The following is a 43,465-nucleotide window of genomic DNA, read 5'->3' as shown; positions in this document are numbered from 1 at the left end:
TTCGCGCAAAAATTGCCACATTTCCCCCGCCCGGGCTCCACACTTCCCACACTTCCCTTCTTTATTTACAAAGATTAGATGCACCTGATCAGCAAAGGACAAGGGGTGATCGAAAAACTTGATCTCGAAAACCCTGGGTTAGGTGGTAACTTCTATTAGTTTTTATGGTTCCTTGAGGAGGAATAGTGGTTTGGCTTAACAAGTATAGCATTTTCACGTGAAATGAAAACGCTATATACCTTGAGAGCTCCTAATTTATATATAGCGCTATATTTAGTGATTAATGCGATGCTCTTAAGGCCAAAGGCCACGCTACGGGAACAGAGCCGCTACGCGATTGGCCGTAGGACACACTAAAAGCGATTGACCATAGGTCACGCTACGCTCCGGAAGCGTTTCGGCAAAGCCTCCGCTTCCGCGCTTATGCGATTAGCCCAAAGGGCTACGCTACGCGATGAAGCGAAGCTTCCGCTAAAAGCGATCGCACTCAACGGTTTGAAGAAGCCCAGTCTCTAGTTCCTTAGCATTACCAATGGATTGTACTACATGGGTTTCTGCCCCTGATCGTGGGTCAAAAAGCAATTAAGACCGTCCTCAAGGAGGGTGTTAAAAAATTATACCAATTCACTAAAACTTTGCTATTTATTATTGCATAAAAGTAAAGATTAAGGTAAAAAAATAAAGCTAAACTATTTGACTTTTTTACCTTAATTTTGAGTATAGTAAGTTGTAGTATTCATAAGTATTAATCAAGTGAAATGGTACCCACAATTCTGGCTCTCGACTTTGACGGTGTTCTGTGTAACGGACTATTAGAGTATTTTCAGACCGCGTGGCGTACATACTGTCAAATTTGGAAACCCGCCAGTGAAACACCACCCGAGAATTTAGCACCTAGCTTCTACCGCTTACGACCTGTGATCGAAACTGGCTGGGAAATGCCAATATTGATTCACGCGCTGATTGTGGGTATTCCAGAAGACGAGATTTTGCAGAATTGGTCTACGGTTGCCCAGTCTATCGTTAATTCCGAGACCTTAGACAAAACCGATACAGCCAAGCAGTTAGACACTATTCGGGATAAATGGATTACTACCGATTTAGATGGTTGGTTGAGTCTACACCAATTTTATCCCGGTGTGATTGAGCGATTGGAGCAAATACTTTCCACAAATACCACACAGGTATATATTGTTTCTACTAAAGAAGGACGCTTCATCAAACAACTATTGCTGCAACAAGGTATTAAATTACCACAAGACAGAATTATTGGCAAGGAGTCCAAACGACCCAAACATCAAACCCTACGACAATTAATTGAAACTTTTCCTGGGGAAGCCGTAACACTATGGTTTGTGGAAGATCGGATCAAGACCCTTCAATCTGTGCAACAGCAGCCAGACCTCAAACCGGTGAAACTCTATCTAGCTGATTGGGGCTACAACACAAAAACTGAGCAAGAATCTGCTTGTAATGACCCGATAATTCAGTTGTTGTCTCTTGATCAATTTTCCCAGGATTTTTCAAATTGGCTCGATTAACTATTAGGTATTAGGTAAGCATATGCCCGTAGCGCACGCTGCGCGAACAGCGGTCAGCGGTCAGCCCTCAGCGGTCAGCCCTCAGCCAAAGGCCTTTGGCTGAAGCTACTGATCGGTGCTTTGTTGCACAGGCTTTGGCCCTGTGAAATAACTCAGATAAAAAAATAGTTAGCTGTTTTATTCAAAAGCTGATAGCTGATAACTGAATGCTAACAATATTAGTCCTAATGGCAAGCCAAATTTAGGTTTTGCCAGCATTTCAGGGAACTCTATAACTATCACCTCTGAGATTGTGTTCTCAACCAGGGGTGAAAGGAATTTTGAATAACACGCTTTTCGGTTGGGGTTTCTATGGGATGCGACACCTAATTTTTAAATTATGGCACTGGTTACTAAACCTAATTTTTCAGAGAATAATCCTGGTTCTAACGATCATGTTTTGCCTGGGAGTGGGAATTGCCCTCTCAAGCATGTCTCGTCTCTCTATGGATCTAATTGAATCCCATGCACTAGAGTATTCAGCCTTATCCGCTCAAGTTATTAATGAGGCACGTAACCTCTACAGTACTGACGTAGTTAGTCGTGCTACAACTGTTCATGGGATTACCGTTACCCATAACTACACCACCAAAAAAGGGGCAATTCCTAATCCAGCCACCTATGTGATAGAACTGGGTTCGCGCATCAGTGCCAATGATACGGGAGCTTTAATCAGGCTTTACAGTGATTATCCATTTCCCAATCGACAAGCTGAAGGGGGTCCGAAAGATGATTTTGAATGGGATGCACTCAAATTCTTGAGAAAATATCCCACTCAGTCATTTTTTCGCCAAGAGCAGATCCAAGGTCGTTCTTCATTTCGATATGCAGAAGCCATCATTATGGAGCCTAGCTGCATTGCTTGTCATAACAGCCATCCGGATAGTCCCAGGATGGATTGGAAAGTAGGAGAGGTCAGAGGTGTTTTGGAAATCATTCAGCCTCTAGATAAATTTGTGGTACACACACAAATGAGTTTGAGGAGTACATTGATCACCTTAGGAGGACTATCTGTGTTGGCACTCTCAGGGCTAATTTTGGTTATCGGTAGATTGCGTCAAACAGCAAAGGAATTAAAAAGGCGGGTTAGGGAACGCACGGCTGCTTTGGCTGAAGCTAACCAAGATTTAGAAAAAAGGAATCAAATAATTAGTCAGATTTTTGGGCGTTACCTGAGTAAAGAAGTAGTAGATAACTTACTGGAAAAACCCGAAGAATTGAAACTGGGAGGCCAGCGCAAAACTCTTACCATACTAACCTCTGATTTAAGAGGATTTACAGCACTATCAGAACGATTGCTTCCCGAAGAAGTCGTTCAAATTCTCAACCTCTATCTGAAACATATGTCAGAGGTAATTACTAAATACCAAGGAACCATTGATAAGTTCATGGGTGATGGAATTTTGGTTTTATTTGGTGCTCCCACGGCCAGAGAAGACGATACAAAACGGGCAGTTGCTTGTGCTGTGGCGATGCAATTGGCAATGGTTCCTGTCAACGAAACCATGAATGCCTGGGGCTATCCACCTCTAGAAATGGGTATTGGTATCAACACAGGTGATGTTGTGGTGGGCAATATTGGCTCAGAAAAACGCACCGATTACAGTGTAGTAGGTAGCCAAGTAAACTTAACCTATCGCATTGAATCCTATACCATAGGTGGTCAAATTATGATTTCACAATCTACCTTTGAACAGGTTAAGTCTATCGTGATTACTCACGGGCACAAACAGGTACAACCAAAAGGGGTTAAACAGCCAATTACTATCTATCAAGTTGTGGGTATTGGTGATCAGTACAATCTATTTCTACCTAAAGAAGATGAAGAGTTTTTTCCCCTTCCTAAAGCTATCCCACTTACCTACAAAATTTTGGAAGGAAAGCATATCGGTAAAAATCTTTTTCTCGGAAGTTTAATTCAGCTTTCAGCTAAGGGAGCAAAAGTGCGTTCCTACGAGAGACGAAGAGAGGATTTACCAGTAGAGCTCAGTAATATAAGCCTAAATATATTAAATCAATCCCAAGCAGAATATAGTGATGACATCTATGCTAAAGTGACGTCACTTGAGACAGAACATCTAGGGTTTTATATCCGTTTTACATCCCAACCTCCAGAGGTAAAAAAAAGACTTGATGATCTCTACAAGTCGATCAATGATAGAAGTGAATATAAAGCGTCAGGTATTAATAGTTAGCCGTCAGCTAGGGAAAGGCAAGAGGCAACAGGCAACAGGCAACAGGCAAGAGGAACCCAAGCCCACTCCAGATAGCGCTACGGGCAAGTCAGAAGTAAGCTAGGACTAGGTTTCCGAGTTTAGAAAAAAAATCTTAATGGGTAGTGCTATATTTGATATTCGTTACAAAAATTTACATAAAATTGTATAAAAATTGATTTTTTGGAGACATTAATTAGAGTGAGGGCAACCAATAAAGGTTAATACTCTTGGTAGTCCTAAACCCGTAAGGATGAGTTATCGTCATGAATCAAATACCAGATAGCGGGACTTTGATACAATCTTGCAATCCCATCACCGATCAACCTAGATGGGGCGGGCGATTCACCTTCAAGGCGTATATGATTAAGTATTCACTTTCACGCAATTGACCTTTTTCCCTTACCCAGAGAGGTTTTCATCCCAATTCTGGCCGATTACGCCTACACATCAATAAGTGGCTCGGACTGAAATTTAAATGCATATTCTGGATATTGCCTTAACACAGAAAGCGCAGTGAAACAGTACCCTTTTGGGTACTGTCAGCATTACCTATTATGAGTGAATAATAGGCAAAGAAGCCGTTACTACCAACTCAACATTGCTTATACATGTAGCAGCGTGCAGCCATCGTAATGGTTCACGAACCAAAAAACTCAGCTCATGTAGCAAATGGTGAACTATAACACTCACCTTTAAAGTCTTACCCAGGGAAATGCATTAACTCAGGCTTCCACTCCACTGAAAAAACTAGCTATAGCAATGGGTCTAATGGTGTTTCCAAATTCAAGGGAATAATAATTGCTCAAACCAATCTCAAAGCGCGTTGTTGCTAATGGGGAGGGGCTGCATGGGTCACCTGCGTCTGCAGCTTGAAAGCCCCGTGGAGACCCCCAAGAACGCGCTGCATTACTCTTTCCTGCTGTTTCCTAATCCAAAGTTCCCTGATCCCAAGTTCCCTGATCCGAAGCGCGCAGCGCTATAGCTTTTCAGGGTTTAAACTACATCTACTTTATGGCAACCCATAGTTTTTCCGACAGAAAAAACTCCCATAAAAAACTCCCGTTGTTAATCTCGACGGAGTATAGATGTACTGTGTTTTACCTTACTTCAATTTGATATGGACAAAAATCAAGGTAAAGACGCCAAAATTCCTCAAAGTCATTATTTAACAGCATTCCAACGCAAACTGCTCCAAAAAAGCCTAGAAGAGGATTTACATGAGTCCTACCGTCAGCGGATTCAAATTATGTTATTGGCAGATGAGGGCAAATCTCAAACGGAAATTTGTCAAACCTTGGGGTGTTGTGCCGCAACAGTAAGACATTGGATGCATATCGCTCGTAGTGGGATGGCTCACCAATGGCAGGATTGTCCCATTGGTCGCCCGAAGGCAGTCAATGAGCAGTATTTAGAGCGTTTGAAGGAACTGATTAACCAGAGTCCCCGGGATTATGGGTATTCCTTTCGCCGTTGGACAGTGAATTGGTTAAACAAACATCTGGCCAAAGAATTCGGAATTGAACTCAGCAATCGCCACCTGCAACGATTGCTCAAAGACATGGGATTATCGACGATACCAACACGGAGAAAGGTTAACTCCCCTAGCAGACAGGAAAAGGATGGTCACAGCATCTTTATTTCTGACCTGAAATCCGCTAATGGCTCCGATTCCAATAGTTTTTGGCTATTCAATCCCAGCAACATGGTATGAGATTATGGTTCGACATATATCTAAATCTAATCCTAGATCTAATCCACTGATTTCTCCTCAGCAACTAGCTAATACTCTAGGCCATTCTCTTTCAGAATTAGAGGTATCACGCTCTCTCAAACAAATAAAATATCGCGAGCCAACGGTCGGTCAATTTTGGCAGTCAACAGATGCTGAGGCTGGCATTTATATTGTGATTTCCGGAAAGGTCAGACTGATTAATAGCGCGGGGGAGTTAATTACCAACTTAGAAGCTGGAGCGTCCTTTGGGGAGTGTACTTTCTTTCCAGAAGAGTCTTTTGAGTGCTACTCAGCTAGAGCTTCCCTCAAAACTAAGCTCTGTTATCTAACTCCAGAACTGTTATTTCCCCTGATTAGCAAACATCCCCAAATCCGCGAGCATTTTTATCGTCAGGCCCAAGGGCACAATTCCCTGGTGATGCCCTCGGAGAGCCCTTTGGCAGAAGCAGAGAAAGTAGGGGAAGTAGGGGAGAAAAAACAGATTCCCACCTCAGGAGACCAAAAGCCCAAGCAAACCATCAGCAAAGCTTACTTTCCTAGCCCTACTCAAAAAGTTGGTCATTTGTGGCAGCGAGTGATCCGGCGCTATCCGTTTTTTGCCCAACAGAGTGGTTCTGACTGTGGTGCTGCTTGTCTGGTGATGATCGGTCGTTATTGGGGGAAACGATTCAGTGTTAACCGTTTGCGAGATATCTCCAATGCCGACCGTAATGGTGCTTCATTGCGGGGACTATCAGCAGCGGCGGAAAGTATTGGCTTTTCCACTCGACCGGTGAAAGCTAGTCTGGATCAACTGGCAAAACAACAGCTACCTGCTATTGTTCACTGGGAAGGAAAACACTTTATTGTTGTTTATGAAATTACCCCTAAGCATGTGGTAATTGGTGACCCTGCTCTTGGTCAAAAAACTCTGAGTCACCAGGAATTCAAAGCCGATTGGACTGGTTATGCACTGCTACTGGAACCTACAGCAATCCTGAAGGATACCAAAGAAAGTAAGACCTCCTTCTGGCAATTTTTTGAGTTGGTAAAGCCTCACAGTGTCGTGTTGCTGGAGGTATTTTTTGCTTCCCTGATGATCCAGATATTTGGTCTGGTTACCCCCATATTTACCCAGATAATTTTAGACCGAGTGGTGGTGCAACGGAGCACCCTCACCCTAACTGCTGTGGGGTTAGGATTGCTGATGTTTACTATGTTTCGGGTTGCGATTACCGGGTTGCGGCAATATTTGCTTGACCACACCGCAAATAAAGTAGACCTAGCACTGATTGTGGGGTTTATCAGCCATACCTTGCGATTACCTTTAGGTTTCTTTGAGTCTCGTTTTGTGGGTGATATTACCTCCCGGATTCAGGAAAATCGTAAAATTGAGCGGTTTCTAACCGGTGAAGCGTTATCTATCCTGCTAGATTTACTAACAGTTTTTATCTATGTGGGATTGATGTTTTGGTACAGTTGGAAGATGGCGCTGCTAATTTTGGTAATTGTACCACCTTTTTTCCTGCTAGCGTTGATTTCTACACCGTTTTTAAAACGAATTTCTCGGGAAGTATTTAATGCGATCGCAAAAGAAAGCAGTTATCTGATTGAAGTGCTTTCTGGTGTCCGCACTGTCAAGTCTACAGCAGTTGAGCAAACCGTACGCTGGCATTGGGAAGAGTTATTAAATAAAGAAGTTAAAACTAACTTTTCTGGGCAAGTGATTAGCAATCGACTCCAGATTTTCAGCAATACCATCGAGGGGTTAGCCACTACCGCACTGCTTTGGTTTGGGGCATGGTTGGTAATTCAAAATCAGCTTACCATTGGGCAATTGGTCGCTTTTAATATGTTGCTGGGTCAAGTGATCACCCCTTTCAAGCGGATCACGGTACTTTGGAATGAATTTCAGGAAGTCGTGATTGCCATGGAGCGCATCAATGATGTGCTGGATTACCAACCAGAAGAAGATTTGCACCATCAAGCACGGCAATCATTACCTGAATTGCGCGGTCACATTCGTTTTGATCAGGTCACCTTCCGCTATCACCCAGAAAGTGATTCCAATGTCCTGGAAAATCTTAGTTTTGAGGTAAAACCAGGGCAAATGGTCGCCCTAGTGGGGCGCAGTGGTTCCGGGAAAAGCACTATTTCCAAGTTAATGTTGGGGCTGTATCTTCCCTCAGATGGGAAAGTGTTGATTGATGGGCAAGATATCACCAGTCTTTCCTTAGGCTCCTTGCGCCAGCAAATTGGTGTGGTTGATCAAGATACCTTTCTGTTTGGAGGGACAATTCGAGAAAACATCGGTCTGGCTTATCCCTCAGCTAGCTTAGACGAAATTATCACAGCAGCAAAACTCGCCGGTGCCGATGAATTTATCCAAAAACTGCCCATGGGCTATGAAACCGAGATTGGGGAGGGAGGTGGGATGTTGTCTGGGGGACAGCGACAGCGTTTAGCCATTGCTCGCGCCCTGTTGGGAAATCCCCGCCTATTAATTTTCGATGAAGCCACCTCCCACCTGGATGCGGAATCCGAGCGGATTATTCAGACCAATCTCAATACTATTCTCAAAAACCGCACCACCCTAGTGATTGCTCACCGTCTTTCTACCGTACGGAAAGCTGACCTGATTTTAGTCCTGGATAGAGGGGTCTTGATAGAAAGCGGTACTCACGAAGACTTAATGGCAAAGCGAGGACATTATTTCTATCTCAATCAGCAGCAGTTATAGCGCAGGGAAAAGGGAAAAGGGAACAGGGAACAGGGAACAGGGAACAGGGAGTAGGGTGTGGGGTGTGGGGTGTGGGGAATAGGGTGTGGGAAAAAATTCGTTGATTACTCTTGCCTCTTGCCTCTTGCCTTTTGCCTATTGCCTTTTGCCTATTGCCTTTTGCCTTTTGCCTATTGCCTCTTGCCTATTGCCTCTTGCCTTTTGCCCATTCCCTGCTCCCTGCTCCCTGTTCCCTATTCCCTGCTCCCTGTTCCCTGCTCCCTGCTCCCTGCTCCCTGCTCCCTTTTCCCATCAATCCTATGTTCACAACTCAAATGGAAATACTGCTATGCCTGAAAATCATACATTGAATGGACATACTCCTACTCAAACTATTCCAGACCAGCGTGGCTATGAGGAGTTACTCACGCAAGAAACGACTCCTCAACCTAGGAATGATCAACCATTTCAGGGTCACGAATGGTCTTATGCTACTAAGGAACTGCTGGATACATTACCCCAGGTTTGGACAAGGGGATTACTGTATTTTTTGATGGTATTTATCGGTATTGCGTTACCTTGGGCGATCTTCGCTCAGGTGGATGAAACCGGGAAAGCCAGAGGAAGATTGGAACCTACGGGGGAAACTATCAAACTTGATGCTCCAGTAGCAGGAACCGTAGCAGCAATTAAGGTCAAAGAAGGGGAATTGGTAACGGCTGGTCAAACCTTACTAGAACTGGAATCGGAGTTAGTTAGCACTGAACTTCAGCAGGAACAAAAAAAATTAGAAGGGCAACAGAATCGCCTGAATCAATTAGAGGTGCTGAAAAACCAATTGATACTAGCTCTGCGTACCCAGGAGCAACAAAACCAAGCTCAAGAGTTAGAAAAACAGGCGCAAGTCGAGCAAGCACGGCAGAATCTGGAAGCGTTTAAATTCGCCTACAGTTTACAAAAAGAAGAACTATTGGCACAAATAGAGCAGGCACGAGGGGCGATAGAGTCTAGCAAGGTTGCCTATGAATTAGAAACCATTCGTTTAGAAAGTGCTGAGGAAAAAATTCCCCGTTACCAAAATGCTTATAAAGAGGGGGTTTTGTCAAAAGAACGCTTTTTAGATGTTGAACAGTCAGCCAAAGAAGCCCAGAAAAATATCATTAGAACTGAATTAGAAATAAAACAAGCTCAGTCTCGCCTGAAAGAGCAACAAGGTAGTTATGAAAAGACCATTCATCAAGCCTCCGCTGATATTAAACAAGCACGCCTGCGCTTGCAAGAGCAAGAACGGAGTTATAAAACCTTGGTTCATTCTGGTAAGCTGGCGTTACTAAAAAGTGAGGAACAACTGAATAATATAGAAACCCAAATTACTACCCTCCAAGCCGAACTATCCCAGAGTAAAAGTCAGATTAAATCCTTGGAATTTCAGTTAAATCAAAGGATGTTAGCCGCCCCGATCGAGGGAATCGTGTTTCAGTCACCAATCAAAAGTGCCGGGGCTGTAGTGCAACCTGGAGACACTATAGTCGAAATTGCCCCAAAGGAGTCCTTCCTTTCCCTGCGAGCCCAGATCGCTATTTCAGAAAGTGGCTCCTTACGGGAAGGAATGGCAGTAAAAATGAAGTTTGATGCTTATCCTTTTCAAGACTATGGAGTAGTAGAAGGAACAGTAATCAAGATTTCTCCAACCTCCAAGGTGACAGAAACGGAGCAGGGTAAAGTGCCTACCTATGACCTAGAAATTAAACTCAATAAAACCTGTATGCCCACACCAAAGGAATGTATTGCTCTCCGTCCAGGGGACACCGCAACAGCAGAAGTAATTGTCAGGCAGCGTCGGATTATGGATTTAGTTCTGGATCCCTTTAAGAAGTTGCAGCAGGGGGGTTTGGAATTGTAGGAATTATCAATTGGGTGAGATACAACGTCTTAGGTTTTATTAGGGAGTAGGGAGCAGGGAGTAGGGAGTAGTGAAAGAGAGGGAGGTGTGGGAAGTAGCCCCCTAAATCCCCCAAGTTTGGGGGACTTGAATGGGATGGGGTGGGAGTGTGGGGAGTTAGACAAAATCAGCAACTGTCGTGGAAACCCCCAAGACCTCCCTGCTCCCTGCTCCCTGCTCCCTACTCCCTGTTCCCTGTTCCCTATTCCCTACCAACTACCAATAAATAATCATGTTACCAGCTATTACGATTACCACTGAAGATATTTTTCACCAAGTTAAGCTAAACTGCCAAATCCCTGACATGATTGAAGGGATTGTGAAGCGCAAGATTATTGCGGCTACTGCCGAAAGTGCTGGCATCCATGTAGAAATTGAAGACCTTCAACAGGCAGCAGACCAATTCCGGTTAATGAACAAACTTGAGAATTCAGAAGACACTTGGGCATGGCTGCAAAAATATAGTCTGTCTTTAGATGATTTTGAAGAAATAGTGTACACTAATTTGATTGCTAATAAGTTAGTTCAACATCTGTTTGGGGATAAGGTTGAACCCTATTTCTTTGAACATCAGCTCGATTATGCTGCTGCCGTTATTTACGAAGTGGTTTTAGATGATAAAGACCTAGCCATGGAACTGTTTTATGCCCTGGATGAAGGGGAGACGAGTTTCTATGAGATTGCTCACGAATACATCCAGGATACTGAGTTACGGCGCTCTGGAGGATATCGGGGAATTGTTAAGCGTCAGGAGTTTAAGCCGGAAATTTCTGCTGCTGTTTTTGCTGCTGAGCCGCCACAGTTGCTTAAGCCGATTGTGAGTTCTCAGGGAGTGCATCTGATTTTGGTTGAGGAGATTGTTAAATCGGAATTGGATGATAAGTTGCGGTCTGAGATTATGTCTGATTTGTTTACTGGGTGGTTGAAGCAACAGATTGGAGAAGTTGAAGTTGTTAAGGAACTTGAAGCCAGTAGCTTAAGTTCTAAGTCTTAACTACAACTTCTAAAGTAATACGCCCTCGAGGGCGTATTACTTTAAACTCGTTGTATCCTAATAAAATCAAGCGAGTCAAACAATTTTGCCCGCAACTTCCTTAAAGGCCGTATCCCTACGCAATATAAGAAGCTTACTGCTAATTATACAGCTATGATTCAATTCGGCTTTGCCGCACCGCTGGTAAATGTTGCATGGAAGGTTAACAGCTGATTTGGTTACGGTTACAGTTTAAAAACACGCCCTAATCGGAATATGGTATTCAAAGCAATTGATATTTTTATTTTTGTGTCAAACTAATGCTTTATCCGCCGCTCTCTTTAATTCAGACAACGATTCACTTTGGTATCTAGATCTAGCTTTAGGTTTTAATTTTCGCTGCATTTCTTGGAGTTCAGCTAAACGTAAATTACTCCAATTTTTCAGGGCTATATTTCCTAAACGAGGAGCTAAATCAGAGAGTTGTTCGACAACCGAAATCGCCTCTGGCTCTATTTGGATAGAAGCAAGATAACAGTCACTCGCTACTTCTAGTTCACCCATTTTCTCATGACACTGACCTGCCATAAACCATGCTACTGGAGTCCCTGGAGGACCTAACCTTGTTGCTGACCGATATACTTTGGCTGCTTCTTCAATTTTACCTTGCTTAGTCAGAACTTCAGCCAACTCAAGATGGTATCTAGGTTCTAAAGGCTCCATCTGCACTATCAAGCGTACTCGTTCTTCAGCGAGATCTAGATTTTTTAGCCATATAGCTTCTTTAGAACGGCTTTCTATGCAAAGGCTGAGATTTTCACGCGCTACAACTTCTTGTAATTCATTATCGCAAGTCAGATTTCTTGCATAAGATTCGCATAAACTCATTTCTTCAACTACTTTCTCTTTATCCCTGCGCAAGAAGGGAATAAAAGAAACAGAACGATAGTAGACACTCATTAACAAATTGTACTCAAAGTCGTTCAGTGAAGATTTTAAGTTTTGAATTTCCTTGGTAACAGCTTCAAACCAAAACTCAGTTGCCGCTAAATCTCCAAAAGTTTTGGCATATTCAACTACAAGCTGTAAAGAAGCATTGATTTTTACCCGACTCCCTGATGGAGCATTATTAGCAATAGTTTCAATCTCTTTGATATAATCAAAAGTGCCATCACCAAAGTGATAAATCCGGCTAGAAAGAGTTCTACACAATGCTAGACGAGCAAGATCTATATTGTCGGCAATTACTGAACCAGCCATCTCTGGTATGTACTCTTTAACTATCTTATGAAAGCACAAGCTTCTCAAAAGATTCATCACTCGCAGTTTGGTAAGAGTTGGAAGTTCTTGATAGTTTGATAAATACTCACAGAGCTTTTCCCAGCGTTCAGTACGTAACGCCTTTGCAAGTTGTAATGGATGATCAACTCGGTATTGAAACATCCCAGTTTCTTTGATGAGAGATTCTCGAAACAAAGGAGATATATTTACCTGTAAACCATATGGCATTGAAGTATTATTCACTAAACTATGATAACTAAATTCAATACCATAATGATGCGGCTTCCCACCGTTAAGGGGACCAAGATCCAAATACTGTCGATTTAACCAAGCTATTGGTGAACTATTTAGCGTAATCATAGAATTTTATTTTGATTTTTATAACAAAGAAGCTAGTACCTTAATAGGGAAATAACGCGACCATGTTAACTAGGCCAAAAGTCAACTACATACTTTTTACTTTTGCCTTGCTATACTAGTCTCAAAAAATATTATATTGACACAGTGACATTAGTTAATATAATTAACTATGTCACTGTTAAAAAGGTGTAAAAATAGTTCAAAATTTCACATTGAATTGTTTTTTAAGAACTAGTTTACACACTCTTAAATTTTACTATAGATTAAGAGACCATATAAAACATGCCATATGACCACCACGCACAGTTGTAAAAGCTTTAAATTCTGGTGAATCGTCAGCTTTAGCCTTTAAGTCGATGATTTCGTCAGTTGTTTTTTCAGATTGAAGTTGATTAACTTTGATGTTAGCCATTTGATTTTTTCTCCACTAATGAATCTGTGTTCGTTACCAGGAATCAATTAGTAATTTTTGATTCCTGTCTTAATCCTATTCAAATTAATTTCGTTTGTCTAGTATTTTTACAGCTTATTAATGCTAAAGTAAAACCATTTTTGTCACAAAATTAGATGTAGTAATCTGCTAATCAACCTAGTAATAGCTCATCATTTCACGATCAATTATCTTTACCGGTATTATTATAGTTAACTTCTCTCTAATTTACGGAATCAACTAAACTAGTTATGTCCACAAAACTAGTGGAGCTGATAAAAACCACAAAAAATAGTCCAAGACTACTCTTGGACTACAAGACTAAAATTATTTTCTACCAGTTTGATGAAGGAGAGACAAGTTTCTATGAGATTGCCCACGAATATATCCAGGATACTGAGTTACGCCGCTCTGGAGGATATCGGGGAATAGTTAAGCGTCACGAGTTTAAGCCGGAAATTTCTGCTGCTGTTTTTGCTGCTGAGCCGCCACAGTTGCTTAAGCCGATTGTGAGTTCTAAGGGAGTGCATCTGATTTTGGTGGAGGAGATTGTTAAATCGGAATTGGATGGGAAGTTGCGGTCTGAGATTATGTCTGATTTGTTTAGTGGGTGGTTGAAGGGAGAGATTGGGGAAGTTGAAGTTGTTAAGGAACTTGAAGGTAGTAGCCTAAGTTCCAATTGATAACTAGAACTTCTAACTAAATTAATACTGCCTTGAATCTCCTTTAGCAAGGGGATAGTTTTGATGTCTAGTTATTAACTGACTGTCACACCGTTGGTTACATCCAATGGTGTGTATATATCTTCAGAACCAGGATTGAGGTAGGGACGCTCGATGTCTATTCCGTATTTCTCAAACTGCTTGAGTATATATTTCATTCGAGCTTCTGGGGATTCATCACCGTTTTGATGGGCTTCTAGCAAGGCATTGGCAATAAATTCGCAATAGTTACCTTCAGAATCTAGTAAATTTTTAAACTTTATTTCAGGATTCGGACGTTCCGCTAAACCAATACCAGGTGCAATTTTCTTAGTAAATATAGGGATTTCTTTCCGAAAGTGAGATTTATTTTCTCTATAAATAGCCTGTAATGTTGGCAGAATAAAGCTTGTGTAGATATCGGGATTGTATTCGTAATAAAAAAATTTAAGAACTCCTGAATTATAAAACCTGTAGTTTAAAGGGTTGTGTAACACCTCGAATATGAATGGTACTTTAATTGCATTCAATTTTGTCGTTATATACTTCATAGCGGTAACGGCTGCTTCAGGACTGAAATTCAAGTAAATCAGTACTGTATAAAGGAAAGTCTTTGAAGGTGGTAAACCACCAAAGCCATCTCCAGTAGCCCTATACCTGTTTTGATTAATAAAGCTAGAAGGTGATAATATAGCTATGGCATCATTGACAGTAGCTGATTGCAAAGCTAAAGGTAGATGACGCTCTCGCTGGATGCGTAAAATACCGTTATCAAATTCTGCGATAAGACTACCATCAGTTTCTTGTCTTATGATGTGGAACGATGGATGAAACCAACCTTGACCTTGATTATTTAGATCTAGTTGTTCGTAAAATTCCCAGTCTATTTCTTTGGAAGATATTTCTTTTAAAATTTGATCGTTCGTTTTAAGGACTGGTGTTGCTTCAATTACACATGAACCTTCAAAGTAAATGCTATATATAAATTCTAATAACTTTGAATTTAAGTAATAATACTGGATATCTTGAGACATTTTTTGAAGCTGCCCCACAGTAGCATTAGGAGTTACTATAGGAGCAAAGTTAGAATAACTGATGCGAAATTCAGAGAAGTCTATTTGAATGTTGTCAGCGATATACTGTAAAATATTTGGTAATTTTATCATATTTATTACTAATACTTGTATTGATATAATTTACTTTCAGTTAAAAAAAAATAATTTATTAAATCGACATAAATATTTCTGGTTTGCACAGCAATTGTGAAGCAATATAAAAATAAAGTTGCTGGTGACTTATACCAAGGTCTGGCTGAAGTTGAAACTCTGTTAGTAGTTGATAAATCAAACCAAGTCCAGCAAACTGAATGACCCGCTTAAGGAATTCAGGGTAATCTTCTAAAATTTTTGGGTAAGTATTGATATAAGCATTTTTGATCGCTACGATTGAAGGGCGAACAACTTCAAGAGGAATCGCGGCTAACTGTATAGATTTTTTCATTTCAATAGCAGGATGTACAATCATACTGTTGAGCCAGAAGAGAAAATATTCAGCAATTGCTTTTCCTAAATCACAAGCTGGATCCCCCCAGCTACAAGCTTCCCAATCAATTAGCTTAATTATGCTCCTATTAGAATAATTTATTTTTGATAATAACTTCTCCCACTGCTTAGGTATTATAAGCTTGTTAAATTGAATATTATTATGTGTTAAGCAGCAGTGGCGATGATGAAGCGCAAGCTCTTTAACTACTCTTTTTACAGCTTCAGATTTTTGAAAAATACCAATAAATCGCCAAGATTGAACTGCAGTTTTCTTTAAACTCTCAGGCTCAAGACACCTGAAAAGATACTCAGAAAGATAATCAGGATAAGGAAGTTGGTAGCGAAGGTTGTCTTCATCAAGCTCAGTTATGAAAGTGTGGCACTCCTGAGAATTCATCGTCTCAGAATGTAGTTTTGCTAAAGTAGTTCCAACTAATTTTGCTATGGTATTTGGAAAATATTGATGATTTTTGTAATAACTTTCTAAAGTAATATAATCATTGGGACATTTGTAGATCAGTATAGAATTGATATCATCATAATGAATTACTGCTGGAGTTAATGATGAAGCATACACTAAATCTTGATCGGACTTAAAAAAATTATAAATATGCCACTCTTTACGAATCCTATCGTCGCTGTAAAGCTTACTATAATGAGGGCGCTGTTTAATAAATATCTTTTCCCCATTTGTTGTTAAATCTATTACCCAATTAAAATTATGGCTAGAGCTAACATCAATTTTTAGATATTCTAAGTCTGATTTATTGCATATATCGGTATTAACTAAGTAACCAAATAAGTTTTTATAGTCAAGATTTATAATCACATATATACTCCTTTTTGATTAAGACAATTAATTAGTTTTTTATACTTACAAAAAAGTTGTTTTAATTCGATATTTGAATTGCAGAGTGGCAGTAGCCACTCCACATTTTAAAAACTAAATTATATTAGTGCTAAAATTAGTATCAGTTGATCCCAACTTGAGCCTGAGGCCTGCACTGATTGCTAAAGGTACTCCATTCATCAGCTTGCACTGAACCGCACCCACCGCTAAATGTACTCCAATCGCCTCCTCGTAAGCTCATTTCATCGTCTCCTAGATCATTCATGAAACTTTCAGTATCAAGAAATAATTCAGTACCAGTAGGTTTGAGATCATTAACTTTGATGTTAGCCATCTTGATTTTTATCCACTAATGAATCTGTGTTCGTTACTAGGAATCAATTAGTAATTTTTTATTCCTGTTTTAATCCTATTCAAATTATTTTCGTGTGTCTAGTATTTTTATAGCTTATTGATGCTAAAGCAAAAACAGTTTTGTCACTAAATTCAATGTAGTCATCTGCTGATCAACCTATACTTAACCTAGTAATAGCTCACAATTCACCTAGAAATCACCTTTACCAGTCTTGTGATAGTTAACCTCTCTCTAATTTACCGAATCAACTAAACTAGTTATGTCCACAAAACTAGTGGAGCTGAGAAAAACCATAAAAAATAGCCCAAGACTACTCTTGGACTACAAGACTAAGATTAGGTTCTAGCACTTCTCAATTAGCTAAGGCATTTTCATCCTAAGTTGATACAGTTAACGTTTCCCCTATTCTAATTAAATTAACACCGGATCAACTGCGCGAGATTCGACGGAGATTAAATCAAACCCAGCATCCAAAATTCGAAAGTACTTTGTGTTCACTTTTCTCCATTGAAACGTCAGCCAATGAATAACTGTCCCAGATATTTACTCAACAACACTGCTTACCTCAAATACCACGATTACTTGAAAGCTGGTCTTCCAATTCCCACTGGGGTTATTGAAGGCGCTTGTCGTCACTTAATCAAAAGACATCTCCAGGAATTGCAAAGCAATTCCTGGAGATGTCTAATCTCCCTCCACATCTTCTCACTGGAGGGAATTTTATTATTTTATTGCTCCTGGGATTTCGGAGCTTGTCTGGCGTTGCAGAACAGATGAACTATATACTATCACAGCAAGCTCAAACACATGAGAAGGCTATCGCTTTAGTACAAATGTTCTGCATAAGTGACATGTTCCCTGGGATTTCCCAGAGCGTTCCCCCAAAGAAATCCCACTTCGCCATAACTAGCAAGTTGGGTAATTACAGGCAATGCTTAGTGTACTACTTAGTACAGCTGCAGCAAGTTCTTGACCGCCAATGATATTAAGTTCATCATTGGTTAATTCATTGATAAAACTTTCATCATCCGCAAACAACTCAGCACCAGCAGGTTTGAGATCATTAACTTTAATATCAGCCATCTGGATTTTTCTCCAATAATGAATGTGTGTTGTTTCAGGAATCAATTAGTAATTTTTGATTCCTGTTTTAATCCTATTTAAATTAAATTTAATCTGTCTATTATTTGGAGAGATTATTGATGCTAAATCAAAAACAATTTTGTCACTAAACTATATGTATTTATCTGCTGATCAACCTAGTAATAGCTCATAATTAACCTATAAATAACCTTTACCAGTAGTCTGATACTTAACGTTTCTCTAATTTAGGGAGTCAACTAAACTAGTTATGTCCACAAAACTAGTGGAGCTGATAAAAACCACAAAAAATAGCCCAAGACTACTCTTGGACTAAAAGACTCAAATAATTCAATTATTTTCTGTTTATTGTTCCGTAGAAGGAGGCTCAACTCCTTATATCTAAACAGTTGTAACTATTTTCAGAATTGGCATTGAGCTCAACATGCTGCAAGTCAATGCCCTGGTTGACTGACAAAACATTTCAGATCGATTACTCAATAAGGGTTTCAGCACTCTCCGAGCGAGCCCTGCGAAGCACAATAGTTGCAAGGCTTGAAGGCAAATGATCAAGCTGAAAATCTGAAGCCCAAAACGATCAATGCATAAGTGCATTTACTGTAAGCCCTAGAACCCTTGTCTATAGAGAGTTTCAGGGCTTCGCTCGTAAACTTTTGTCAGTCAACCAGGTCAATGCCTAGGATAGAAAACTGCCCAAGGATAACCCGTATTGCTGGGACTCAGGGAGGTTAAACCTCCCTGAACTGTGCCACTGGTGCCAGGTATCGAAACCGCTGCCACCTATGCTGCAGGAAACTTGACACAAGGCTGAAGCTCTTTAGGCTGAAGCCTTGTGTGTGACTACTCCCTGTGCTAAGCTAGAATCTTGGGCTGGGAACTGATTGATAGTTGTGGTTGTGTTATCATTTCTATTGGATTTATTTTCCAGTTGTTACTATTATTGGTCCAGTTGTTACTATTATTGGTCCAGTTGTTACTATTATTGGTCCAGTTGTTACTATTATTGGTCCAGTTTGTATTCCACAACCATATGTACCGCCTCCTGCTACTGCTGTAACTTCGTTGTATTCGAGATCGTTCATGAAACTTTCAGTATCAAAAAACAATTCAGCACCAGTAGGTTTGAGGTCATTAACCTTAATATCAGCCATTTGAGTTTTTCCCAATAATGAATGTGTGTTGTTTCAGGAATCAATTAGTAATTTTTGATTCCTGTTTTCATCCTATTAAAATTAATTTCGTCTGTGTAGTATTTTGAGAGCTTATTGATGCTAAACTAAAAACAGTTTTGTCACTAAACTAGATGTAGTTATCTGCTGCTCAAACTAGTAATAGCTCATAAGTAACCTATAAATCACCTTTACCAGTATTCTGATAGTTAACGTCTCTCTAATTTAGGGAATCAACTAAAGTAGTTATGTCCACAAAACTAGTGGAGCTGATAAAAACCATAAAAGAAAGCCCAAGAGTAATCTTGGGCTACAAGACTAAGATTATTTTCTACCTAGGTTTTAGGGAGTAGGTAGCAGGGATTGTCAAAAAATTTTGTGGACCTCATAAGTATGAAAATTGCTAGATATCGAAACACTGATAAATATAGCAATTATCGTAAGCATATGCGCTACGCGCACGCTGCGCGAACAGCCGTCAGCCGTGAGCTTTTAGCTCACGCTGCGCGAACAGCCTATGCGCTACTTGAGGTGCTTTTGAATAAAATAAGCTGACCCCTGAATGCTTACACCCTGAATTCTAACCTCCGTAGTCTTTTCGGTTGTACACAACCTGAACCCTAAAAGGAATTTCCATTTACAGCCGCCTTGGACAATAAGGTGAACTTCCATGGGAAATGGTTCCATCTGGACAGAAAGTTACAATCCATCTGTCTGTTTGAATCACCAAAGGTTCAAAAAAAATTCCCCCAGCAGTTTTCCCAGCTTCACTGTCGGTAATTTCTACCAATTTTTTCGATTCGGCAAAAAGTTCAGGAGAAGTAGGCTGTAAGTCATAAATATTGATAGTAGACATTGGAAATCTCCTTTATGATTTAATTAACTTGAAAAAAAAGTATTGGCTAAAAACCTTACCCTAAGCCGTTTTTAGCCTGGTTTTCACACCCTCAGCCCTATTTCTAGCGTTTCTCGTAGCTATGAGGTACACATTATTTTTTACCTCTTGCCTCTTGCCTCTTGCCTCTTGCCTCTTCACTGCTCCCTGCTCCCTACTCCCTGCTCCCTATTTCAAGAGTTAATTTTAGTTTTGTCCGACTACTTATATATTGTTGGGAAAATCGTGTGTTCCCTTGTACCCAATAAAAATTCCACCATCCTTAGAAAGACTGGATTTCGTGGAAATAGTCAGATGATCTACTGCCCATCCAACTGCATTCTTTACCCAATCCCAAAAGGCACCTCCTTGAATGTTGAGTTGCTCATCTTCTGTTAGTTCTTGGCAGTGAGATTCTGCTAACAATAACTCACTGGAGATAGATTTTATATCGGAAATTTTAATGTTAGCCATTTGTAATTTTCTCCTAGCTCAATTTTTTCAAATTTTTGAGATATATCTTGCCCGAATAGCTCAACTAAATTTGATACAATAGTTTAGAGCTATTAAGATGAAGCCTGTGGAAACAGTGACGGTTTTTAGTTCTTGATAACGTACCCTAAAAACTCAGGTATTAGAGGGTGCATCTCAAGGCATGAAATTAGCCGAAAATTCTCACACTTACCGCGCCGCCTCCCCACACCTTCTTACTTTTTTACAAATATAGCACTACGCATTAAAGTTAGGAGATTGATACAAGCTGAAAACGTTGTGTAGTCAACTTTTGCCTCTTGCCTCTTGCCTCTTGCCTTGCGCGTAGCGCTATATGAGATGCACCCGGTATTATAGGGCTTTGTTAATAGTCCTACATAGCTTGGTTGATTAAACTCCTAAGAAACAGATTTGGTAGGTTTGTCTTAGGACTAAATATTCAGTCTATAATTTCTCTGGTGATACCAGCAGCTACTCCCACACAAGGTTGTGAACTTCGCACCGCAGCCGCTGCTGCTTGACCTATCCAATAGGTCCAAACTATTCCACCATAAACTGCGAGTTCATTTTCCGACAAATCGATCAGGTAGCTTTCAGAATCAACAAACAAGTCAACACCAGCAGGTTTGATGTCAAGAATGGTGATGTTAGCCATTTGATTTTTCTCCAATGAATCTGTGTTTTTGAATCAGTATCAATTAATACAGCAGTTTTCAATGGGTAAGATACTTTCTTCCTGGATTTTAGGGAACAGGTCAGAGTAACCTACCCCTAACCCCTCCCAGTAGGGCAGGGAAGAGGTAAAAAATCCTGTCTACCTGATAGTTATAAAAAACGCTGTCTAGTGTTTATTTAATTGAAACAACACTATATATAGGACTCAGAGAATTAGATGCGTTTTCCCTGCTTTTTCAGCATAGTTAATTGAATTAACTCTGTCTATAGTTTTTTTAGTTAATTGATGCTAAAAATAAAACCTTTTTGTCATAAAATTTAGATAGTAATAGCAGCTATATAAACCTATTAACCACCTCTTTATATAGCGTTTCTAGGACTCATGAGGTACACATTAGTTTTTACCTCTTCCCTCTTCTCTCTTCTCTCTTCTCTCTTCCCTCTTCCCTCTTCCCTTCCCCTCCTGGGAGGGGTTAGGGGTGGGTTCCTCTTCCCTCTTCCCTCTTCCCTGCTCCCTGCTCCCTGCTCCCTGCTCCCTGCTCCCTAAAAACCAGAAATTTGTACCTCACAAGTCGTAGAATTGCTATACATCATAATGACCCTATAATGAATATACTTGAAACCCCACTATAATCCTAGATTGATATGCTCTCTAATTTAGTGAATCAACTAAAACAGTTATGTCCACAAAACTAGTGGAGCTGAGAAAAAACATAAAAAAAAAGCCCAAGACTACTCTTGGACTACAAGACTAAGATTAGGTTCTAGCAGTTCTGAATTGGCTAAGGCACTTTCGTCCTAAGTTGATACAGTCAACATTTACCATATTGTAACTAAATCAACAAAAGAATTGCATTACTTCCTACCCTATCCAGTGCGCGAGGCTTCACGGGGATGACCTCAAACCCAGCATCCAGAATTCCAGAGTAGTTTGCGATCGCTTCCAAGGCATTGGAGCAGGGAGTAGGGAGTAGGGAACAAAAATTAATTGTGATAATTGTTTATCTCTGTTTGAATCATAGTTGGATTACTTGAGTTTGTTGAGTTTTTTGCTAATTTATTGGCGTTGCTTAGTAATGGAATGATTTTAATAATTTTGTGGAATGGTGATCTTGCACTTTCTTGATATTTTTAGGTCAACAGGATGCCCACCGTAATTATATTCATTCCTTGATTCAGCAACGCCAATAAATTTAATAATGTTGCTTTATTGTGCTGCTTTAACTAATTTTCTCAATTGACGTAATTCTCCTTTAGAGCAACCGGTAACGCTCGTAACAGAACCATCAGTTTTATTAAATTGTGCACTACAGTCACCACCTTTTATTGAAGTAATATGCTTGTAATCTTGTGTGAATTCATACAGAATACTTTCAGTAGAATTGATATCTTGGATAACAATATTAGCCATTTTAGTTTTACTCCAATAATGAATATGTGTTTTTAAATAGGAATCAATTAGTATTTTTTATTCCTGTTTTAATCCTATTCGAATTAATTTCGTGTGTCTAGGATTTTAGAGCTTATATATGCCAAAAGCAAAGCAGTTTTGTCCCTAAATCATATCTAGCTATCTGCTGCTAAACCTAGTAATAGCTGACAATTAATATATAAATTACCTTGACCACTATTCTTATAGTTAACTTCTCTATAATTTAGGTACTAAACTAAAGCAGTTATGTCTATCCAACTAGTGGAAGTGATAAAAATAATAAAAAATAGCCCAAGACTACTTTTGGACTAAAAGACTATAATTATTTTCTACCAGTTCGACGAAGGGGAGACGAGTTTCTATTACATGGAGCACGAATACATCCAGGATAGTGAGTTGCGGCGCTCTGGAGGATATTGGGGAATTGTTAAGCGTCAGGATTTAAAACCAGAAATTTCTGCTGCTGTCTTTGCTGCTGAGCCGCCACAGTTGCTTAAGCCGATGGTGATTTCTCAGGGAGTGCATCTGATTTTGGTTGAGGAGATTGTAAAATCGGAATTGAATCAGAAGTTGCGGGCTCAGATTGTGTCTGATTTGTTTAGTGAGTGGTTGAAGGGACAGATTGGGGAAGTTGAAGTTTTTAATAATCTGGATTACAATAATATGCTTGAGTTCTAATTTCCTTGCACTTCAGGTATTAAACCCACATTCTGCCAGTGCAATCACACCTGGATAATGTGGTGTTAAGTATTAAATTTCCACCTTAGGCAGAGATATAATAACTAATACCACTCAGACCCCAAGGTAGAAATATTTAATTATCAATATCAGGGCAGGCTAAACGCATCTTGTCAATAAGCACAATAAACCTAGCCTTATTGTACTTATTGACAAGGGGTTTGATAACTATAGTGTTTAGTTAATTTTAAAAACACTATAGTTATGATTTAATAAATTAGATGCCTTTAATGGGACTTCACCAGACTACAGAAGCAGCAACCTCCACGACCCCCTCCTAGGATACGGGTTGTTTCAGTCTCTTCATTCAATTCGAGCATAAAACTTTCTGAATCGTCAAATAATTCGGATCCAGATAGGTTAATAGCTGAAATATCCTTGATATTAATATTAGCCATTTGAGTTTAACTCCAATAATTTTATGTAAATGTGGTTGATTTGAAAAGGGGTTTTATAACTAGAGTGTTTGTTTAATTTTAAAAACACTATAGTTATGATTTTAAAAATTAAATGCCTTTAATGGGACTTCACCAGACTACAGAAGCAGCAACCTCCACGACCCCCTCCTAGGATACGGGTTGTTTCAGTCTCTTCATTCAATTCGACCATAAAACTTTCTGAATCGTCAAATAATTCGGATCCAGATAGGTTAAGAGCTGAAATATCCTTGATATTAATCTTAGCCATTTGATTTTAACTCCAATAATTTTATGTTAATGTGCTTGATTTGAAAAGGGGTTTTATAACTAGAGTGTTTGTTTAACTTTAAAGACACTATAGTTATGATTTAAAAAATTAAATGCGTTTAATGCAGCTTCACCAGACTACATACGCAGCAACCTCCATGACCCCCTAGGATACGGGTTGTTTCAGTCTCTTCATTCAATTCGACCATAAAACTTTCTGAATCGTCAAATAATTCGGATCCAGATAGGTTAAGAGCTGAAATATCCTTGATATTAATCTTAGCCATTTGATTTTAACTCCAATAAGTTTATGTAAATGTGGTTGATTTGGAATCAAGCTATTGATTCTTGCTTGATATTTTTATCATAGTCATATTTTTTGAAAAAGTCTCTAGGATCAAACTATCTAAAATGACATAATACCTACAGTTATGTGATTTTGAATTGCTATAAGCACCTAAATAGAATTAATTACGGACTCGCAATCTCTGTAACCTTTACATTGTAAGGCTTTGAGTTTTATGAAATGTGTAATTAATTTTGTGTACCTGCTTAGCATTTAAATCACTATAACGTTTATCGTATTTATGAGGTACAGTTTTATTTCAGGCTTATTCCCGTACAACCCTCTTGAATATTGCCTTTTGTATGCAAGCCTCTTGCCTGAAAAGGATAAGCTTTGTACTCACTCCTCCTGATAATTGCTATATTTTATTCAGCCATAAATTAAATAATTATGTCATTTTAAGCAAGCAAACTAGTAAAATTTGCTTACTCAGTTTGACAAGGTGGTGCGTTACGGGGCGGGCTGTCTAAACCCTGGCGCTTGAGCGGAAAGCGATGCAGCGCCTTCACGCGGGGGTTTCCACGGGGCTTACAGCGATGCAGCGCGGTCTTGGGGGTTTCCCCCATGAGCGACTGCATCAAGACAGGTGCGGACGCAGGTTCCGCACACAGCCCCTCCCCATGAGCGACTGCATCAAGACAATGAGGCCCCCCTAACAGACCCTACGCAACTTTTTTACAAATATGAGATGCACCCGATCTAGCAAGCCTCCTACTTTTATTCAGCAAGCCCTAAATAAAAATCAGCGCCAGAAGATTCTGACGCTGATTTCCAAAGTAAACTTATGTATTAATATAGTTCAGTTGATGAAATTGTAATTTCGGCTTAGGTAGGGAAGATTACAACGGTTTGCAATTGGGTGAAGTACAAATTATTGGGCTTTAGTCATTAATCGTAGGGTGGGCAGTGCCTAGCAACGCCCTTTGCAAGCTTCATGATCTGTCTGGTGTACTGCCCACCCTACATGAACTCCACCTACCACCGAACAAGTTCATTTTACTCCCAAATCATAACAGAAGGTAAGGATTCTGGAGAGGCTAAACGCAACAATTGATAACCTACACCGGCGCTTCCCCTGAAAAAACTAGGACTAAAAACAGAGTTAGGCAAATGAGGTAACAAAGCATAGGCTCCATGTTGTTTTGCCCTTGCTATTACCGATGCAGCTTGTGCCCTAGCTGTGTTTAGCCATTCCTGGTTGCCAAGTTTTTGGGATGCAACGACAAATAGTTCAGTTCTGCCCAAACTCCCGCAGCAGAGATGGTCTACATCTATATTAGATATTGCATATTGCTTGGTGGTTTCCAAAGCTGCGTCAATGTCAGAATATATTGCCTGTGTCTGTAGAATCGATGAACTGCCTAAACGGGCTAATCCAATCCCCACGCTGCCGTGACACCAGGCGTGCTGGAAATTAATTTGATTGGTCTGTTCCAGTGAAAGGAAATCTGGCCAATTTCGGACTGAGGCGTCAAAAACACTGGTTTCATATTCGATTCCTTCTTTCGCCCCTTCCAAATAAGCTTTGTCTGCAGTCGCAGCATATAGATGTAGTAAAGAGAAGGAATTACCTGCTGCACCATGAGAAAATCCGGTTAATGGGGTTTTATTGTTTGGCTTCCACGCCCTAGGGGGGGTATGAGTTCGCTGTGATAGGAGATGATTGCCACAGGCTACTGCTTTGTCTAATAGCACTTTCTCAGCTGTCTGTTGATAGAGAGTTAATAAGCCCATGATTGCCCCGGCTACTCCAAAAGTAATATCCAGGGTTTGATCGGCAGCGATTACATCTGCTGTAATTAGTTTTGCAGCTTGCTGGGCATCTTCGAGAAGGGCTGGCTCTTGGAGAAACTGACTAATTTTAACCAAACTGTAAATAATCCCACCTAGCCCTACTAAACCAAGGACACCACCTAATTTGATTCCATCAAGTCTTAACTGCAACAAATTTCGGTCGGCTTGTGATTTCTTAATAGACTGACGTAAGGGTGATAAAGCTGCTTTTGCTACCTCTTTAAATTTTTGCTCACCAGTAATTTTTCCTACAGCTGCTAGGAATAGGCTAACTCCAGCTCGCCCCGTATATAAAGAATCATCCAATAGCTGGAGTTGATAGCGATTAGCTTTAGACATGTAATCTAAATCAATCCAGTTGCAGCCGTCACCAGTCTGAATTGCACTGGCAACAAGACTATTGCCAATTGCTATAGCTTCGTCCAGTAATTCCTCAGGATTTAATGAGGATAATTGGAATAAATTACCCTGTAAAGCAGCACTGTTCTTAGTCAAATGGGCATACTTAGCATAAAAACTCGCCCGAATCAATTTAATTTGCTGGGCTAAATCTTTTTCATCAAGACTTGGGATTTTAGCAATTAACCGTTGGTAACTGGATGTTTTAAAGAAGTTCTTGATTGGTTGAGCTGATGCCAACTCTAGAGCAGTACTATTACAAGATACCGTGAAATAGGGAATATCTAGCTGTTGTAAAGATGTCGTTTCTGCTCCTAATAGTTCTTTAAAGTCTAAGTTTTCTTCAGCTATTAAGTAGTGACGGCTGAGAAAATCGATCAGAATGCTATAGTCCGCGCCATTACGCAAATATTGAGGACTGAGGCTGCGTTTCGAGACCATAGCATAGGTTAGAGTTGGGCGCAGCATAAATCGAGACTTTAAAAATTGTAAGGCTCCTAGGGGACTTTCTTCCCCCAGGAGCATTTCCCGATTTTTAGTTAACAGGTGATAGATTTCTTCAAAACCAGTGACGATTTCCTCAACATAGTTCTTAGCTGAGACAGTTTTACCGTCTAGAATGACCACATTAGTCCCGGCAGGAATAATCACCGTGTTGGGAGCTAAGTGCATCCCATCTGTGTTAATAAATTTCCACTCCCGAGAGGACTTAACTTGCTTTGGCCAAATATTACCTAAAACGCTGGAATCTTGAGCATTTGCCGAGGAGGTATCACCTTCCCAACCAGGTAAAAAACCTGTATGAAGCACTGAATACTTAAACCAGTCTTCCGATTCCGTCACGCTGTGTTCTACAGGATGCATCAACAGGTCAGCATCGATCAGAATCGGATATTCACCACTAGCAACTACATTTTGATGATCACAACTACTTGCTCCTAATAGATGGAGCAGTGATAATAACATCCCTGCTCTTTTATAGAACCGTTGAACTGCGGCTTGATTTTCACAAGGTTGGTGCTCAATACATTCAACCCATCCATATCCCTGGCGATTGAGAATCTTAGTTAATTTGAAGCTTAAAGATGTTTGCTGGTGGTTGCACCAGTCTAGTAACTGATTGAAAGCAACATCTAAGCCCAAGTCTTTGGGCTTATACACCAGTTTAATCCCGGAAGAAAAGGTAAGAGCTAAAACCGAGCGTCTACCATGGTGGGCATTGGAGAGGGAAGTCTCAATTGTTTGGACGTTTCCTAGACTTGCCGGATCAGAAAAGGTACGTTCAATTGCTGAAAAATCTTGTTGTAGACGTTGGATGAATTCAGTAGTAGATTCTACCCATAAATCAAGGGTTGTTGCTATCAGACGACCTAAGACTGGGTAGCGATTGAAAAATGCTAACCCCCCATCTTTGAGAAGATTTTTAAAAAAAGTATTATAAATAATTCGACTTTCTTGGGGAGTCGTTTGGTTGGTAGGAGGGTGAGCTTCCCGAAATGTGTTAAATTCAAATAGTAACGTTTCTTTTCCTAAATTAACCAGTTGTTGCAGCAAGCTCTTTTCTAGGGCTGCGTAGGCTTCTTGGCTCAACAAGGTCAGAGGACTATTTGCTGATAATCGAGTGGCTAATTTACTGCGCCCTACTCGGATAAAATGTAAATAAAAGTCTTCAAACGGTAAGGGATTTTGGGAGTCAAGTAGAGAGTTATCTTCCCCCTCTAGGGTTAGCCATGAAGCGCTGGTAGTTTCAATTAATTCTTTGAGGGTTTCTGCCCAGCTTGGTAAGGGAAAATTTTCTCTAAAATCCCCTGTTTGTAGTAAGTTAAGGACTGTAGTTAAGTCTAATCCATCCCACTGAAGGCGCTGTTTCAGTTGTTGTTCTCCTCCCAGGAGTTTAGACCAGGTTTTGAGGCGTTCTTCAATCAGATCATGATATTTTTGGGGAATAACATTTTGGTAACAAGGGTTATGGAGACGCTCTGATAAAAACGTGGCGTTAATCGCTATAGTCGAGATTGGTGATATTTGTGATTCTATTACTGGCATGGTACTAATCTCTCGACGTGGTAATTTACTTATAAAGATTTTTCAAAAAGTTTGATTTTTTGATTACATGGGTCAATATAAATTTGTGTAACTATTTCCATACTTCCCATTGAATATAAAATTGCCCCTTCACGTAAAACAACGAGGGATGATATTATTAGGATTGCCATAGTAATCCAGAATTTCGTGAGTCCGCCGAACCATTGACTCCAGCAGAATGCCCAGATTCTTTTTAACCACTACTTGTTCTTCTGGTGACACATAAGCCACTTCTGCCAGCAGAATCGAAGTGATTTGGTCATGTGCCCCTTCTTCATTGATACCGGCATGGAGCAGGATGGGTTTATAAAATTCAGGTGGTAACTCCAAGGCTTGGGACTGCTGCTTAAACAACTCGTGGAATACCTTGTCGTCTTCCTCAAACAACAACAGTGCAGCCTTGAAGCTCAGAGGATGCTGCTTGGCAAAAACGGCCAGGGTGGAACAGACTGCGAAAGTCATGGGTAGGGGCTGTATCCGTTGCAGTTGCTCACCTTCGATGCCCACACTCTTCAAGGAATTCTCAATCAAACGGTCATGGTGCAACTCAGACACAAAAAATTCCTGGAGAAGTTTTTGGGTCCGAGGGGATTCATAATTGGCTAAGGATGGTGCTAACAGTCTAGGACACAGATGGGTAACGTGATAAGATTCCAAAGCATAACCAATCAACTGGTTTCTGGTAATGGTCTCATCAGCCATCTTTTCTGAGAAAGGAGAAGGGGGAAATTGCCCCTTCATGCGGTTAAGAAATCGGCACAACTCTCGATAGAACTGCTGTCCAGTCACCCCACGAGATTCCACTTCTTGATGGGTTTCTATCAGTAGACCCCGGCGATCCAGCTCAGCGAGGAGTTCGGGAATATCCTCTTGGATTCCTGGACAGGCCAGACCCAATTGCTCTGGGGACATACCCCCCGCTTGCAAAAGTCTTAGCAGTTGGACAGTTTCCTTTTGGTATTCAGGCTCAAGGGCGATCGCGCATCCTTGACCGCGATAATGAATTTCAACTTCTGTGTCCTTGAATTCAAAAAATACCCGATCTTTGAACAGTGGTTGTTGAAATAAAACGTTTGTTAATGACATATTGTAAAGGGAATAGGGAATAGGGAGTAGGGAACAGGGAGTAGGGAGTTAAATTGCCGAAACTCGCCGCAGTAAATGACTGGCAGAGGAGTAATGATTCCAGATAGCTTTGTAAAAATTGTTGTAAATTTCAATAAATAGGTAAGTTTGTCCTCTAAATCGCTGCTGTGTTTGCGGCTCAATGTGAGGAATGTCTTGAAAGATGCGACGGGTTAAATTTTCTGGTTCGAGTTTTAGCTTGCTGTTTGCCAGTTGTCTAATCGGGTTGATAAAGCCAGAATCTAATTCAACACGCTCACAGGCTTGACTTAAAAATTCAAAATTCTTACGGGTCTGACCTGCCAAAAATCCCAGGGTACTCAAGAAAAAGAGTGGCTCAAAGTTCGCCCAATAGGTCAAAGCATTGCACATCCCCATGGTTTCTGGGAGTGGCATGGTGTCCGCGAGTTGCTCACCGCTAATGCCAATAGCATTAAGTGCTGCCATTACCAGTTCCTGGTCTTGGCGGTATTCTTTAGTGTAGCGTTCGTTTAGCAATTGTCGAACTTTTGTAGAGCTTTGGAAGCTAAGTCCAACAGAATCAAAACAGCACTGTTGAGTAATAAAGTGGTAATGCTCTATTATAAAACCATAAACAACGTTGATTGGAAGTTGGGATGTCGGTGACTTGATGGATTTCAGGAAGAGATTTTGATCAACCTGCTGATTGAGCAATTCAGTGGTCAAATCTTCCAATTCCAGCACAGTGTCGATGCCTGAATTAACCCTGACCTGAGCAACGTCATCCAGTAAGTTGTTTTCGTCCAGGTGACGCACAATAGTATTTATCAGCTCGGAATTATTAGCAGAAAAAATTTCTTGTAGTTCACTCAGACTCTTAGTCCCGTCCATCAGGGAGAAGAACTTTTTTAAGATTTTTCCTGATTGACTGTTAACCTGAAACGCGAAATCTCGACCATCCTGAGAAAAAATCAGCTTATCTTGATAGTAATTAACCTTACAGGCTAATTTGGGAAGCAGCACTGAAGGGTATTGTGGTTTTTTATCCTGAAATTTACCCTGGGATAACTCTGGCTCTAAAGCTGACGTTACTATAGAATCTTCCTTGAGAGGGGGAAGGGTATACTTAGACATCGACTGACTCCGGGATCAGAACGTTAGGTAATAGTTATACTCATTTGATTGCTCAAACCTTCACTACTAAATGTAGGATTCAGAAGTGAAGGTATTTGGTCAAAAGAGTTTACAGGATTACAGGGCTACATGGGTAGTCGTAGGTTAAAGTTCTAATTTTAATACCTCCAGTAGTGGGACAGCAATTACAGCTAAATTGTACTGACTCTACTCGAACTAGACCTCCTCCCATAGCCTGATCAAGCTCATCATTACTCAGTTCGTTCATAAAACTTTCAGAATCGTCGAACAAGTCAGCGCCAGTTAGTTTGATGTCCTTAATTTTTATCTTGGCCATTTGAACTTTACTCCAATAAACGGTTGTGGTTAAGTAGGAATAAATAAGCCATGTTGAATTCCTGTTTTTATATTATTCAAAAACAACCGTGTTCTGTTGATTTTTTGTTTATATTTACGCTGAAACAACAACAGTTTTGTCTCTATCAATAATTAAACTAAATGAGATTATACGATACTGTATATATCCAGCCTTGATAAAATGTTCTAATCTGTTTAGGTAGTGCTATAAAATGATATTTCTATATTGAGATGCTATCGAATTTATGTAATAAACTAAACTAGTTATGTCTAAAAAACTAGTGGAACTGATAAAAACTATAAAAAATAGTCCAAGACTACTCTTGGACTAAAAGACTAAAATTATTTTTTACCAGTTCTCAATTGGGTAAGGTACTTTCGTCCTAGTTTTTAGGGAGCAGAGAGCAGGGAGTGGTAAAAAAATATGTGTACCTCATGATTATGATAATTGCTATATATCTAAACACTGATAAATATCTTCAGAATTGGCATTGAGATAAACACGCTGCAAGTCAATCCCCAGCCTAGAAAATTGCCCAAGGATAGCCTTCATCCTTCCTTCGGTGGAATCATCCCCTTGATGCCAAGCTTCTAACAACCCATTGGCCACAATCTGACAGCGATTCATGCCAAAGCTTTCCTGTTCAGCAAATTTTTGGTCTGGTTCTTCTGCTAACCCCAATCCTGGTGCTAGCTCCATGGTAAATAATGGAACCTCTGGCTGAAAATGGGATTGGTGCTCTGTATAAATAGTCTTTAAAACTCCCTCAACAGCCTCATAGTGACACTTGTCAAAGTAGAGTACCCCCGAATCGTGCCGTTCGTAGTCTTTGGGATTGTACAAAACTTTAAAGTGGAACGGAATTTCCATGTCGTTGAGCTGTTGGGTTAAGCTACCCATTACGGCAACTGCACCCTCAGGAGAAAAGTTGAAGTAAATTCGCACAGTCACTGACTGGTCTGTGTGCGGACGATTTGCTTCTAGATTGCCAACGGCCATATAAAAGCCATTTTGCACCAAATTCTTAGGCATACGGATTGCTACTGAATCCCCTACGGTGGCAGATTGCTCGGATGCTGGCAGATGCTGCTCCCGTTCAATATGCAGCCTCAATCCTCCCTTAGTCACAGCCAAACTGCCATCACTTTCTTCTCTGAGAACAGACCAACCAGGGTCAAAGTAGCCTTTGCCACTATTACTGTCGTGGAGTCGCTGATAAAATCCTACATCTACTCCCAGGATGGTATTGTTCTCCAGGTCTACTGGCGCAGCTTCCGTATCTGCTTCCGGTGCGAGAGCATCTCGCATTGAGCCGTTGTAATAAATACCATATAGAAAACTCCGCAGTTGCAGAGTGATATATTTTTTCTGCATATCCTGGGGCATCCGTTGAAAACGTTCCACAGCTTCGGCTGGAATTTCCAACGGTTTGTAATCTGAATGGTGAATAGAGAAGTCTGATTGGATTTTTACTTTGTTAACAATATCGTCTAGAACGTCTAGTAATTGCTGATTGGCGACTTGGGATGGTTGAATTGCTCTAGAATCAAGTAGTTGGATCATAATTTGGTAGGGAGTAGGGAGTAGGGAGTAGGGAGTAGGGAGTAGGGAGTAGGGAGTAGGGAGTAGGGAGTAGGGAGTAGGGAAGGGAACAGGGAACAGGGAACAGGGAACAGGGAGTAGGGAAAAGGGAGTAGGGAACAGGGAACAGGGAACAGGGAACAGGGAACAAAAATTATCGCAATTCCTACACGGATTGGTATATGTCTTAAACTGAGATCTTCCACCAGTACAAAAAAACTTAATAACGGAAGCGATGCAGCGCCGACCTGCGGGGGTTTCTCCCATTCGCTATTGCATCAAGACAGTGATAACAATCAATTTCAGTAATCAAATAGTGAAATCTTATCACTGTTCCCTGTTCCCCGTTCCCTGTTCCCTACCTTGACAGGTAAATTTTAAACTTGGTGTAAGGTCTTAGTTAAACAGCAGAAGGACTGAGTTGGATTAGTTCAGCAATAGCAGGGCCAAAAATTGTGGGCATGGATGGTTCTGGACGACACAACAAGGTCTTGGCAACCTGGAGCATGGCAATCCCGGCATTACCAAAGGATTTTTGGTATTCAATCATCGCCCGAATTCGTTGAATCAAACCAAAACCGGTAAATTGTACTGCTGTCCGCAAGAAATCAGGTCGGTGTTCTAAAATTTCTGGAAAGGTTTCAAAATACCCTTTGGTTAGGGCAGCAATGGAAGGCTGGAGCTGTTCCAAGGGGGTCATGGCTAAACCTAGGGATTCTTCAATACTTAAAGATTTACTGATCACCAGGCTACTCAGCCAGATTTGGACATAGCTGCTGATCAGTGTTCCTAAATCAAACCCTGGGTCTCCCCAACTACAGCGCTCCCAATCAATTAACCTGACAATGCTGGTACTCTGATGCTCCCAATCTTGGTGCAGAAGGATATTATTTAGCTTTAGGTCATTGTGGGTCAGACAACAGGGGGCAAAAGCATTGCCTAGTTGTGCGATCGCTTGCCCTAAACTATCGTATCGTTGATAAAGGGCAAAGAATTTCAGGCCGTCAGCAGGTACCGCACCAAAAATCTCCGGACCAATTCGTTCTAAACTATTAACTAATCTAGGCACTTGGTCAGTGGTGGGATTATCGGTTTCGGTACAGAAAAAATCTTGATAGTCTTTACGATTAAATGTATGATGATGGATTTTTCCTAAGAGGGTGCCGATGCTGCCAGCAACCTCTGTCGGAAAGATATTTTCCTTGGCGTAGAAATCCATTAAATCCCGATAGTCATCAAGATAGCGGAAAACCATAATGGAATTCTCACCATCAAAATGCAACACCTCTGGTATCAAAGAGCGGAGGTTAGCAAGTTCTGGAAATTGCTGTAAGAATTCTTGAATTCGCCATTCATTCAAAAACTCACCAGCGGCTTTCCCTTCTTGGTTATGTCGCTCCTGCTTGACTAGCAGCTTATTACCATCTGGAAAGGTCAGCAATAAGTTAAAATTCTTGGCTTCCAGTGGCTCAATTTTACTGATATCTTGCTCGGAAGGATTGCATAAACCACGAGCAGCTAGATAGTCAAAAACATTATTAGATTTTAATATGAATGTCATAATTATACCAAAGGGAACAGGGAACAGGTAACAGGGAATCGGGAATCGGGAATCGGGAATCGGTAAAAAATAGATATTTAAAACTTCATTAATAGGGAAAATACTATATTCAGTAGTATATGTAAAAGGAAAGTTATTCTGCCAATTGTTTCTGCTTAAAAACAGACGCAACTAAAACTTTTATGTCCCTAAAGTAGTTAGGGAAAAAGAAGGAGTGTGGGAAGTGTGGGAAGTGCGGGAAGTGTAAAAAGTTAGATGAGCAAGTAGCGTGGAAACCTCCAAGAGCTCTCTGCCTGGTTGCTCGGAAGTCTCTACTCCCTACTCCCTACCCCTGTGAGCTACTCCCTACTCCCTGTTCCCTTTGCTCTATAAGTAAACTAGTTATGTCATAAAAATATTTAAAAAGAATAGAAAATTATAGAGGGCTGGTTTTCATGATTTATTTGTAAATTCTCTAGACTACGGTGGCTGGATAAAATGACATTGTAAACTGAAAATTAAGGATAATTTTCAGTTTATTCTGGTAAATCTATGCTTTCAGTATCCAAGGCTGATGTATGCGATCGCGTAGCGTGACTGTATGTCAATCGCATTCGTTTTATGACTCTGACGTATGCGTTCGCGTAGGTGTTAGGAATATCCGGTATGCGTTCGCGTAGCGTGACCTGCATGTCAATCGCATTAGCTGATAGCTGATAGCTGATAGCTGATAGCTGATAGCTGATAGCTGATAGCTGATAGCTGATAGCTGATAGCTGATAGCTGATAGCTGATAGCTTACAGTCCTATATATAGTTACCTAAGATTATGACAGTTGATCGCAGTATTCAATACTGGTTTGAGATTAGGACCAGTGGGATAAGGCACCAACTCCACAATTCCATCCTGATTGATGATCCATCCTTGAGCTTCGATAATTGGTGGTTTTTTGGCTGTCACTTGGGGTTGTTGATCGGGTTTTTTGCCACGATTGCGAGCAGCCCGATACAATTGACGCCTGGTTGCGGAGAAATCTCGCCAATCTATCCAAACGGTTTCACCGTTGAGGGGGTCAGTGGGGTCAGTGGGTAAGCCCCCTCGTCCAAGCAGAGCAAATGAATTCTGCTCATCATCGGTGCTACAGCCTGTGGCAATCACTAGACCAGTATCAATGATACTTGCTGGTAATGAGATTAATCCTAGGTTTTGAGTTGGGTCTGGATTGCTAATGTTGATTTGACCATCCACACCAAATTGAGAACTGGCAGTAATCTCGCTATCTGGAGATAGAAACAGACCTTGAGTCGTGATCAGAATATTACCTCCAGGACCAAATATGGCGTTGGCTGTGATCTTACTCTGGTCTACAACCACTACAAAATCACTATTAATTTTAATATCACCACCACCACCAGTGCTGTCATTAACGCTGGTACTAATCCCGCTCTGGTTTGAAAGGAACAGTAAGTCACTAGTAATGTCAATATCACCGCCGCCGCTAAGCTCAGAGGTGGCAGTGATTTCCCCTCGATTACTGGTGATTTTATTAGCTGAAATATCAATATTGCCTCCTCCCGCCGAGAAATTGGATGCGGTAATACCACCACCATTGGGAGTTTCCGCTCCGCTGTTGGAAAGCTCGATGGAGTTTGCCACAATCTCAATATCCCCAGCTTCCCCAAGTCCTGGATCTAGGAGGTTATTGCTTTGGAAGTTACTGACACTGATCGTTGCTCCATCTCGGATAATTAACTGATCAGTGAAGACCTCTAATTTACCCCCATTACCAGTACCTGCGATCGCATTCGCCAATAATCCGCTGGCACCTAGGTCTGATGTCCCAATTAGTTCTATTTCCTGTGCCTGAACTCTTAAGATTCCCCCATTGCCAGAGCCTGCAGTAATAGTTGCCACTTGAGCCCCATCCACTAACCGCAAACGTTCGGTTTCAATGCTAAGGTCACCCCCATCCCCTGTGAGGTCTAGGTTCACATTGCCTGTGGCGTCTAGATTCACATTAGCAAATAAGCCGCTAGCTAAATTATTTGCAGTACCAATTAATTCCACATCTGTTGCGTTTACCTTTATAGAACCGGCATCCCCTTCACCAAAGGTAGTGGCTGCAATCTGAGCGCCATCAGTTAGCCGCAAGCTCTCAGTGTTAATGGTCAAGTCGTTCCCATTACCAATGGCTCCTGGTCGGACTTCTGTAAATAAGCCACTGGTATCTCCCTGTGGTGAGGTACCAATTAATTCGACATCTGTGGCGTTGACCTCTATAGAACCGGCATCACCTTCACCATCGGTAATTGCTGAGATCTGGGCTCCATCACTCAGCCGCAAGCTCTCGGTGTTAATGGTCAAATTGCCCCCATCCCCTGTTGCTACTTCTTCCACATTGGCAAACAAGCCACTAGGTAATCCCTGTGATGAGGTACCAATTAGTTCGATCTCAGTAGCCTGCACTGTCAAGGGACCTGCATTCCCTGTACCAAAGGTAGTCGCTGCAATCTGAGCCCCATCAGTAATTCGCAAGCTCTCAGTCTCAATGGTCAAGTTGCCCCCATCCCCGATCGCGTTTGGTCGGACTTCTGTCAATAAGGCACTGGCTAATCCCTGTGGTGAGGTACCAATTAATTCGACCTCTGTTGCCTTTACCTCTATAGAACCCGCATCCCCTTCACCAAGGGTATTAGCTGTAATCTGAGCCCCATCAGTAATTCGCAAGTTCTCGGTGTTAATGGTCAAGTTGCCCCCATTGCCGATCGCGTTTGGTTCCACATTGGCCAACAGGCCAGTAGGTAATTCCTCTGGTGAAGTACCAATTAGTTCCATCTCAGTAGCCTGCACCGTGATCGAACCGGCATTTCCTTTACCAAAGGTATTTGCTCTGATCTGGGCTCCATCAGTAACTCGCAAGCGTTCCGTGTTAATGGTCAAGTTGCCCCCATTGCCGATCGCGTCTGGTTCCACATTGGCCAACAAGCCACTAAGTAATCCCCCTGGTGAAGTACCAATTAGTTCCATCTCAGTAGCCTGCACCCTGATCGAACCGGCATCCCCTTCACCAAAGGTAGTGGCTGAAATCTGAGCCCCATCAGTCAGCTGCAAGTTCTCAGTCTCAATGGTCAAGTCGCCCCCATTCCCAATCGCGTTTGGTCGGACTTCTGTCAATAAGCCACTGGGTAATTCTGCGGTTGACGTGCCAGTCAATTGCACATCTTGAGCCTTAATAGTCAAGGAACCGGCATTCCCCATACCAAAAATATTCGCTGAAATTTGACCTCCATCAACCAGTCGCAAGCGTTCCGTTTCAATGAATAAGTTACCCCCATTCCCGGTCCCTTGTCGTTCCACATTAGCCAACAAGCTACTCGAGAACCTGCCAAAAGCACCAATCAGCTCTACGTCCTTGGCCTGAACTCGCAAATCTCCCCCATCCCCAAAACCAAAGGTACTAGCTGAGATCTCAGCCCCATCAGTAACTCGCAAGCGTTCCGTGTCAATGATCAAATTGCCCCCATTCCCAGTAGCCCCTAGTCCTACTGGCACAAACAAAAGACTCGGACCGGAGCTCGACCCAGCAATCACCTCTACCTCAGCAGCAGTGACGGTCAAGGTGCCAGCATTCCCTGAGCTAAAGGTGCCACTGGAGATCTGACCGCCATTAGCAACCCGTAACTGTTCCGTGTCAATGACTAAATTCCCCCCATTCCCTATAGCCCCTGGTGCTACATCAGTAGATAAACGGGTGGAAAAGTCATTATTGGCAGCGCTACCAATAACGTCCAATGCCTCCGTCGCCTTTACCGTCAAACTTCCCCCAGCCCCACTGCTCACGGTATCGGCTAAGATGGCTGACCCCTCACTCACGGTCACTCGCCGACCCTGCACCTGGATTTCTCCCCCGTCATTACCACTGGTACTCACCGAGGCAGCTTGGGACAAGGTAATATCCTGAAATTGTCCTACATCCTCATAGCTTAAGGTCCAACCTAAGTTAGTTGGGGTCAGGGTTACCATCCCTTCTCCCTGGACACTCCCCAGTTCAATCCGTCCTCCGGCTGTGGTGAGATTTCCTCCTGCAACAGCCACATCACCCCCCACCAAGGCTAAGGTTTTACCTGGCTGTACTTCCAGCCCCACCGGTCGATTATCTGTGTTCACGGCAAAAAATATAGTGGGATTAATACTCAGATTGTTCCCAGGCCCGTTGATCACAATTCCGCCTGGATTGCCTTGGGAGCCATACTGTAAACCAGTGGGAATATTAATGGTTAAGAGGGGAGGCTCCTGGGGATTGGTCGCACTAAATTCACTGCCATCGGCAAATTTAATACTGTTAGCGGTAGAGCCAATAAAGGAGCCACCAATATCGAGAGAAGCCTCCGAACCAAACACGATGCCATTGGGATTGATTAAAAACAGGTTAGCGCTACCGTTAGCCCGAATTAAGCCATCAATATTGGAAATCGACCCACCAGTGACCCGGCTAATAATATTCTCAATGGTGACGGAATTGTTGAAAAAGGCTGTATTGCCAGTCAGAACCGAAAACTGCTCGAAGCTATGGAAAAGATTACCCCCGGCAGTGGTACCACCGGTAATCTCAATAATGTTGCCATTAGGAGTAACAATGGAATTGTTGGGTAGAGTATTATCTGGAACAATTTGAGCTGAGCAAAGCAAGGGCATCTGAGCCACTAGGTAACAGGCAATGGGCAAGGTCAGGAGTTGCTTTAAGGGTTTGTTTAAGGGTTTGTTTTGATGGGACCTAAGTGGCAATTTACAAAAATCTGTGGTGACCATGAGGCTTTTCTAGAGACTGAAGCATGTCGTGGGCAAGAACTATCCTCTAGAATTCCCAAACCTCTAGACCAAGTAACGCTATTGACTAGAAAAATAGCTGCACTACCGGCGACGACCCTTGAACACACCACCAATGCCCAACAGACCTAACCCAATTAAGCCACTGGTAGCCCCAGACTCTGGCACCTGAGCCACTCCCTGGTCAGGATTAAAGGTTGACCAATTGAAATCGTTAAAAAACCCCTCTTGTTCCACCAACTGGCCTAATACTTGCCCACTGCCATTGCCACCACCACCACTGCTGCCACCACCGCCACTGCCACCACTGCCACCGCCACCACCACCGCCACTATGGCCCCATTCGTACATGTCGATTACATCTTGGATGCGGTCTTCAGTTAGCCAGGAGCCTGCTGTTTCGTTATCATTGGCGATATACCAGTCGATGGATGAGGCATTCACGCTAGAATCATTCAAATAGTCCCCAATTTTGTCAGCTAAGGTATTCTTGGCGTTGTTGAGCAAGTTATTGAGATTTAGGGTCATATTTGATTCACTGGGCAGTCCATCTGAGCCAAACACAACAGAGTTTAGGTCAAAGCCAATCACATCAAAGGCTCGTAAATCTAGTGGTGAAATATCCGCCCTCTCTCCCCAACCTAGGGCTGGCTTCATAATGCCCAAATCATCCCCCAGACCGTCCCAGTGGCTGGCTTGGTAGCCATCACCTCCGTCTCCTAAATTGAGATCCTTGCCTTCGGAAAAGTATGCCAGAGCTGTTTTACCCCCATCAATGGAAAAGTAGGCATTGGCACCATAGGTTAAGTCAATCTTGTTATTATAATATGGGGTCGAGTGAGTACGGCGGTACATATCCAGGGCAGTAGTACGCATCAGACGGTTAAGGTTAATCTCCTCACTAGCGTCATGATCAGCGAGTTTCGTAGAATCGACCGCACTGACGAAGCCCAAGATATGACCAATTTCATGCATACCAACACTCAAAAAATCTACGGCGTTTGATGGGGTTGGGGCGTTACGCTGGTAATCATAGCTCCAATTGAAGGTATCATTCATGACGATATAGCCATCAAGCAGGGAGTTATTGCTGTGGTAATTTATGGCTTTGGCATTGGCATTGGTCAGAGCAATATTGTTGTTGTACCAGTCACTTCCGCTTTCAAACAAGACCCTATACAGATACTCGCCATCATCGTCATGTCTTTGCAGCTTATTATAAGCAGTATCATCATCTTTTGATGTTTTATCGAACTTCATCTTCTTCCGAAATGTTTTGTACTTTTTATTCTTTTGCAGACCAGGGAGTGCCCCACCCAGGATGTTTGAGGGTAAGTCGTTGGTCATCTCAACGTGAATTTTGACGGTGATATCATCGGTTAAATAGTAAGACCAAATCTCACCAGCCATTTGAAACCCTAGCATTTGTTCGAGGGAGGTTCCTGGTTGATAGCTGAAGTCGAAATCTATGGCTTGAGCTGGGGCGTTACCACCAATTACTGCTGCGGATGCCAGGGACAAGGACATGATTACTTGGCGATTTTTCATAAGATTTTACCTGCTATAAATTACTAACATGGATACTATCAGTATCTAAAAGTGATGTATCCAATGGTGTTTTTGATTTGATTCTGGTGTATAGTATCGTTTTTTTATTGGAACGTGATGTATGCCATAAATCGCATTTGAAAAGTAATTAAAATCTAACTTAGTAACACATATAGGGATTATTTGTTACTAAGTTAGTATGATAATACTAGGAGAGCCAACATGCTTGATCAAGACTAAATATACAAACTCTCTCATACTCTAAATTTGAAGAGCTGTTGTAGTTATAATTTAGGATTATTATTTATTATTTTAAATTTCAAAAAATTCCCTTTATGGTTAAAATTTTTTGCTATTCAGCAACGTCATTGTTTTTACAAATACTAAGCCCTTCGGATTTCTTTGCTACTGTTCCGGTGATCCGCTGTTCCCTTTTTTGATCAGGCCAGATGGCTGCACTACCGGCGACCACCCTTAAACAGACCACCAATGCCCAACAGACCTAACCCAATTAAGCCACTGGTCGCCCCAGACTCTGGCACCTGAGCCACTCCCTGGTCAGGATTAAAGGTTGACCAATTGAAATCGTTAAAAAACCCCTCCTGTTCAATCAACTGGCCTAAAACTTGCCCACTGCCATTGCCGCCACCGCCACTGCTGCCACCACCACCACTGCCACCACTGCCACCGCCACCACCACCGCCACTATGGCCCCATTCGTACATCTCGATCACATCGTCGATCCGGTCTTCACTTAGCCAGGAGCCTGCTGTTTGGTTATCATTGGCGATATACCAGTCGATGGATGAGCGATCGACGCTAGGATCATCCAAATAGACACCGATTTTGTCGGCTAAGGTCTTCTTGGCGTTGTTGAGCAAGTTATTGAAATTGAGGGTCATATTGGATTCACTAGGGCGTCCATCTGAGCCGAACACAGTGGAGTTAAGGTCAAAGCCAATCACATCAAAGGCTCGTAAATCCAGTGCTGAGATATCGGATGTCTCTCCCCAACCTAGAGCTGGTTTCATAATGCCCAAATCATTGCCGTAACCGTCCCAGTGGCTGGCTTGATAGCCATCACCTCCTAATCCTAAATTGAGATCCTGGCCTTCGGAAAAGTAGGCCAGAGCTGTATCACCCCCATCAATGGAAAAGTAGGCGTTGGCACCATAGCCTAATTCAAGCTTTTCTTGGTCTTCGCTCGACTCACTATAGCGGTACATATCCAGGGAGGTAGTACGCATCAGACGCTCAAGGTTCATCTCATCACTAGCGTCATAATCCGCGAGTATCGTAGAATCGACCCCACTAACGTAGCCTAAGATATGACCAATTTCATGGACGGCCACACTCAGGAAGTCTATGGCGTCTAATGGGGTTGGGGCGTTACGTAGGTAATCATGGCTCCAATTGAAGTCGTCATTCATGACGATATAGCCATCCAGCAGGGAGTTATTGCTGTGGTAATTTATGGCTTTGGCATTGGCATTGGTCAGGGCAATCTTTGTGTTGGACCACCCTTTTCGGCTTTCAAACACGGCATGATAGCGAGTATTGCCATTGTCTTGCAGCTGATCATAAGCAGTATAATCATCTGCCGATGTTCTATCGGACTTCAGCTTTTTCAGAAATGTCTTGTAGTTTTTATTCTTTTGCAGACCAGGGAGTGCCCCACCCAGGAGGTTTGAGGGCAAGTCGTTGGTCATCTCAACGTGAATTTTGACAGTGATATCATCCGTTAAATAGTAAGACCAAATCTCACCAGCCATTTGAAACCCGACCATTTGTTCGAGGGAGGTTCCTGGTTGATAGCTGAAGTCAAAGTCTATTGCTTGACCTGGGGCGTTACCAGCAATTACTGCTGCAGATGCCAGGGACAAGGACATGATTAACTGGCGATTTTTCATAAGATTTTACTTAATAGAAATTACTAACATGGATACTATCAGTATGGAACGGTGATGTATGCAATCATATTTGTGATAGGATGCTGGTGTCTATTATCGGGTTTTTTATTGGAACGTGATGTATACAATTGTGTTGATTTATGCCTGTTTATTTCGAAAAAAATCATCAGTTTTTTATGATCACTTTATGAGTCGTTTATGATCACCAAACACCTGTGCTACAGAGCACTATAGCAACCCTTTCGCTCGGGTCATAGTCCTCGTAATTTTGCTTTACTTCCACGTTTGGTCTTGAATGCTTTGCGTCAGAAAACAACTGTAAATTGCAGTCTATGACAAAAGCAGAAACGGACTGCCATGAATACAGCGGTTTGCATAACTATCAGATATACAGGATTGTTTTCCCTCTGTTCCCTTTTCCTTCTTTCCTGCTCCCTGCTCCCTGCTCCCTGCTCCCTGCTCCCTGCTCCCTGCTCCCTGCTCCCTGCTCCCTGCTCCCTAAAAACCAGAACTCTGTACCTATTAAAATTTAAAACTGCTGTATATCACCACTTTTATCACTTCCTTTTTTCAAGCTTGATTGAGATGCTTTTACCCTGATCAAAATACCAGATTAAGACATTATTTACCCAGACTACAATGCAGTGATGATGGCTGCACTACCGGCGACGACCCTTGAACAGACCACCAATGCCGAACAGACCTAACCCAATTAAGCCACTGGTAGCCCCAGACTCTGGCACCTGAGCCGCTCCCTGGTCAGGATTAAAGGTTGACCAATTGAAATCGTTAAAAAACCCCTCTTGTTCCACCAACTGGGCTAATACTTGGCCACTGCCATTGCCGCCACCGCCACTGCTGCCACCACCGCCACTGCCGCCACTGCCACCGCCACCACCACCGCCACTATGACCCCATTCGTACATATCGATCACATCGTCGATCCGGTCTTCAGCTAGCCAGGAGCCTGCTGTTTGGTTATAGCCATTGGCGATATACCAGTCGATCCATGAGGCATTCCAGTTAGA

39 protein-coding genes are annotated in these 43,465 nt (G+C 41.7%); 13 read left to right on the top strand and 26 right to left on the bottom strand.

Annotated features, from left to right (window positions below; translation table 11 throughout):
- The first annotated feature begins 758 nt into the window (after window positions 1-758).
- The 7 genes from F6K52_RS05925 (at window position 759) to F6K52_RS05895 (ending at window position 11,162) form a co-directional block, all read left to right on the top strand.
- Complete coding sequence (locus F6K52_RS05925; RefSeq protein WP_293075316.1) at window positions 759-1,541, top strand: HAD hydrolase-like protein; 783 nt, start codon at window positions 759-761, stop codon at window positions 1,539-1,541.
- A gap of 434 nt (window positions 1,542-1,975) precedes the next feature.
- Window positions 1,976-3,775, top strand: a complete 1,800-nt coding sequence (locus tag F6K52_RS05920; protein WP_293075314.1) for an adenylate/guanylate cyclase domain-containing protein — start codon at window positions 1,976-1,978, stop codon at window positions 3,773-3,775.
- 1,138 nt (window positions 3,776-4,913) lie between these two features.
- Entirely contained in the window at window positions 4,914-5,507 is a 594-nt protein-coding gene (locus F6K52_RS05915) for a helix-turn-helix domain-containing protein (RefSeq protein WP_293075312.1), read from the top strand.
- Window positions 5,508-5,511: 4 nt separating this feature from the next.
- Window positions 5,512-8,247 (top strand): peptidase domain-containing ABC transporter, encoded by a 2,736-nt coding sequence (locus tag F6K52_RS05910; RefSeq protein ID WP_293075309.1) that lies wholly within the window; start codon window positions 5,512-5,514, stop codon window positions 8,245-8,247.
- Window positions 8,248-8,332: 85 nt separating this feature from the next.
- The gene (locus tag F6K52_RS05905) at window positions 8,333-10,129 is read left to right on the top strand and encodes an HlyD family efflux transporter periplasmic adaptor subunit (protein WP_293075307.1); all 1,797 of its coding nucleotides are present in this window, start codon (window positions 8,333-8,335) and stop codon (window positions 10,127-10,129) included.
- 87 nt (window positions 10,130-10,216) lie between these two features.
- Window positions 10,217-10,429: a hypothetical protein gene (locus F6K52_RS05900; protein WP_293075305.1), complete on the top strand. Its 213-nt coding sequence runs from the start codon at window positions 10,217-10,219 to the stop codon at window positions 10,427-10,429.
- Entirely contained in the window at window positions 10,401-11,162 is a 762-nt protein-coding gene (locus tag F6K52_RS05895; protein ID WP_293075303.1) for a peptidylprolyl isomerase, read from the top strand. Before F6K52_RS05900 ends, F6K52_RS05895 begins: the two co-directional genes overlap by 29 nt.
- Before the next feature lie 291 nt (window positions 11,163-11,453).
- On the opposite strand, the gene F6K52_RS05890 is transcribed toward F6K52_RS05895, so the two are convergent.
- On the bottom strand, window positions 11,454-12,782 hold the full coding sequence (locus F6K52_RS05890) for a tetratricopeptide repeat protein (protein ID WP_293075301.1): 1,329 nt from the start codon (window positions 12,780-12,782) through the stop codon (window positions 11,454-11,456).
- Between the two features lie 256 nt (window positions 12,783-13,038).
- Window positions 13,039-13,194 (bottom strand): hypothetical protein, encoded by a 156-nt coding sequence (locus F6K52_RS05885; protein ID WP_293075299.1) that lies wholly within the window; start codon window positions 13,192-13,194, stop codon window positions 13,039-13,041.
- A 269-nt stretch (window positions 13,195-13,463) separates the two neighbouring features.
- Between F6K52_RS05885 and F6K52_RS05880 the strand changes: the two genes are divergently transcribed.
- Window positions 13,464-13,895, top strand: coding sequence for a peptidylprolyl isomerase (locus tag F6K52_RS05880; protein WP_293075297.1), 432 nt, complete (start codon window positions 13,464-13,466; stop codon window positions 13,893-13,895).
- A gap of 74 nt (window positions 13,896-13,969) precedes the next feature.
- Here the strand turns inward: F6K52_RS05880 and F6K52_RS05875 are convergent, their stop codons facing one another.
- From F6K52_RS05875 to F6K52_RS05865, 3 genes are all read right to left on the bottom strand, one after another.
- Window positions 13,970-15,079 (bottom strand): T3SS effector HopA1 family protein, encoded by a 1,110-nt coding sequence (locus F6K52_RS05875; protein ID WP_293075295.1) that lies wholly within the window; start codon window positions 15,077-15,079, stop codon window positions 13,970-13,972.
- Window positions 15,080-15,137: 58 nt separating this feature from the next.
- Window positions 15,138-16,286, bottom strand: a complete 1,149-nt coding sequence (locus F6K52_RS05870; RefSeq protein WP_293075292.1) for a hypothetical protein — start codon at window positions 16,284-16,286, stop codon at window positions 15,138-15,140.
- Between the two features lie 142 nt (window positions 16,287-16,428).
- Complete coding sequence (locus tag F6K52_RS05865) at window positions 16,429-16,641, bottom strand: hypothetical protein (RefSeq protein ID WP_293075290.1); 213 nt, start codon at window positions 16,639-16,641, stop codon at window positions 16,429-16,431.
- A gap of 543 nt (window positions 16,642-17,184) precedes the next feature.
- Between F6K52_RS05865 and F6K52_RS05860 the strand changes: the two genes are divergently transcribed.
- Window positions 17,185-17,439 (top strand): hypothetical protein, encoded by a 255-nt coding sequence (locus F6K52_RS05860; RefSeq protein WP_293075288.1) that lies wholly within the window; start codon window positions 17,185-17,187, stop codon window positions 17,437-17,439.
- Between the two features lie 129 nt (window positions 17,440-17,568).
- Here F6K52_RS05860 and F6K52_RS05855 read toward each other — a convergent pair whose 3' ends face one another.
- From F6K52_RS05855 to F6K52_RS05835, 5 genes are all read right to left on the bottom strand, one after another.
- A complete protein-coding gene (locus tag F6K52_RS05855) occupies window positions 17,569-17,745 on the bottom strand; it encodes a hypothetical protein (protein WP_293075286.1) in 177 nt (58 codons plus the stop codon).
- A 935-nt stretch (window positions 17,746-18,680) separates the two neighbouring features.
- Entirely contained in the window at window positions 18,681-18,914 is a 234-nt protein-coding gene (locus tag F6K52_RS05850; RefSeq protein ID WP_293075284.1) for a hypothetical protein, read from the bottom strand.
- Between the two features lie 655 nt (window positions 18,915-19,569).
- A complete protein-coding gene (locus tag F6K52_RS05845; RefSeq protein WP_293075282.1) occupies window positions 19,570-19,788 on the bottom strand; it encodes a hypothetical protein in 219 nt (72 codons plus the stop codon).
- 243 nt (window positions 19,789-20,031) lie between these two features.
- On the bottom strand, window positions 20,032-20,280 hold the full coding sequence (locus F6K52_RS05840) for a hypothetical protein (protein ID WP_293075280.1): 249 nt from the start codon (window positions 20,278-20,280) through the stop codon (window positions 20,032-20,034).
- A gap of 457 nt (window positions 20,281-20,737) precedes the next feature.
- Entirely contained in the window at window positions 20,738-20,953 is a 216-nt protein-coding gene (locus F6K52_RS05835) for a hypothetical protein (protein ID WP_293075278.1), read from the bottom strand.
- Between the two features lie 402 nt (window positions 20,954-21,355).
- On the opposite strand from F6K52_RS05835, the gene F6K52_RS05830 reads away from it, so the two are divergent.
- Window positions 21,356-21,520, top strand: coding sequence for a hypothetical protein (locus tag F6K52_RS05830; RefSeq protein WP_293075276.1), 165 nt, complete (start codon window positions 21,356-21,358; stop codon window positions 21,518-21,520).
- Between the two features lie 660 nt (window positions 21,521-22,180).
- On the opposite strand, the gene F6K52_RS05825 is transcribed toward F6K52_RS05830, so the two are convergent.
- Window positions 22,181-22,384: a hypothetical protein gene (locus tag F6K52_RS05825; protein WP_293075274.1), complete on the bottom strand. Its 204-nt coding sequence runs from the start codon at window positions 22,382-22,384 to the stop codon at window positions 22,181-22,183.
- Window positions 22,385-22,723: 339 nt separating this feature from the next.
- Between F6K52_RS05825 and F6K52_RS05820 the strand changes: the two genes are divergently transcribed.
- Window positions 22,724-23,083, top strand: coding sequence for a peptidylprolyl isomerase (locus tag F6K52_RS05820; protein WP_364416239.1), 360 nt, complete (start codon window positions 22,724-22,726; stop codon window positions 23,081-23,083).
- A gap of 287 nt (window positions 23,084-23,370) precedes the next feature.
- On the opposite strand, the gene F6K52_RS05815 is transcribed toward F6K52_RS05820, so the two are convergent.
- The 9 genes from F6K52_RS05815 to F6K52_RS05775 form a co-directional block, all read right to left on the bottom strand.
- Window positions 23,371-23,541 carry a hypothetical protein gene (locus F6K52_RS05815; RefSeq protein ID WP_293075272.1) on the bottom strand — a complete coding sequence of 57 codons (171 nt, stop codon included), beginning with the start codon at window positions 23,539-23,541 and terminating at the stop codon, window positions 23,371-23,373.
- Window positions 23,542-23,659: 118 nt separating this feature from the next.
- On the bottom strand, window positions 23,660-23,830 hold the full coding sequence (locus F6K52_RS05810) for a hypothetical protein (protein ID WP_293075270.1): 171 nt from the start codon (window positions 23,828-23,830) through the stop codon (window positions 23,660-23,662).
- Window positions 23,831-23,948: 118 nt separating this feature from the next.
- The gene (locus F6K52_RS05805; protein ID WP_293075268.1) at window positions 23,949-24,116 is read right to left on the bottom strand and encodes a hypothetical protein; all 168 of its coding nucleotides are present in this window, start codon (window positions 24,114-24,116) and stop codon (window positions 23,949-23,951) included.
- Window positions 24,117-25,171: 1,055 nt separating this feature from the next.
- Complete coding sequence (locus tag F6K52_RS05800; RefSeq protein WP_293075266.1) at window positions 25,172-28,414, bottom strand: type 2 lanthipeptide synthetase LanM family protein; 3,243 nt, start codon at window positions 28,412-28,414, stop codon at window positions 25,172-25,174.
- Between the two features lie 129 nt (window positions 28,415-28,543).
- Complete coding sequence (locus F6K52_RS05795; RefSeq protein WP_293075264.1) at window positions 28,544-29,539, bottom strand: iron-containing redox enzyme family protein; 996 nt, start codon at window positions 29,537-29,539, stop codon at window positions 28,544-28,546.
- A 48-nt stretch (window positions 29,540-29,587) separates the two neighbouring features.
- Window positions 29,588-30,673, bottom strand: coding sequence for a hypothetical protein (locus F6K52_RS05790; RefSeq protein WP_293075262.1), 1,086 nt, complete (start codon window positions 30,671-30,673; stop codon window positions 29,588-29,590).
- 109 nt (window positions 30,674-30,782) lie between these two features.
- Window positions 30,783-31,010: a hypothetical protein gene (locus F6K52_RS05785; RefSeq protein ID WP_293075260.1), complete on the bottom strand. Its 228-nt coding sequence runs from the start codon at window positions 31,008-31,010 to the stop codon at window positions 30,783-30,785.
- Window positions 31,011-31,481: 471 nt separating this feature from the next.
- Window positions 31,482-32,594: a T3SS effector HopA1 family protein gene (locus F6K52_RS05780; protein WP_293075258.1), complete on the bottom strand. Its 1,113-nt coding sequence runs from the start codon at window positions 32,592-32,594 to the stop codon at window positions 31,482-31,484.
- Window positions 32,591-32,818 carry a hypothetical protein gene (locus F6K52_RS05775; protein WP_293075256.1) on the bottom strand — a complete coding sequence of 76 codons (228 nt, stop codon included), beginning with the start codon at window positions 32,816-32,818 and terminating at the stop codon, window positions 32,591-32,593. The genes F6K52_RS05780 and F6K52_RS05775 overlap by 4 nt, the downstream gene beginning before the upstream one ends.
- 29 nt (window positions 32,819-32,847) lie before the next feature.
- Here F6K52_RS05775 and F6K52_RS05770 point away from each other — a divergent pair, with 29 nt between their 5' ends.
- Window positions 32,848-32,979: a hypothetical protein gene (locus tag F6K52_RS05770; protein ID WP_293075254.1), complete on the top strand. Its 132-nt coding sequence runs from the start codon at window positions 32,848-32,850 to the stop codon at window positions 32,977-32,979.
- Between the two features lie 33 nt (window positions 32,980-33,012).
- Here F6K52_RS05770 and F6K52_RS05765 read toward each other — a convergent pair whose 3' ends face one another.
- The 5 genes from F6K52_RS05765 to F6K52_RS05745 form a co-directional block, all read right to left on the bottom strand.
- Window positions 33,013-34,173 carry an aminoglycoside phosphotransferase family protein gene (locus tag F6K52_RS05765; protein WP_293075318.1) on the bottom strand — a complete coding sequence of 387 codons (1,161 nt, stop codon included), beginning with the start codon at window positions 34,171-34,173 and terminating at the stop codon, window positions 33,013-33,015.
- 515 nt (window positions 34,174-34,688) lie between these two features.
- Window positions 34,689-34,844 carry a hypothetical protein gene (locus tag F6K52_RS05760; RefSeq protein WP_293075252.1) on the bottom strand — a complete coding sequence of 52 codons (156 nt, stop codon included), beginning with the start codon at window positions 34,842-34,844 and terminating at the stop codon, window positions 34,689-34,691.
- Window positions 34,845-34,968: 124 nt separating this feature from the next.
- Window positions 34,969-38,961: a filamentous hemagglutinin N-terminal domain-containing protein gene (locus F6K52_RS05755; RefSeq protein ID WP_293075250.1), complete on the bottom strand. Its 3,993-nt coding sequence runs from the start codon at window positions 38,959-38,961 to the stop codon at window positions 34,969-34,971.
- Window positions 38,962-39,063: 102 nt separating this feature from the next.
- On the bottom strand, window positions 39,064-40,527 hold the full coding sequence (locus F6K52_RS05750) for an NF038122 family metalloprotease (RefSeq protein ID WP_293075248.1): 1,464 nt from the start codon (window positions 40,525-40,527) through the stop codon (window positions 39,064-39,066).
- A 458-nt stretch (window positions 40,528-40,985) separates the two neighbouring features.
- The gene (locus F6K52_RS05745; RefSeq protein WP_293075246.1) at window positions 40,986-42,437 is read right to left on the bottom strand and encodes an NF038122 family metalloprotease; all 1,452 of its coding nucleotides are present in this window, start codon (window positions 42,435-42,437) and stop codon (window positions 40,986-40,988) included.
- 332 nt (window positions 42,438-42,769) lie between these two features.
- On the opposite strand from F6K52_RS05745, the gene F6K52_RS05740 reads away from it, so the two are divergent.
- Window positions 42,770-42,970 (top strand): hypothetical protein, encoded by a 201-nt coding sequence (locus tag F6K52_RS05740; RefSeq protein ID WP_293075244.1) that lies wholly within the window; start codon window positions 42,770-42,772, stop codon window positions 42,968-42,970.
- A gap of 126 nt (window positions 42,971-43,096) precedes the next feature.
- On the opposite strand, the gene F6K52_RS05735 is transcribed toward F6K52_RS05740, so the two are convergent.
- On the bottom strand, window positions 43,097-43,465 hold a 369-nt coding region (locus F6K52_RS05735), incomplete at its 5' end, for a hypothetical protein (protein WP_293075242.1).

The organism is Moorena sp. SIO3H5 (assembly GCF_010692395.1).
In the GTDB taxonomy this organism is placed as follows: Bacteria; Cyanobacteriota; Cyanobacteriia; order Cyanobacteriales; family Coleofasciculaceae; genus Moorena.
This window is presented reverse-complemented; position numbering and strand designations above follow the sequence as displayed.

Coding starts and splice junctions, on each gene's coding strand:
- F6K52_RS05925 (WP_293075316.1), top strand. CDS start 759: ATGGTACCCACAATTCTGGCTCTCGACTTTGACGGTGTTCTGTGTAAC.
- F6K52_RS05920 (WP_293075314.1), top strand. CDS start 1,976: ATGTTTTGCCTGGGAGTGGGAATTGCCCTCTCAAGCATGTCTCGTCTC.
- F6K52_RS05915 (WP_293075312.1), top strand. CDS start 4,914: ATGGACAAAAATCAAGGTAAAGACGCCAAAATTCCTCAAAGTCATTAT.
- F6K52_RS05910 (WP_293075309.1), top strand. CDS start 5,512: ATGGTTCGACATATATCTAAATCTAATCCTAGATCTAATCCACTGATT.
- F6K52_RS05895 (WP_293075303.1), top strand. CDS start 10,401: ATGTTACCAGCTATTACGATTACCACTGAAGATATTTTTCACCAAGTT.
- F6K52_RS05890 (WP_293075301.1), bottom strand. CDS start 12,782: ATGATTACGCTAAATAGTTCACCAATAGCTTGGTTAAATCGACAGTAT.
- F6K52_RS05885 (WP_293075299.1), bottom strand. CDS start 13,194: ATGGCTAACATCAAAGTTAATCAACTTCAATCTGAAAAAACAACTGAC.
- F6K52_RS05880 (WP_293075297.1), top strand. CDS start 13,464: ATGTCCACAAAACTAGTGGAGCTGATAAAAACCACAAAAAATAGTCCA.
- F6K52_RS05875 (WP_293075295.1), bottom strand. CDS start 15,079: ATGATAAAATTACCAAATATTTTACAGTATATCGCTGACAACATTCAA.
- F6K52_RS05865 (WP_293075290.1), bottom strand. CDS start 16,641: ATGGCTAACATCAAAGTTAATGATCTCAAACCTACTGGTACTGAATTA.
- F6K52_RS05860 (WP_293075288.1), top strand. CDS start 17,185: ATGAATAACTGTCCCAGATATTTACTCAACAACACTGCTTACCTCAAA.
- F6K52_RS05855 (WP_293075286.1), bottom strand. CDS start 17,745: ATGGCTGATATTAAAGTTAATGATCTCAAACCTGCTGGTGCTGAGTTG.
- F6K52_RS05850 (WP_293075284.1), bottom strand. CDS start 18,914: ATGGCTGATATTAAGGTTAATGACCTCAAACCTACTGGTGCTGAATTG.
- F6K52_RS05845 (WP_293075282.1), bottom strand. CDS start 19,788: ATGTCTACTATCAATATTTATGACTTACAGCCTACTTCTCCTGAACTT.
- F6K52_RS05840 (WP_293075280.1), bottom strand. CDS start 20,280: ATGGCTAACATTAAAATTTCCGATATAAAATCTATCTCCAGTGAGTTA.
- F6K52_RS05835 (WP_293075278.1), bottom strand. CDS start 20,953: ATGGCTAACATCACCATTCTTGACATCAAACCTGCTGGTGTTGACTTG.
- F6K52_RS05830 (WP_293075276.1), top strand. CDS start 21,356: ATGAGGTACACATTAGTTTTTACCTCTTCCCTCTTCTCTCTTCTCTCT.
- F6K52_RS05825 (WP_293075274.1), bottom strand. CDS start 22,384: ATGGCTAATATTGTTATCCAAGATATCAATTCTACTGAAAGTATTCTG.
- F6K52_RS05815 (WP_293075272.1), bottom strand. CDS start 23,541: ATGGCTAATATTAATATCAAGGATATTTCAGCTATTAACCTATCTGGA.
- F6K52_RS05810 (WP_293075270.1), bottom strand. CDS start 23,830: ATGGCTAAGATTAATATCAAGGATATTTCAGCTCTTAACCTATCTGGA.
- F6K52_RS05805 (WP_293075268.1), bottom strand. CDS start 24,116: ATGGCTAAGATTAATATCAAGGATATTTCAGCTCTTAACCTATCTGGA.
- F6K52_RS05800 (WP_293075266.1), bottom strand. CDS start 28,414: ATGCCAGTAATAGAATCACAAATATCACCAATCTCGACTATAGCGATT.
- F6K52_RS05795 (WP_293075264.1), bottom strand. CDS start 29,539: ATGTCATTAACAAACGTTTTATTTCAACAACCACTGTTCAAAGATCGG.
- F6K52_RS05790 (WP_293075262.1), bottom strand. CDS start 30,673: ATGTCTAAGTATACCCTTCCCCCTCTCAAGGAAGATTCTATAGTAACG.
- F6K52_RS05785 (WP_293075260.1), bottom strand. CDS start 31,010: ATGGCCAAGATAAAAATTAAGGACATCAAACTAACTGGCGCTGACTTG.
- F6K52_RS05780 (WP_293075258.1), bottom strand. CDS start 32,594: ATGATCCAACTACTTGATTCTAGAGCAATTCAACCATCCCAAGTCGCC.
- F6K52_RS05770 (WP_293075254.1), top strand. CDS start 32,848: ATGCAGCGCCGACCTGCGGGGGTTTCTCCCATTCGCTATTGCATCAAG.
- F6K52_RS05765 (WP_293075318.1), bottom strand. CDS start 34,173: ATGACATTCATATTAAAATCTAATAATGTTTTTGACTATCTAGCTGCT.
- F6K52_RS05760 (WP_293075252.1), bottom strand. CDS start 34,844: ATGCAGGTCACGCTACGCGAACGCATACCGGATATTCCTAACACCTAC.
- F6K52_RS05755 (WP_293075250.1), bottom strand. CDS start 38,961: ATGGTCACCACAGATTTTTGTAAATTGCCACTTAGGTCCCATCAAAAC.
- F6K52_RS05750 (WP_293075248.1), bottom strand. CDS start 40,527: ATGAAAAATCGCCAAGTAATCATGTCCTTGTCCCTGGCATCCGCAGCA.
- F6K52_RS05745 (WP_293075246.1), bottom strand. CDS start 42,437: ATGAAAAATCGCCAGTTAATCATGTCCTTGTCCCTGGCATCTGCAGCA.
- F6K52_RS05740 (WP_293075244.1), top strand. CDS start 42,770: ATGACAAAAGCAGAAACGGACTGCCATGAATACAGCGGTTTGCATAAC.